Origin of the sequence: Microbacterium sp. USHLN272 (assembly GCF_037149655.1) — a bacterium.
Classification (GTDB): Bacteria; Actinomycetota; Actinomycetes; order Actinomycetales; family Microbacteriaceae; genus Microbacterium; species Microbacterium galbinum.
In genome coordinates this window covers 1,016,247-1,072,362 of record NZ_JBBCRA010000001.1, presented here as the reverse complement: position 1 = coordinate 1,072,362, position 56,116 = coordinate 1,016,247, and the positions used below count along the sequence as shown (strand labels likewise).

The 56,116-nt window shown below is 68.8% G+C and carries 57 protein-coding genes and 2 riboswitches (2 of these 59 only partly in view); of the genes, 30 read left to right on the top strand and 27 right to left on the bottom strand.

Annotated elements, in window-relative coordinates; translation table 11 throughout:
* The 4 genes in view from WFJ97_RS05305 to xseA are tightly spaced (at most 56 nt apart) and all read right to left on the bottom strand, a layout consistent with a single transcriptional unit that may run on beyond the window.
* Positions 1–92, bottom strand: partial view of a carbonic anhydrase gene (locus tag WFJ97_RS05305; RefSeq protein WP_336640722.1) — the 5' portion only. It extends 568 nt beyond the left edge of the window; only the first 92 of its 660 coding nucleotides appear in the window; the start codon lies at positions 90–92; the stop codon falls past the left edge of the window.
* Entirely contained in the window at positions 89–727 is a 639-nt protein-coding gene (locus WFJ97_RS05300; protein ID WP_336640721.1) for a DUF4245 family protein, read from the bottom strand. The genes WFJ97_RS05305 and WFJ97_RS05300 overlap by 4 nt, the downstream gene beginning before the upstream one ends.
* Positions 724–954: an exodeoxyribonuclease VII small subunit gene (locus WFJ97_RS05295; RefSeq protein WP_247623009.1), complete on the bottom strand. Its 231-nt coding sequence runs from the start codon at positions 952–954 to the stop codon at positions 724–726. The genes WFJ97_RS05300 and WFJ97_RS05295 overlap by 4 nt, the downstream gene beginning before the upstream one ends.
* A gap of 56 nt (positions 955–1,010) precedes the next feature.
* Entirely contained in the window at positions 1,011–2,288 is a 1,278-nt protein-coding gene (gene xseA, locus WFJ97_RS05290; protein ID WP_247632615.1) for an exodeoxyribonuclease VII large subunit, read from the bottom strand.
* A gap of 122 nt (positions 2,289–2,410) precedes the next feature.
* On the opposite strand from xseA, the gene WFJ97_RS05285 reads away from it, so the two are divergent.
* The 3 genes from WFJ97_RS05285 to WFJ97_RS05275 all read left to right on the top strand — a co-directional run bounded on the left by WFJ97_RS05285 (position 2,411) and on the right by WFJ97_RS05275 (position 5,011).
* Positions 2,411–3,445, top strand: coding sequence for a 4-hydroxy-3-methylbut-2-enyl diphosphate reductase (locus WFJ97_RS05285; protein WP_442928425.1), 1,035 nt, complete (start codon positions 2,411–2,413; stop codon positions 3,443–3,445).
* Between the two features lie 2 nt (positions 3,446–3,447).
* Positions 3,448–4,239, top strand: coding sequence for an IclR family transcriptional regulator (locus WFJ97_RS05280; RefSeq protein ID WP_336640719.1), 792 nt, complete (start codon positions 3,448–3,450; stop codon positions 4,237–4,239).
* 247 nt (positions 4,240–4,486) lie between these two features.
* Positions 4,487–5,011 carry a DUF6264 family protein gene (locus tag WFJ97_RS05275; RefSeq protein WP_336640718.1) on the top strand — a complete coding sequence of 175 codons (525 nt, stop codon included), beginning with the start codon at positions 4,487–4,489 and terminating at the stop codon, positions 5,009–5,011.
* An 84-nt stretch (positions 5,012–5,095) separates the two neighbouring features.
* Here WFJ97_RS05275 and fbaA read toward each other — a convergent pair whose 3' ends face one another.
* On the bottom strand, positions 5,096–6,124 hold the full coding sequence (fbaA, locus tag WFJ97_RS05270) for a class II fructose-bisphosphate aldolase (protein WP_247623004.1): 1,029 nt from the start codon (positions 6,122–6,124) through the stop codon (positions 5,096–5,098).
* A 187-nt stretch (positions 6,125–6,311) separates the two neighbouring features.
* Between fbaA and glpX the strand changes: the two genes are divergently transcribed.
* Positions 6,312–7,298, top strand: coding sequence for a class II fructose-bisphosphatase (gene glpX / locus WFJ97_RS05265; protein WP_247632612.1), 987 nt, complete (start codon positions 6,312–6,314; stop codon positions 7,296–7,298).
* Positions 7,299–7,479: 181 nt separating this feature from the next.
* Entirely contained in the window at positions 7,480–7,767 is a 288-nt protein-coding gene (locus tag WFJ97_RS05260; RefSeq protein WP_247623002.1) for a hypothetical protein, read from the top strand.
* Here WFJ97_RS05260 and WFJ97_RS05255 read toward each other — a convergent pair.
* Both WFJ97_RS05255 and WFJ97_RS05250 read right to left on the bottom strand, forming a co-directional pair.
* Positions 7,748–9,007 (bottom strand): DNA recombination protein RmuC, encoded by a 1,260-nt coding sequence (locus tag WFJ97_RS05255; protein ID WP_336640717.1) that lies wholly within the window; start codon positions 9,005–9,007, stop codon positions 7,748–7,750. The genes WFJ97_RS05260 and WFJ97_RS05255 overlap by 20 nt on opposite strands.
* 47 nt (positions 9,008–9,054) lie before the next feature.
* Entirely contained in the window at positions 9,055–9,648 is a 594-nt protein-coding gene (locus tag WFJ97_RS05250) for a 3'-5' exonuclease (protein WP_336640716.1), read from the bottom strand.
* A 59-nt stretch (positions 9,649–9,707) separates the two neighbouring features.
* Between WFJ97_RS05250 and WFJ97_RS05245 the strand changes: the two genes are divergently transcribed.
* The 4 genes from WFJ97_RS05245 to WFJ97_RS05230 all read left to right on the top strand — a co-directional run bounded on the left by WFJ97_RS05245 (position 9,708) and on the right by WFJ97_RS05230 (position 13,046).
* Positions 9,708–10,445, top strand: a complete 738-nt coding sequence (locus tag WFJ97_RS05245) for a class I SAM-dependent methyltransferase (protein ID WP_336640715.1) — start codon at positions 9,708–9,710, stop codon at positions 10,443–10,445.
* A 58-nt stretch (positions 10,446–10,503) separates the two neighbouring features.
* Complete coding sequence (gene ychF / locus WFJ97_RS05240) at positions 10,504–11,577, top strand: redox-regulated ATPase YchF (protein WP_336640714.1); 1,074 nt, start codon at positions 10,504–10,506, stop codon at positions 11,575–11,577.
* A gap of 188 nt (positions 11,578–11,765) precedes the next feature.
* Entirely contained in the window at positions 11,766–12,434 is a 669-nt protein-coding gene (locus WFJ97_RS05235) for an AraC family transcriptional regulator (protein ID WP_336640713.1), read from the top strand.
* Between the two features lie 81 nt (positions 12,435–12,515).
* Complete coding sequence (locus WFJ97_RS05230) at positions 12,516–13,046, top strand: VOC family protein (protein WP_336640712.1); 531 nt, start codon at positions 12,516–12,518, stop codon at positions 13,044–13,046.
* A 228-nt stretch (positions 13,047–13,274) separates the two neighbouring features.
* Here WFJ97_RS05230 and WFJ97_RS05225 read toward each other — a convergent pair whose 3' ends face one another.
* Positions 13,275–14,063 carry an alpha/beta fold hydrolase gene (locus WFJ97_RS05225; RefSeq protein ID WP_336640711.1) on the bottom strand — a complete coding sequence of 263 codons (789 nt, stop codon included), beginning with the start codon at positions 14,061–14,063 and terminating at the stop codon, positions 13,275–13,277.
* Between the two features lie 83 nt (positions 14,064–14,146).
* On the opposite strand from WFJ97_RS05225, the gene WFJ97_RS05220 reads away from it, so the two are divergent.
* Positions 14,147–15,913, top strand: coding sequence for a GNAT family N-acetyltransferase (locus WFJ97_RS05220; protein ID WP_336640710.1), 1,767 nt, complete (start codon positions 14,147–14,149; stop codon positions 15,911–15,913).
* A 13-nt stretch (positions 15,914–15,926) separates the two neighbouring features.
* On the opposite strand, the gene WFJ97_RS05215 is transcribed toward WFJ97_RS05220, so the two are convergent.
* The 4 genes from WFJ97_RS05215 to WFJ97_RS05200 form a co-directional block, all read right to left on the bottom strand.
* On the bottom strand, positions 15,927–16,202 hold the full coding sequence (locus tag WFJ97_RS05215) for a hypothetical protein (protein WP_336640709.1): 276 nt from the start codon (positions 16,200–16,202) through the stop codon (positions 15,927–15,929).
* 38 nt (positions 16,203–16,240) lie between these two features.
* On the bottom strand, positions 16,241–17,449 hold the full coding sequence (locus WFJ97_RS05210) for a N(5)-(carboxyethyl)ornithine synthase (protein ID WP_336640708.1): 1,209 nt from the start codon (positions 17,447–17,449) through the stop codon (positions 16,241–16,243).
* Between the two features lie 65 nt (positions 17,450–17,514).
* Positions 17,515–18,492, bottom strand: a complete 978-nt coding sequence (locus WFJ97_RS05205; RefSeq protein WP_336640707.1) for a cation transporter — start codon at positions 18,490–18,492, stop codon at positions 17,515–17,517.
* Complete coding sequence (locus tag WFJ97_RS05200) at positions 18,489–18,974, bottom strand: hypothetical protein (protein ID WP_336640706.1); 486 nt, start codon at positions 18,972–18,974, stop codon at positions 18,489–18,491. Before WFJ97_RS05200 ends, WFJ97_RS05205 begins: the two co-directional genes overlap by 4 nt.
* A 151-nt stretch (positions 18,975–19,125) precedes the next feature.
* On the opposite strand from WFJ97_RS05200, the gene WFJ97_RS05195 reads away from it, so the two are divergent.
* A complete protein-coding gene (locus WFJ97_RS05195; protein ID WP_247622991.1) occupies positions 19,126–19,779 on the top strand; it encodes an alpha/beta fold hydrolase in 654 nt (217 codons plus the stop codon).
* 25 nt (positions 19,780–19,804) lie between these two features.
* Positions 19,805–21,469 (top strand): ABC-F family ATP-binding cassette domain-containing protein, encoded by a 1,665-nt coding sequence (locus WFJ97_RS05190; protein ID WP_336640705.1) that lies wholly within the window; start codon positions 19,805–19,807, stop codon positions 21,467–21,469.
* Positions 21,470–21,472: 3 nt separating this feature from the next.
* On the opposite strand, the gene WFJ97_RS05185 is transcribed toward WFJ97_RS05190, so the two are convergent.
* From WFJ97_RS05185 to WFJ97_RS05175, 3 genes are all read right to left on the bottom strand, one after another.
* On the bottom strand, positions 21,473–21,817 hold the full coding sequence (locus tag WFJ97_RS05185; RefSeq protein ID WP_247622989.1) for a LysR family transcriptional regulator: 345 nt from the start codon (positions 21,815–21,817) through the stop codon (positions 21,473–21,475).
* A 111-nt stretch (positions 21,818–21,928) separates the two neighbouring features.
* Complete coding sequence (locus tag WFJ97_RS05180) at positions 21,929–22,228, bottom strand: Fe-S cluster assembly protein HesB (RefSeq protein WP_247622988.1); 300 nt, start codon at positions 22,226–22,228, stop codon at positions 21,929–21,931.
* A 107-nt stretch (positions 22,229–22,335) separates the two neighbouring features.
* On the bottom strand, positions 22,336–22,842 hold the full coding sequence (locus WFJ97_RS05175) for a GNAT family N-acetyltransferase (RefSeq protein WP_336640704.1): 507 nt from the start codon (positions 22,840–22,842) through the stop codon (positions 22,336–22,338).
* Between the two features lie 90 nt (positions 22,843–22,932).
* Between WFJ97_RS05175 and WFJ97_RS05170 the strand changes: the two genes are divergently transcribed.
* Positions 22,933–23,487, top strand: coding sequence for a Dps family protein (locus WFJ97_RS05170; RefSeq protein WP_247622986.1), 555 nt, complete (start codon positions 22,933–22,935; stop codon positions 23,485–23,487).
* Positions 23,488–23,544: 57 nt separating this feature from the next.
* Here the strand turns inward: WFJ97_RS05170 and WFJ97_RS05165 are convergent, their stop codons facing one another.
* The gene (locus WFJ97_RS05165; RefSeq protein ID WP_336640703.1) at positions 23,545–24,057 is read right to left on the bottom strand and encodes a DUF6328 family protein; all 513 of its coding nucleotides are present in this window, start codon (positions 24,055–24,057) and stop codon (positions 23,545–23,547) included.
* Between the two features lie 66 nt (positions 24,058–24,123).
* On the opposite strand from WFJ97_RS05165, the gene WFJ97_RS05160 reads away from it, so the two are divergent.
* Positions 24,124–24,330: a hypothetical protein gene (locus tag WFJ97_RS05160; protein WP_336640702.1), complete on the top strand. Its 207-nt coding sequence runs from the start codon at positions 24,124–24,126 to the stop codon at positions 24,328–24,330.
* Positions 24,331–24,334: 4 nt separating this feature from the next.
* On the opposite strand, the gene WFJ97_RS05155 is transcribed toward WFJ97_RS05160, so the two are convergent.
* Together WFJ97_RS05155 and WFJ97_RS05150 are read right to left on the bottom strand one after the other, a co-directional pair.
* Positions 24,335–24,925: a 1-acyl-sn-glycerol-3-phosphate acyltransferase gene (locus WFJ97_RS05155; RefSeq protein WP_336640701.1), complete on the bottom strand. Its 591-nt coding sequence runs from the start codon at positions 24,923–24,925 to the stop codon at positions 24,335–24,337.
* Positions 24,926–24,947: 22 nt separating this feature from the next.
* Positions 24,948–25,553: a carboxymuconolactone decarboxylase family protein gene (locus WFJ97_RS05150; RefSeq protein WP_336640700.1), complete on the bottom strand. Its 606-nt coding sequence runs from the start codon at positions 25,551–25,553 to the stop codon at positions 24,948–24,950.
* A gap of 110 nt (positions 25,554–25,663) precedes the next feature.
* Here WFJ97_RS05150 and WFJ97_RS05145 point away from each other — a divergent pair, with 110 nt between their 5' ends.
* A complete protein-coding gene (locus WFJ97_RS05145) occupies positions 25,664–25,813 on the top strand; it encodes a hypothetical protein (RefSeq protein ID WP_247622981.1) in 150 nt (49 codons plus the stop codon).
* Between the two features lie 23 nt (positions 25,814–25,836).
* Here WFJ97_RS05145 and WFJ97_RS05140 read toward each other — a convergent pair whose 3' ends face one another.
* Positions 25,837–27,315: an MDR family MFS transporter gene (locus WFJ97_RS05140; RefSeq protein ID WP_336640699.1), complete on the bottom strand. Its 1,479-nt coding sequence runs from the start codon at positions 27,313–27,315 to the stop codon at positions 25,837–25,839.
* 166 nt (positions 27,316–27,481) lie between these two features.
* On the opposite strand from WFJ97_RS05140, the gene WFJ97_RS05135 reads away from it, so the two are divergent.
* The gene (locus WFJ97_RS05135; RefSeq protein ID WP_336641857.1) at positions 27,482–29,551 is read left to right on the top strand and encodes an ABC transporter ATP-binding protein; all 2,070 of its coding nucleotides are present in this window, start codon (positions 27,482–27,484) and stop codon (positions 29,549–29,551) included.
* Positions 29,552–29,572: 21 nt separating this feature from the next.
* Here the strand turns inward: WFJ97_RS05135 and WFJ97_RS05130 are convergent, their stop codons facing one another.
* The 7 genes from WFJ97_RS05130 to WFJ97_RS05100 are packed head-to-tail and all read right to left on the bottom strand — an operon-like array spanning position 29,573 to position 36,843.
* Positions 29,573–30,343, bottom strand: a complete 771-nt coding sequence (locus tag WFJ97_RS05130) for an SDR family NAD(P)-dependent oxidoreductase (protein WP_336640698.1) — start codon at positions 30,341–30,343, stop codon at positions 29,573–29,575.
* A 16-nt stretch (positions 30,344–30,359) separates the two neighbouring features.
* On the bottom strand, positions 30,360–31,307 hold the full coding sequence (locus tag WFJ97_RS05125; protein WP_336640697.1) for a glycosyltransferase family 2 protein: 948 nt from the start codon (positions 31,305–31,307) through the stop codon (positions 30,360–30,362).
* A gap of 23 nt (positions 31,308–31,330) precedes the next feature.
* Complete coding sequence (locus tag WFJ97_RS05120) at positions 31,331–32,467, bottom strand: cysteine desulfurase family protein (protein ID WP_336640696.1); 1,137 nt, start codon at positions 32,465–32,467, stop codon at positions 31,331–31,333.
* Positions 32,468–32,472: 5 nt separating this feature from the next.
* A complete protein-coding gene (gene nadC / locus WFJ97_RS05115) occupies positions 32,473–33,324 on the bottom strand; it encodes a carboxylating nicotinate-nucleotide diphosphorylase (protein WP_336640695.1) in 852 nt (283 codons plus the stop codon).
* Complete coding sequence (nadB, locus tag WFJ97_RS05110) at positions 33,324–34,796, bottom strand: L-aspartate oxidase (RefSeq protein WP_336640694.1); 1,473 nt, start codon at positions 34,794–34,796, stop codon at positions 33,324–33,326. Before nadB ends, nadC begins: the two co-directional genes overlap by 1 nt.
* Complete coding sequence (gene nadA / locus WFJ97_RS05105; protein WP_247622974.1) at positions 34,793–36,130, bottom strand: quinolinate synthase NadA; 1,338 nt, start codon at positions 36,128–36,130, stop codon at positions 34,793–34,795. Before nadA ends, nadB begins: the two co-directional genes overlap by 4 nt.
* Complete coding sequence (locus WFJ97_RS05100; RefSeq protein ID WP_336640693.1) at positions 36,127–36,843, bottom strand: NUDIX hydrolase; 717 nt, start codon at positions 36,841–36,843, stop codon at positions 36,127–36,129. Before WFJ97_RS05100 ends, nadA begins: the two co-directional genes overlap by 4 nt.
* Before the next feature lie 260 nt (positions 36,844–37,103).
* On the opposite strand from WFJ97_RS05100, the gene WFJ97_RS05095 reads away from it, so the two are divergent.
* From WFJ97_RS05095 to WFJ97_RS05035, 13 genes are all read left to right on the top strand, one after another.
* Positions 37,104–38,795, top strand: a complete 1,692-nt coding sequence (locus WFJ97_RS05095) for an ABC transporter substrate-binding protein (RefSeq protein ID WP_336640692.1) — start codon at positions 37,104–37,106, stop codon at positions 38,793–38,795.
* A gap of 42 nt (positions 38,796–38,837) precedes the next feature.
* The gene (locus WFJ97_RS05090; RefSeq protein WP_247622971.1) at positions 38,838–39,833 is read left to right on the top strand and encodes an ABC transporter permease; all 996 of its coding nucleotides are present in this window, start codon (positions 38,838–38,840) and stop codon (positions 39,831–39,833) included.
* Complete coding sequence (locus tag WFJ97_RS05085) at positions 39,826–40,815, top strand: ABC transporter permease (protein ID WP_247632583.1); 990 nt, start codon at positions 39,826–39,828, stop codon at positions 40,813–40,815. The genes WFJ97_RS05090 and WFJ97_RS05085 overlap by 8 nt, the downstream gene beginning before the upstream one ends.
* A complete protein-coding gene (locus WFJ97_RS05080; RefSeq protein ID WP_336640691.1) occupies positions 40,812–41,669 on the top strand; it encodes an ABC transporter ATP-binding protein in 858 nt (285 codons plus the stop codon). The genes WFJ97_RS05085 and WFJ97_RS05080 overlap by 4 nt, the downstream gene beginning before the upstream one ends.
* Positions 41,666–42,532 (top strand): ABC transporter ATP-binding protein, encoded by an 867-nt coding sequence (locus WFJ97_RS05075; protein WP_336640690.1) that lies wholly within the window; start codon positions 41,666–41,668, stop codon positions 42,530–42,532. The genes WFJ97_RS05080 and WFJ97_RS05075 overlap by 4 nt, the downstream gene beginning before the upstream one ends.
* 28 nt (positions 42,533–42,560) lie before the next feature.
* Positions 42,561–42,655, top strand: a riboswitch (glycine riboswitch).
* Position 42,656: 1 nt separating this feature from the next.
* A riboswitch (glycine riboswitch) is annotated at positions 42,657–42,753 on the top strand.
* 54 nt (positions 42,754–42,807) lie between these two features.
* A complete protein-coding gene (locus tag WFJ97_RS05070; protein WP_336640689.1) occupies positions 42,808–43,989 on the top strand; it encodes a glycine cleavage system aminomethyltransferase GcvT in 1,182 nt (393 codons plus the stop codon).
* Positions 43,986–44,363 (top strand): glycine cleavage system protein GcvH, encoded by a 378-nt coding sequence (gcvH, locus tag WFJ97_RS05065; protein ID WP_336640688.1) that lies wholly within the window; start codon positions 43,986–43,988, stop codon positions 44,361–44,363. Before WFJ97_RS05070 ends, gcvH begins: the two co-directional genes overlap by 4 nt.
* Positions 44,364–44,424: 61 nt before the next feature.
* Complete coding sequence (gcvP, locus tag WFJ97_RS05060; protein ID WP_442928424.1) at positions 44,425–47,265, top strand: aminomethyl-transferring glycine dehydrogenase; 2,841 nt, start codon at positions 44,425–44,427, stop codon at positions 47,263–47,265.
* Positions 47,266–47,486: 221 nt separating this feature from the next.
* Positions 47,487–49,124, top strand: a complete 1,638-nt coding sequence (locus tag WFJ97_RS05055) for a peptide ABC transporter substrate-binding protein (RefSeq protein ID WP_247622965.1) — start codon at positions 47,487–47,489, stop codon at positions 49,122–49,124.
* A 103-nt stretch (positions 49,125–49,227) separates the two neighbouring features.
* A complete protein-coding gene (locus WFJ97_RS05050) occupies positions 49,228–50,154 on the top strand; it encodes an ABC transporter permease (RefSeq protein ID WP_247622964.1) in 927 nt (308 codons plus the stop codon).
* On the top strand, positions 50,147–51,088 hold the full coding sequence (locus WFJ97_RS05045) for an ABC transporter permease (protein WP_336640686.1): 942 nt from the start codon (positions 50,147–50,149) through the stop codon (positions 51,086–51,088). Before WFJ97_RS05050 ends, WFJ97_RS05045 begins: the two co-directional genes overlap by 8 nt.
* Positions 51,085–52,764, top strand: coding sequence for a dipeptide ABC transporter ATP-binding protein (locus tag WFJ97_RS05040; protein WP_247622962.1), 1,680 nt, complete (start codon positions 51,085–51,087; stop codon positions 52,762–52,764). Before WFJ97_RS05045 ends, WFJ97_RS05040 begins: the two co-directional genes overlap by 4 nt.
* Entirely contained in the window at positions 52,761–53,324 is a 564-nt protein-coding gene (locus WFJ97_RS05035; protein WP_336640685.1) for a PH domain-containing protein, read from the top strand. Before WFJ97_RS05040 ends, WFJ97_RS05035 begins: the two co-directional genes overlap by 4 nt.
* Positions 53,325–53,358: 34 nt before the next feature.
* On the opposite strand, the gene WFJ97_RS05030 is transcribed toward WFJ97_RS05035, so the two are convergent.
* The gene (locus WFJ97_RS05030) at positions 53,359–54,165 is read right to left on the bottom strand and encodes a CPBP family intramembrane glutamic endopeptidase (RefSeq protein ID WP_336640684.1); all 807 of its coding nucleotides are present in this window, start codon (positions 54,163–54,165) and stop codon (positions 53,359–53,361) included.
* Positions 54,166–54,268: 103 nt separating this feature from the next.
* On the opposite strand from WFJ97_RS05030, the gene typA reads away from it, so the two are divergent.
* Positions 54,269–56,116, top strand: partial view of a translational GTPase TypA gene (gene typA / locus WFJ97_RS05025; protein WP_247622959.1) — the 5' portion only. Its footprint extends 66 nt past the window's final position; the window shows 1,848 of its 1,914 coding nt (coding positions 1–1,848); the start codon lies at positions 54,269–54,271; its stop codon lies off the right edge, out of view.

The following is a 56,116-nucleotide window of genomic DNA, read 5'->3' as shown; positions in this document are numbered from 1 at the left end:
TGATTCGGATGCCGCGGCTCCTCGTTCACGAAGCGGCGATTGCCGTCGCGCATCTGCTTCCAGGCTGCGGCCGGGGTCAGGTCGTGCGTCATGAGGCCTCCGAGAGGGTGCGGATCTGGGGGGTGAGTGAGGCGGCCAACTCGGCGGTGGAATCGGCCGACCGCGAGCCGTAGAGCAGCACGTAGTCGTCACCGGCCTGCGTGCCGAGGGCGTAGGAGATGTTCGAGGCCGAGTCGCCGGGGGTGAACACGTCCCACTCGATGCCGTCGATCGTGACGGTGTCGGTGGGGGCCGTCCCCTCGAGGCGCTGCGGTGCCCAGCGGGAATCGGCGTCGAAGGCCTGGGCGACCTTGACGAACCCGCGCTCGTCCTGGGCGGCAGGGGCGAGCGTGATGTCCCACACGACGGTGGCACCGCTCTGCAGCTCGGCCGCGTTCACCCGCCAGAAGTCGCCGAGTTCGGGCACGATCACCGCGCTGTCCATCGTGTTCTCGACGTCGGCGGCGATGCCGGTGAGGTCGACGGACGGCGCGGATGCCGGCTCACCGCGCGGGACGGCGAAGATGATCACGGCCAGCACGGCGAGGGTCGCCAGCAGTGCGGCGATGAGACTGCGCACGGTCTGGCTCGACCGGTAGGCCTTGCTCGACGCGGCCTTGCGGGCGGCCGTCTCCTCCGGGGTCTCGGGGCGTCCGAGCTCCGCGACGATGGGAGCGGGCTTGTTCATCGCTCGTCCCCGTCGTCGGCAGCGGCGCGGGCGGCGTCGAGTCGGCGCTTGGCGCCGAGGAGCCATTCCTCGCACCGGGCGGCCAGGGCCTCACCGCGCTCCCAGAGCGCCAACGACTGCTCGAGGGTCGGCGCGCCCTGTTCGAGTTCGGCGACCACGGTGACCAGCTCGTCACGAGCGGCCTCGAACGTCAGCGTCTCGACAGGGGTATCGTTCAGCGCGCTCACTCCTCCATCCTACGGCGTGCCGTCGCGATCGGTGAGCGGCCGCGGGCCGCGCTCGATCAGGATGCCTCGGCGATCTCGCCCTCCGACCGCGCGGCCACCGAACCGCGATCGACGGTGATGGTCAGGGCGCTTCCGGCCGGGGCATCCGCCGCATCGCGCAGGATCACACCGCCCTCGAGATGCGCGATCGCGTAGCCGCGCGCGAGCGTCGCCGCCGGCGACAGCGCACGCAGGGATGCCCGCAGCTCGCTCGTGCGGCGACCGGCGGCATCGAGGTGGCGGGTGAGGGTGTCGCGACCCCGCGAGAGCAGCAGCCACACCTCCTGCGCGCGGGAGTCGATGATCGGGGCGGGGGAGCGGAGCACGGGGCGCGAGCGCAGCTGTTCGAGCTGCGCGATGTCGTGCGACAGGCGCTGGGTGAGTCGCGTGGTCGCCCGGGAGCGCAGCTGTCCGATCAGGGCGCGCTGCTCGCCGACATCCGGCACGACCCGCTTCGCGGCATCCGTCGGGGTCGACGCGCGCAGGTCGGCGACATCGTCGAGGAGGGGGTGGTCGTTCTCGTGCCCGATCGCACTCACGACCGGCGTCGAGGCGGCGGCGACGGCGCGCACCAGGCGCTCGTCGCTGAAGCCGAGGAGGGTCTGCGGATCGCCGCCGCCCCGGGCGATGATGATGACGTCGACGTCGGGATCCGCGTCGAGACGGGCGAGGGCCGCCAGCGTGTCGGGAACGCAGCGCTCGCCCTGCACCGCCGCGTACTCGGTGCGGAAGCGCACCTGCGGCCAGCGCAGCTCGGCGTTGCGGTGCACGTCCTTCTCGGCGTCGGACCTCTCGCCCGTGATGAGTCCGATCACGTGCGGGAGGAACGGCAGCCGCTTCTTGCGCGAGGGGTCGAAGAGGCCTTCCTGACGCAGTTGCGCGCGCAGCTTCTCGAGCCGCTCGAGCTGGTCACCCAGCCCCACGTGCTTCATCGAGGAGACGGTGAAGCTGAAGTCGCCGGCCTTCACGAAGTAGTCGGCCTTGACGGCGGCGACGACGTGATCCCCGATCCCGAGGTCGGCGGGAATGCGCCCTCGAACGCTCGACCACACGCGGATCGAGATCTGCGCATCGGACTGCACGTCCTTCAGGCGCGCGAAGACGTTGCCGCCGCGGACGTTCCAGGAGGTGATCTCGCCCTCGACCCACACCGTGTTCCAGCGCGCGACGAAGTCCCGGATGGTGGCGTTCAGCCGGGCGACGGAGGTCGGGGCATCCGCCGTCGAATCGCGGGGCGAGACGGCATCCGCCGGCGGGTTCTCGCCGGGGCCGGTGGCTGCTTCGAAGACCGTCATCTGCTCTCGTCCCTGGGGGTTGTCGTGCGGGGGAGGATTCCCGGCTTTCTCAGGGTGGACGCCGGTAGAATCGAGGGGTGACCTCGACTGCCGTTCATCTCCCCATCCCTCGCCTCCCACGCGTGCGTGCGGCGGCCGGGAGGCTTCAGGATAACGCGGTGGCCGGACGCAAGCGCGTGCTGCTCGCGGCGCCGCGCGGATACTGCGCGGGTGTCGATCGCGCCGTCGTCGCCGTCGAGAAGGCTCTCGAGCGCTACGGCGCTCCGGTCTACGTGCGCAAGCAGATCGTCCACAACATCCACGTGGTGAGCGAGCTCGAGGCCAAGGGGGCGATCTTCGTCGAGGAGGTCGACGAGGTTCCGACCGGGGCGCACGTGGTCTTCAGTGCGCACGGCGTCTCGCCGGCCGTCGTCAACGCGGCATCCGACCGCGGCCTGCACGCGATCGACGCGACCTGCCCCCTGGTCACCAAGGTGCATCGCGAGGCCGTGCGCTTCGCCCGTGACGACTTCGAGATCCTGCTCATCGGTCACGAGGGGCACGAAGAGGTCGAGGGCACCGCGGGTGAGGCTCCGGATCACGTGACGATCGTCAACTCGCCGGACGAGGCCGACACGGTCGTCGTGAAGGACCCGAACAAGGTCGTGTGGCTGTCGCAGACCACGCTCTCCGTCGACGAGACGATGGAGACCGTCAACCGCCTGCGCACGCGCTTCCCCGAACTGCACAATCCTCCGTCCGACGACATCTGCTACGCGACGCAGAACCGTCAGGTCGCGATCAAGAAGGTCGCCGTCGGTGCGGATCTCGTCATCGTGGTCGGCTCCGCGAACTCCTCGAACAGCGTGCGCCTGGTCGAGGTCGCGCTCGAGTACGGGGCCAAGGCCGCGTACCGCATCGACTACGCCGAGGAGATCCAGCAGGAGTGGCTCGACGGCGTCGAGACGGTCGGCGTGACGAGCGGGGCATCCGTTCCCGAGGTCCTCGTGCGCGAGGTGCTCGACGCGATCGGCGACGCCGGCTACCGCGACGTCGAAGAGGTGAAGACGGCCGAGGAGGACCTCATGTTCTCGCTGCCGAAGGAGCTGCGTCAGGATGCTTCGGGCAAGCGCGACGATCGGGCCCTGGGCGGACGCGCGACCGGAGGAGGCGCGTAGCGTTGAGCGCCGCCGAGGCGGAACCCACGCTCATCGGATCGGTGCAGCGGGCTCTTCGCCTGGTCGACATCGTCACCAACTCTCCCCGTCCGTTGCCGACCAAGATGCTGGCGGCGATCACCGGGCTCACGCCCGGCACCACCTACAACCTCGTGCGCACGCTCATCCACGAGGGGTACCTGTCGGCCGAACCCGACGGGCTCGTGCTCGGGGCGCGATTTCCGACCTTCCAGCGCGAGATCGACACCCGCGGAGTCTTCCTCGCCCGCGTACGGGCGGCGCTGCGGTCGGTCACCGACGAGGTCGGGGCCACGGCGTACCTCTCGCGCTACGACGACGGGGAGATGCACCTCATCGACATCGTCGACGCCGAGCAGAACCCGCGTGTCGAGCTGTGGGTCGGACTGCAGTCGAGCGGGCACGCGACGGCGCTGGGCAAGCAGATCCTGGCGGAGCTTCCCGATGACGACCGTCTCGACTACCTCTCGCGTCATCGTCTCGAGGAGCTCACTCCTCGGACCATCAGCGATCGGCGCACGCTGCTGACGCAGCTCGAGCATTCCCCGGGGTGGACCCTCGACCAGGAGGAGTACGTCATCGGCGCGACCTGCGTGGCGGTTCCCGTCATCGCGCCCAACGTCACCGCCTCACTCGCGATCTCGCTGCCGTCGGATCAGGCGATCGTCGACCGCGAGCTGGTGGCGAAGCTGCAGAGGGCGGCCCGGCGGCTGTCGATCCAGCTCGGGGCGGATGCGTTCGGCGGGGGCGATCCCGGGCCGGAGTTCACTATCTGAAAAACCTCAGTGGCAGAGGATTCCGCCGTTGCCTATCCTTGTAGGCGTAGGCGTAGGCGTCTGTGCATCACGGCACTACGGGTTGCGAGCAGGATCCCCAGTCCCTCGCAACTGACTGGGATGAGGATGCGTCCCCAGCGCTCCTCGTCCGCGGCCCCGAGAAGTCCCCACTTCTCCGGGGCCGCCACCATTATCGGAGGACCTTCCGCTGGGAGCCCGGGACAGGCGCGGCCGTTAGCATGGCGGGATGAGCGAACAGCGGCCCCAGTACGGCGAGATCGCCACTCCCGAGGAGCAGCGGCGTGCCGCCGGTCTCCCGCCTCTCTCCGAACTGCCGCCGGTCGAGCCGGCCGTCGCGCTGCCGGCCGCGGACGCCGCTACGGATGCACCCCGGCGCGCGCACCCGGTGGACCGCTTCGTGACGATCGGACTTCTCGCCTACGGGCTGGTGAACGTCGTGGTCACCGGTCTGCAGTACCTCGACCTTCCCAGCGTGATGAACCAGGTGTTGTCGGTGCTGGGCGCCTCCAGCGAGTTCACCAATTTCGCACAGGGCAGACTCTGGGGGACGATCGCCTCCGTGGTGCTCATCGCCGGGTGGGCGCTGACGGCGACTCTGTCGATCCGTCGCCTGCGCCGCGGGAAGCTCACCTGGTGGCTGCCCCTGGTCGGTGCCGTGGTGACGCTGGGCATCGCGGCGATCTGCATCTCGATCCCGATGATGGGAGACCCCGCGTTCGTCGCCTACATGCAGGGCGGCACCGGCTCCTGATCGATCGCGCCCTGTCGCTACGCAGAAGAAAAAGAACGGGTGCCCCGCCTCGCGGCAGGGCACCCGTTCTTCTCGTGCGGTGGGTCAGCTCTTCGACTGACCGTACGAGCCCAGCTGGCGAGTGGACTCGATGACGCGGGCGGCCATCGCGGTCTCGGCGATCTTGCCCCAGGCGCGCGGGTCGTACTGCTTCTTGTTGCCGACCTCGCCGTCGACCTTCAGCACGCCGTCGTAGTTCTTGAACATGTAGTCGGCGATCGCACGCGTGTAGGCGTACTGCGTGTCGGTGTCGATGTTCATCTTGATGACACCGTTCGCGACCGCGGTGGCGATCTCCTCGTCGGTCGAGCCCGAGCCGCCGTGGAAGACGAGGTCGAGGGGCTTGGGGCCCGTGCCGTACTTGGCGGCGACCTCGGCCTGGATGTCACCGAGCAGCTCGGGGCGCAGCTTCACGCCACCCGGCTTGTAGACGCCGTGGACGTTGCCGAAGGTGAGGGCGGCGATGTAGCGGCCCTGCTCGCCGAGACCGAGTGCCTGGACGGCCTGGTCGACGTCGGAGAAGGTCGTGTAGAGGGCGTCGTTCGAGCCCTCGTGCTGGACGCCGTCCTCTTCGCCGCCGACGACGCCGATCTCGACCTCGAGGATCGCGTTGATCGCCTTCATGCGGGGGAGGAGGTCCTTCGCGATCTCGATGTTCTCGGCGAGCGGCACGGCCGAGCCGTCCCACATGTGCGACTGGAAGATCGGGTTGCGGCCGGCCTTCACCTCTTCTTCGGAGGCGGAGATCAGCGGCTCGACGAAGCCGGCGAGGGCGTCCTTCGGGCAGTGGTCGGTGTGGAGGGCGACCGTGATCGGGTAGTTCTTGGCGACCTCGGTCGCGAAGCGGGCGAAGGCGAGGGCGCCGGTCGCGCGGCCCTTGACGGTGTGGCCGGCGAAGTAGTCCGCGCCACCGGTCGTGACCTGGATGATGCCGTCGGAGCCGGCCTCGGTCAGCCCCTGGAGGACGGAGTTGATCGTCTGCGAGCTCGAGACGTTGAACGCGGGGTACGCGAAGCCGCCGGCCTTCGCGCGGTCGAGCATTTCGGCGTACTGATCCGGGGTGGCGACGGGCATGAGAACTCCTGCGGTAGATGAAGCCTGGGACAGCAGTCACTCTAGCCGGGAGCGTGGACGGATGCCGGGGGCCGGTGCGCGATGCCGGTGCGTGTCTCCTGCTGTTCTGTTAAGAAACGCAAATCCTTCACGGTCTCGACGGGGAAAACAGGGCATTTCGCCCCTGCCCGCTGGCTAGGCTGACCCCATGGTGAGTCTTACTGCTGATCTGAGCCCGCTTCGACCCGACCGCAACCTCGCGATGGAGCTGGTGAGGGCGACGGAGGCGGCGGCGATCCGCGCCGTGCCGTTCATCGGGCGGGGAGCGAAGGAGGCCGCCGACGGTGCGGCCGTCGACGCGATGCGCGCCTTCCTCGGCACGGTCGACTTCCAGGGGCGTGTGGTGATCGGCGAGGGCGAGAAGGACAACGCTCCGATGCTGTTCAACGGCGAGGTCGTCGGAACGGGACGCGGTCCCGAGTGCGACATCGCCGTCGACCCGATCGACGGCACCTCGCTCACGGCTGCGGGAAGGCAGAACGCTCTCTCGGTCATCGCGGTCTCGGACCGCGGATCGATGCTCGATGCGTCGACCGTCTTCTACATGGACAAGCTCGTCACGGGGCCCGCAGGCGTCGGTGTCGTCGACATCCGCCTCCCGATCGCCGAGAACATCCGCCGTCTCGCCGGCGCTCTCGAGAAGCCCGTCGATGAGATCGTCGTGTCGGTGCTCAACCGTCCCCGTCACGAGCAGCTCATCCAGGAGATCCGTGATGCGGGCGCGGGGACGCGTCTGATGAGCGACGGCGACGTGGCCGGTGGCATCAACGCGGCACGCCATGACGCGCGCACCGACATGTGCGTCGGCGTCGGCGGCAGCCCGGAGGGCATCGTCACCGCCTGCGCGATCAAGGCACTCGGTGGACACATCCAGGGACGCCTCTGGCCGCGCGACGATGACGAGCGCCAGCGCGGGATCGACGCGGGACTCGAGATGGATCGCGTGTACGAGGCGGATGATCTGGTGCAGGGCAACAACACGATCTTCGTCGCGACCGGTGTCACGGACGGCCAGCTCGTCGCCGGCGTCCGCCGCGAGCGCGGGTACGTGTACACCGAGAGCGTCGTACTGCGCGGGGCGTCGGGAACGCTGCGACGGATCGCCTCGGAGCACCTCGTCTCGAAGTGGTTGTGATCCTCGCGGGATGATGCATCGAGGCTTCCGGCGCGTGTCGGGGGCCTCGTCATCGTTACCGACCCGGTATCCCTCCTGCGCGCCCGATCCTGCGATTCTTCGTGGGTCGTGTCAGACTTGAGCCTGGGTTTGTCGCCGAGGACGGAGCCATCTGGCACCGCAGGCACAGGAGGGCGAACACATGACCACGCCGCAGACACGCAGCTCGAAGGCCGCGCCGACGAAGATCGTCACCACCAACACCGGACGCATTCTCCGTGTGAGCGCGGCGGATGCCGAGGGCAGCATCGCGGCGGCCACGCCTGCGGTGCCCGCCGCTCAGCCGGTCGTCGATCCGGCTCGTCGCGCCGATGTGCTCTTCCGCAAGCGCCGTGCCGAGGGGCAGGAGATGAGCGCCTGGTGGATGATCGGGGCCTTCCTCGCGACCAGCGGGCTCGTCATCATCCTGCTCAGTGGCGTTCCGGTGTGATCGGAGCGTCGATCCTGTCACGCACCGCACCGATCTCTGCCTGAACGGTCTCTTCGCGGACCGGTTCCTCGACCAGTTCTGATGCCGTGAATCGGCGCGCGCTCGCGGTGATGCGCGCCGGCTGGGCATCGAGCGTGGTCGCGTCGATGCCGGGGAACTGGCGTGCGGTCACGAGGACGCGGGTCTCGAGCGACCCGGCGAAGCGGTTGTAGCTGTCGACCGTGCGCTCCAGCGCGCGGCGGAGGTCGTCGGCATGACCTGCGAGGGTTCCGAGGCGGTCGTAGAGCTGCGTGCCGAGGTTCAGGAGCGTGCGGGCCTCGGTCGACACCTCCTGCTGCGTCCACGTGTACGCAACGGTCTTCAGGACGGCCCAGAGATTGACCGGGGAGGCGAGAGCCACGCGTCGACCGAACGCGTAGTCGAGGAGGGTCGGGTCCTCGTCGATCGCGGCGGCGAGCAGGGATTCGCTGGGGAGGAAGCAGATCACGAACTCGGGGCTGGAATCGAGTCCCGCCCAGTACGCCTTCTTCGCGAGAGCATCGACGTGTGCGCGCACCGCCTTGACGTGCTTCTGCATGTGCGCGCGGCGCTGAGCCTCGTGCGCATCTCCCGACGGCAGCGCCGACGCCTCGAGGTAGGCGTCGAGCGGCACCTTGGCATCGACGGCGATCGAGGCACCGCCGGCGAGACGGATCACCATGTCGGGTCGGCCCTGCCCGCGATCCGACGAGATCGTGGCCTGCAGGTCGAAGTCGACGTGCCGCGTCAATCCCGCCGCCTCGACCACGCGCCGCAGCTGGGTCTCGCCCCAGACGCCGCGCGTGGCGGTCGAGCGCAGCGCTCCGGCGAGCGACTCCGTCGTCGCGCGCAGTGCCTCGTCGGACTCCTGCGCTCGCCGCAACTGCTCGGCGAGTGAGCCGAACTGGGCGTGGCGCTCCTGCTCGATCGTCGCGACCTTCTGCTGCATCTGCTGCAGGCTCTCGCGCACCGGGGCGAGCGCGGTGAGCACGGCGTTCTGCTGCTGCACCCGCTGCGCCTCCGCTCGTTGCTCGACGCGCGCGTGCTCGACGGCATCGCGGTAGAGGTCGTACTGGCGATCGCGATCGTCGCGGGCCGCGGCGAGCTCGGCCTGCACACGGGCGAACTCGGCGGCACCTCGGCCGGCGCGCAGGAACCAGCCGAGCGCCGCCCCGGCGCACAGAGCGGCGATGACGAGGAGAACGATCAGGGGAGCATCCATGTGCTCATGATGCCCCTGGCCGCCGACATTGCCGGGAGGCGTCCCGGTCAGGCGACGGCGCGCTCCTCGCGGACGACCGGCGCGCCACCGAGTCGCAGTCCCAAGATCTCCGCGAGCATCTCGACGTCCGAGGCTGCGGCGCGGCGCGCGGCATCGATCACGATCTGCGCGCAGGCCCGAGCATCCGCCAGCGCATCGTGATGCGAGAACTCGGCGAACCCGGCGGCTGCTGCCGCCTTCGGGAGGCGATAGGAGTCGAGCTGGTAGGTCTTGCGCGCGACCTGCAGGCTGCAGAGCGAGCGATACGGAGGGCACACGCCGCCGGTCGCCTCGGATGCGCGGCGGAGCACGTTGAGGTCGAAGCCGGCGTTGTGCGCGACGAGCACATCGGACCCGGCGAAATCGCACAGGCGGTCGAACTGTTCGGTCCACGTGGCGGCCGTGAGAACGTCTTCGGGCTGGATGCCGTGGATGCGGACGTTCCACTCCTGGAACTCGTCGTGCCCGGGCGGGGGCTGGATCAGCCACCCGCCCTGCGCCACGACCTCGCCGCCGCGCACGCGCACGAGGCCGACGGAACAGGCGGAGGCGGGGCTGGAGTTCGCCGTCTCGAAGTCGATCGCTGTGAAGTCCAGGGGCACGAATCCACTCTCGCCCTAGCGTCCAGTTCGCGGCGGGCGGCGCGCCGTATGCTGACGACATGGCGGACAGCAGAGCGACGTTGTTCGGCGCGCAGGCGCAGGACTACGAGGCGGGGCGACCCGAGTACCCCTTCGACGCGGTGGCATGGATGCTCGAGATCCTGCCCGCCGGGGCGCAGCGCGTCGCGGACGTCGGGGCGGGAACCGGCAAGCTCACCCGCGCCATCGCGCACGCTCCGGGGGCTCAGATCGTCGCGATCGATCCCGACCCGGCCATGCTCGCCGCCCTGCGCGAGAACGTGCCGGGCGTGCCCACGTTCCTCGGCACCGCCGAGTCCCTTCCGCTGCCGGACGACAGCCTCGACGCCGTCGTGCTCGGCCAGGCCTGGCACTGGGTCGACCCGGTCCGAGCCTCCGCCGAGATCGGACGTGCGGTGCGCGCGGACGGAGCGCTCGGGCTGATCTGGAACATCCGCGACGAGCGTGTCGAGTGGGTGCGCGACCTCAGTCGCATCATGCATCGAAGCGCGGCGGAGGAGGCTCTGGCCGCGGGTGATCCTGTGATCGCCGCCCCCTTCGACACGCTCGAGAGCGAGAGCTGGGAATGGTCGCGGCCGATGACACGCGAACAGCTCCACCGCATGGCCTCGTCGCGCAGCGCGGTGATCACCGCGACACCCGAGGAAAGGGAGCGCATCCATCGGGAGATGGACGCCCTCTTCGACGACCTCGAGTTCACCGACGGAGTCATCGATCTGCCATACGTGACGAAGGCGTTCCGCGCCCGTCGCGGGTGATCGCCACGGGCGAGCGATCCGACGAGGGCATGCGTCGCGACAGGTAGACTCGTTCCCCGTGGCTCTCACTATCGGAATCGTCGGCCTGCCCAACGTCGGCAAGTCCACCCTCTTCAACGCACTCACCAAGAACGACGTGCTCGCAGCGAACTATCCGTTCGCGACGATCGAGCCCAACGTCGGCGTGGTGAACCTGCCGGACCCGCGGCTCGACAAGCTCGCGGAGATCTTCGGCAGCGAGCGCATCCTGCCCGCTGCGGTGTCGTTCGTCGACATCGCCGGCATCGTGCGCGGCGCCAGCGAGGGGGAGGGGCTGGGCAACCAGTTCCTCGCGAACATCCGCGAGGCCGACGCGATCGCTCAGGTCGTGCGTGGTTTCGCCGACGACGACGTGGTGCACGTCGACGGTGCGGTGAACCCGGCATCCGACATGGAGACGATCAACGCCGAGCTGATGCTCGCCGACCTTCAGACCGTCGAGAAGGCGATCACCCGGTACGAGAAGGAAGTCCGCGGCAAGAAGATCGACCCGTCGGTCCTCGATGCGGCGAACGCGGCGAAGGACGCTCTCGAGCGCGGTCAGCTGCTCTCGGTCAGCGGCCTCGACCTCGAGCCCATCCGCGAACTCGGGCTCCTCACCGTGAAGCCCGTCATCTTCGTCTTCAACGTCGACGAGGCAGTCCTCACCGACGACGCACGCAAGGCAGAGCTCGCCGCGCTCGTCGCTCCGGCTCAGGCGATCTTCCTTGACGCCAAGATCGAGTCGGAACTCATCGACCTCGACCCCGAGGACGCCGCCGAGCTGCTCGCGGCGACCGGCCAGGACGAGTCCGGCCTCGACCAGCTCGCCCGCATCGGCTTCGCCACGCTCGGACTGCAGACGTACCTCACCGCCGGTCCGAAGGAAGCGCGCGCCTGGACGATCCCGCAGGGTGCCAAGGCTCCGCAGGCGGCCGGTGTCATCCACACCGACTTCGAGAAGGGCTTCATCAAGGCGGAGATCGTCTCGTTCGAGGACCTCGTCGAGACCGGATCGGTCGTCGAAGCCCGCGCCAAGGGCAAGGCCCGCCTCGAGGGCAAGGACTACGTCATGAAGGACGGCGACGTCGTCGAATTTAGGTTTGCGCTCTAACGTCTGACTCCTCACGGATGCGCGGCTTCCGTCAGGCGGTCGCGTAGGCTGATCGGTAGTGCGTGAGGGTGATGTTCACCCATGGATCGAGTGCGCCGCCCGCATAGCAGTGATCCTCGTTGGATCGAGCGAAACTCAGAGCTAAGGCAACTGCTCAAGAGGGTGTCCTCGGAGCGGAGGAGCCGCGGATGGAGCGCATGTACGAGGAGCATCATCCCGACTCGCCTCTGCTTGAGTGTGTGTGGCAAGCACGGGCGACGAAGGACGAGCGCTACCTCGTCCCGGCGGTCGAGTACTGGGATCTGTGGTTCGCCCGCGCGGCAGGTGGAGATCTACTCGCTGGACTGTCGGGTCCGACTCTGGGTCACCGCTGGATCCGCTCGACGATCGGGGAGCATAGTGGGGGCGTTCAGCTGAAGGCTCATGTCGTTTTGCCTGGAGTGAGTAAGCATCTGCTGCTCGGCGGGGAGCAGCAGCTGGTTGTCGAAGCCGGGCACGTCACACTTGCGCAGCATGCCGTGCCGTTCCCGGAGTTCGCGGACCTTGAGGCCTTCACCGATCGTCTTCTGGAGCTCGACGTGCTGCGCTGCGACGGCGATGTCCGGCGCATGCTGTCCGGCGATGACGCAGGTTACTCCGAGCGGCAGCGGCAGCGCCGGGTCCGCGCCGCGACAGGACTTACGCGCAAGCAAATCGAGCAACTGTCTCGGGCGCGTGAAGCGTTTGCTCTGCTGATGCAAGGCGTGCCGCCGATCGAGTGCGCTGCACGCTGCGGTTTCGCAGACCAGGCTCACCTGACTCGTTCGCTGAGGGCGTTCCACGGTCAGACGCCGGCTCAGGTGCTGTTCGGCCGATGATGGCGGAAATGTTCAATACCGGGACATTCGCTCAGTGATGGACTGGGGACATCGCATCCACCACCAGTACAGGAGCAAACGATGTCCGCACCCGCCGCCCCCGAGGGGTATGCCACGGTCAACCCCTTCGTTATCACGAGCGACGCCGATCAGCTCGCTCAATTTGTCGTCGAAGTCTTTGATGGCGAGGAACGCGCGGAGGCGCGCACCGTCGATGACGACGGCCTGCTGCTGCAGGCCGAGGTGCGCGTCGGCACGACCACCATCATGTTCGCCGAGCGCAAGCCGGACTGGCCTTTCACTCCGAGCCTTCTCCAGATCTACGTCGATGACCTCGATGCGGTGCTCGAGCGTGCCCTCGCCCGCGACGCACGGCTCATCACGAAGCCGACTGACTTCTTCGGGACCAGCTTCGCTCGGATCCAGGATTCGAGCGCGAACATCTGGTGGATCTGGCAGCACGGCGAGATGGTCTGGGAAGAATCGACGGGCGAGAAGGACTGGACAGTCGAGGAGCAAGACGGCGAATGGGGAGAGGTCTCGCCCGGACTCGCCTACATCCACGACACGCTGATAGAAGCAATGACCTCCTTGCGTGACCCGAAGGCCTGAGGGGCGCAACCTCGTCATCGGAGGGGTCGGCCACGTCTGGGCCCTCCAAGAGTTTCCTGCTTTGCTGGTCGAGGCGGCGGATGATTGCGATGGGGGAACAGGCTGAAGGTGTGGTGGCCGGCCTGACTTGAGGCCCGCATTGGTCAAGGGTGGCCGCATAATCCATAGGTTGTTATCCGTGGTGACGTCGTGGAGTTCCGCTTCAACAACTGAGCGGGGTCGGCGCGATCAGCTGACCGCTCCGTGACGGCCGAGATCCTGCCTCAGCACCTCGGGCCAGACCTCGATGTCCGCGGGCGCGCGCGCAACCGTCAGGGTCGCGTGCGGGAGGATCTCGACGAGTGCATCCGCCGTCGACAGCGGATGCCCCGGGTCGTCGGTCCACGCCAGGATCGATGTCGGCACCTCGATGCGGGCGACGGCCTCCGGCGTGGGCAGATCGCTGAGTGCCGCCCCTCGCAGGACCGACGGGAGAAGCGTCTCGGTGACGTCGGGCCCCGGATCGGGCACGGCCTCGGCCTCTGGCGAGGGTGCGGGGCCGCGCGTGCTCGCGAGGTACGCCTCCATACCCTCGGCGTCGATGAGATCGGCCGCGGCTCGGTAGTTCGCGGCCTGAGCGGGTCGGGTATCCCACGCCGTGGGCGGCGCCATCAGCGTGAGTCCGGTGAAGCGTTCCGGCGCGATCGTCGCAGCGTGCAGCAGTGTCGCGGTGCCCATGGAGGGGCCGACGCCGTGAACGCGCTCACCCGGGAACCAGTGGTCGAGCAGTCTCAGAAGGTCGTCGGCGAGGGTCTGCCAGCGATAGTCCTCGGGGACCCTCCGCCCGGTCGACCGGCCGTGGCCGCGCGCGTCGTAGCGCAGCAGTCGCGTTCCGCTGAGTCCTCGGCCGAGGTCGAGCTCGAGTCCTCGATCGCGCGCCCGGCTCGCGGTGAGGCCGTGCAGCTGGACGACCGGGTGTCCGCCTTCATCGCTCATGGCGACGGCCAGCTCGGCTCCGGGCACCTCGAATGTGGGCATCAGGCTCCTCGCTCGGTGATGACCGTATTGGTTCGGTGGTCGGTGTGATCTCCAGGTTATCTGGGGGATATATGGTGCTACCCATGCGCCTGACGAATGTGACGCACCTCCGCCTCCCGTTCGGACGGCTCTGGGGGTACGACGTCGCCGCGTCCGCGCCCGGACGACGCCTCCCCGTGTCCTTCGACCAGCGCCTCCATGTCGGGGCGGGCGATCGACCCGGATCGTGGATGGCGCTCTCCTTCCGGCTGCCTGCACCGATTCCTCGCGAGTCGATCGCCGACGCCTGGCTGGAGGTGATCGCTCGACATGGCACGCTGCGGACGGCGTTCGTCGCCGGTGCAAACGGCGAGCCGGAGCTCCACGAGATCGAGATCGGTCCCGGTAGTTGGGTCGAACATCAGGTCGGCTCGGGACAGGCCGTCAACGACGCGTTGCGGGACGTCCTCGATGCGGCATGCTCGCCGTACCGGCATCCGTCGCACCGCCTCTGCGTGTTGGAGACCGCTGCCGGTCTCACGGTCGTGATCGCTGCGGACCATGCGCACGTCGACATGTGGTCGATGCTGGTGATCGCGCGCGATCTGCTGTCCGCGCTCGACGCCGGGCGCGTCGGTGCGCAGCCGACGTCGCGGCCGGCGCCGGCATTCGTCGAACACACGCAGACACTGTTGGATCGGGAGGCGGCACCCGACCACGTGCGTCGGCGGTGGGAGGACATCATCGACGGTAGCGGCGGCGTGATGCCGCAGTTCCCGTTGTCGCTGGGTACTCCCGAGCCGCATCGTGAGCGCGTGGAGGTGCGCGATGTGTTCGATGTCGACGACGCCGCGGCCTTCGCCGCACAGGCCCGGGACGACGGCGTCTCGACCCTCGCGCGGGCCGTCGTCGCGATGACCGCGGTGACCCGAGAACTGGCGGATGCCCCGCTTCGCGCCGTGTTCCCCGTGCACAGCCGATTCGAGGACACCTGGCACGACTCGGTCGGGTGGTTCATCACCAACTCCGTCCTCGAATCGGACGTCGCCGAACCGCATGCGGCGGCGGCCGCGGTGAAGGAGGCGGTGCAACTCGGCGCCTGGCCGCTCGCGGACGTCCTCGCGCCGTGGGGCGGCATGCCCGTCGCCCCCGGGATGTTCGCGATCTCGTGGCTGGATCTGCGCAGGCTTCCCGTACGCATCGACTCCGTCGGCCTCGACGCCCAGTACGTCAGCGCGGCGACCGATACGGACGGGGTCATGCTGTGGTTCATCCTGGATGAGTCGGGCCTGCACCTGAGATGCCGCTACCCCGACACGGCGGAGGCTCGCGCGAACGTCGGCGGATGGCTCGACCTCCTCGTCGCCCGGCTGCAGGCGGATGCGCGGTCGTCCGTGCGGGGACGCCTGCAGGTGGCGGGCCGAGAGTTTCGGCTCGAACGGGCGAACCGAGACGACATCGGGGCCATTGCCGCGCTGCTGCTCGACGATCAGTTCGGCCGGGATCGGGAGAGCGTCGAGCTCGAGCGCTACGAGGCGGCCTTCAGCGCGGTCGCGCGCGACGGATCCAACTACCTGGGGGTCGTCCGCGACAGCGACGATCACCCGGTCGCCACGATGCAGCTGACCGTCATCCCGGGCCTCTCCCGCGGTGGGTCGACCCGGCTCCAGATCGAGGGACTGCGCGTCGCTGCAGGGACGCGGTCACAAGGGCTGGGCGCGGCGATGCTCGAGTGGGCGCACGAATTCGGGCGAGTGCGCGGGGCCCGGCTGTCGCAGGTCACCACCGACGATGCGCGGGAGCGGACTCGCGCCTTCTACACCCGACACGGGTACCAGACCGCCCATGTCGGACTGAAGAGGGAGCTCTAGCCGAGTCCAGCCGCTAGAGCGTCCACACCGAGAGCATCTGCCAGCCCTCGGGCACCTGCGCCTCGAGTGCGTCCATGTCGTCGGCCGAGATCTCGCGGACGCCGTCTCGGCGATCGAACCGGGCCGTCGCCTGGATGCCCGCCGTGCCCTTGAGCATCCGCACCGGGGCCGAGACAAGGTCGAACCCGTCCGGTGCATGGCTCGAGATCTGCGCGTACACGTCGTCGAGGGACGCGCCGGCGACCTCGACGGTGTGCGATTCGACGGGGCGGATGAGAGCGGCGAGCATCTCACCAGCCTAGATCGACGGGCGCGGGCGCACGGTCATCACGCCGCCGACGGACGTCGCTCGATCCGCGGATGCGGGTATGCCGGGTCGCGGTCCTGGAAGCTGAGAATGCTCGGATTCTGGACCACGCCGTCGCGGATCTCGATCGCGCGGGCGAGCGTGCTGCTCGCGTCCCAGGAGGCCTCTCCCTCCATCACCGAGCGGAGGAAGGGCAGCGTCGCCTCGCTGATCTCCCAGGTCGCCGAGTTCCAGAGGTACGAGGGGCTGTGGTCCACGGCGTAGTAATCGACGCCTTCGCCGACGGTGAACATCGGTTCGTCGAAGGTCGTGGGTGTCGCCCACTCGAATCCCATGCCCTCGTCGCAGGAGACGTCGATGATGAGACTTCCCGACGTGAATCCCTGCAGGTCCTCCGTGCGCAGATAGGTCATCGGCGCTGCGACGTCCTGCAGTGTGCAGTTGACGACGATGTCGTGCGACGCCAGGAAGTCCGGCAACAGCACGTCACCGGCATCCGTGACGACCGTGCTGAGGTGGGTGGCCCCGCTGCCATCGGTGTTCAGCTGCGTCATGTGCGCATTGTGGATGGGAGAGCCGACGGCCGCCACTCCGCGTTGCGTGAGCACCTGGATGTCGTGGATGCCGTGGGCGTTGAGCGCGGTGACCGCGCCGCGCGCCGTCGCTCCGAAGCCGATCACGACCGCGCTGAGGCGTGGACCGTAGTCGCCGGTCGAGCCGACCAGGCTCAATGCGTGCTGCACCGAGCAGTAGCCCGCGAGCTCGTTGTTCTTGTGGAACACGTGCAGGCTCATGTCTCCTTGCGGCGTCCAGTGGTTCATCGCCTCGAACGCGATCAGCGTGAGGCGGTTGTCGATCGCGGTCTGGGTGATCGCGGCATCCTGCACGCAGTGCGGCCAGCCCCACAGCGTGCGCCCCGCGGGGACGGCGGCCACATCGGCCGCCTGCGGCTTGGGCAGCAGGAGCACATCGGCGGAGGCGAGCACCTCGGCGCGGTCGGCCACTCGCCCGACGCGCGACTCGATGTAACCGGGGGAGAGTCGGAAGTCCGCGCCGTATCCGCGCTCGACGACCATGCGCGCCCGGAGGTCCGGGTCGATGCGGTCGAAGTGGTGGGGGTGGATCGGCAGTCGTCGCTCGTTCTCCATGGAGGAGGCGGCGAGGAGGCCGAGTGAGAGCAGAGCGGCAGTGGAGCGGGGTGCGGCGTCGGACAACGTGATTCCCATCATCGGAGAACCAGGGTCAGTTCCTTCTCCGACAGTACGCCCCTGGCCTGCGCGGCGGGTGTGCGGCGCTATCGCCCGGTATCCGCCTCGTCCGGAAGCCGTTCCGCCGGGACGATGACGACGTCCTGCACCTTCCAATCGAGATCGGCGATGCCCTTCGATACCTCGGTGATGCGGCGGAGCGATACGCTGCCGCGGCGAGGGACGACGAACGCCTCGACGTGGAACACCTGCCCCTGGTCGCGCAAGCGCACGGCTGCATTCCCCACCCAGGGCTTGCTGCGCAGGTACGAGACGATGTCCCGGGCGAGCGGGTGGGGTGCAGCGCTGTCGTAGGTGCGAGCGCGCTGGTCCATGAGGTCGACGATCGCGGCCTTCGTGTTCTTGACGCCGTCCCAGATGATCCCGAGCGAGATGAAGACCGCGGCGGCGCCATCGAGCCACCACAACCCCACTCCGACCCCGAGCACGACGACGATCGAGGCGACCGTCGTCTGCCAGTCGGCCTTGGCCATGTCTGCATCGGCGTACAAGAGCTTGTTGTGCAGCACCGGGGCGAGTTTCGCCTTGGCCGGGCCGTAGAAGAAGATCGGGCCGACCACGACGACGGCCATCACCGCGACCATCAGCCAGCCGAGCCAGATCGTCTGTCCGAAGAGCAGTACGGTGCCGATCGTCGGATGCTCGCCCGAGACGAGTCCCACGACGGACTCCCGCGCGAGATTGAGGCCCACGGCCAGGAGGGCGACCCCGGCGACGAGGTGACCCACCCCCATCGCACGATGCATGCCGTACGGATGCGTGCGGTCGGGGCGTCGTCTCACGAAGATCAGCGCGACCAGGAAGGCGATCTGCGGGATCAGCGAGAGCATGTCCTCGATCCAGGCCGTGCGCATGGCCTGCGAGTTTCCGACGACGAGCGCGATCACGGCGATCGTGATGCTCGTGTACCCGATGGTGAACCATTCCCAGCGGATGGCGGAGCGCAGGGCGCGCGTCTGCTCGGCCGGGAGATCGGTACGTCCGAACTCGTGCGTCGCGGTCACGAGCCGACCTCGTCGTCGAGGTAGCTCTCGAGCTCGCTCAGGAAGGCGTTCTCGCCCAGCGGTACGAGCATCACCAGTGTGCGGCCGTCGGCGCCGTCGATATCGCTGTAACCGCGTGACACGCCCGCTCTCTCAAGCCAGGGGGTGTCGGAGGTGATCCCGCCCGCGATCAGGTCGAGGTCACCCCTCTCCAGCATCCCGACCAGCGTCTCCTCGCTGCCGACGGTCCATTCGGGTTCCGCGTCGAGGTGGTCGGCGAAGCCGTCGACCAGGTCGACCACACTCCCCGACGGGTCGTCACCATCGGCCTGCACGAGCGAGCCGTCGGGGGAGACCCCGACCCTCAACACGCTGTGGCGCACCGACGCGAGTGTGTCGTCGGGATCCGTCGGGATCGTCAGGCCGCACCCGGCGAGGGCTGCCGTGAGCAGGATCGCGGCGGCGCCCGCAAGGGCGCGGCGGACTGTCTGAGGTGTTCTCACCCCTGCACTCTGCTCCGGGCATCGTCCGCGGAGAAGCCGATTGACGCGACAGAGCCGCAGGGGTAGGCGAGTTGCACTCCCGGCTTCGTGACTTCCGCGACCGCCCGGTACGCTGGGTAAGGCCCACCTCACCAAAGGAGACTGCCGCACTATGGCTGACATTCAGATCTTCGAACCCGCAGGACGCGCGATCCCCTTCACCGCAGAGGGTGAGGGCCCCGCACTGATCCTGATCGCCGGGCACGGTCTGAACGTCACCTACCTCGAGCTGCTGTCGCACTCCGTGTCGGAGGAGGACTTCCGAGTCGTGAGCATCGGCTCGCGTCGCCCCTCGGATGCCGCGGTCACGATGCACGACCTCGCGCAGGACGTCGTCGACGTCATGTCGCACCTCTCGATCTCGGATGCCTGGGTCGGAGGTCACGCCTTCGGCGGTGCGGTGGCACGCGTCGTCGCTCTCGACCACCACGATCGTGTCAACGGCGTGCTCCTGCTCGGCGTGGACGAGACCGGCCCTTCGGCCGAGGCGCTCGCCGCGATCCCCGCCCCGGCCCGCGACGCCGAGGTCGACGCGCTGCAGGCCGCCGCGTGGGAGACCCCCGCTCCGCTCGCCGAGGGACTCCCGGTGCTCGTGGTGCAGGGCACCGACGACCCGATCGCCCCGGTCGTCAACGGCGAGAAGCTGCAGGCCGCAGCCCCCGACCGCGTGAGCGTCGTCGGCGTCGACGGCGGCGGATACCTCTTCCCGTTCACCCACATGGGAGCGACCTCCTGGGCGATCGAGGACTACCTCGACTGGGACTGACCTCTCGGGCTGAGAGGATGGTCTGATGACCGCCACCCTCGTCGCCCAGAACCTCTCCGGTGGGTACGGCCACCGCGTCCTCTTCGAGGGTGTCGACCTGACGGTCGCTCCCGGCGACGTCATCGGCGTGGTGGGCGCGAACGGCGCCGGCAAGTCCACCCTCCTGCGCCTGCTCGCGGGGGCGGATGCTCCGATCGAGGGGAGCGTCGCGCTCGCGCCGGCCGACGCCTTCGTCGGGTGGCTGCCGCAGGAGCACGAGCGCATCGCGGGCGAGACCGTCGCGGAGTACATCGCGCGTCGCACGGGCTGTGCTGAAGCGACGAGACAGATGGATGCCGCGGCCGAGGCTCTCGGCGATCCCTCGCTCGCGGCACCCGGTGTCGACCCGGCCGATGTCTATTCGACCGCTCTCGACCGCTGGCTCGCGAGTGGGGCGGCCGACCTCGACGAACGTCTGCCGGCGGTGCTGGCCGATCTCGGGTCGTCGAGCGGCGGCGCGCTGACCCCCGAATCGATGATGACGGCGCTCTCTGGTGGCCAGGCGGCGCGGGTCGGTCTGGCGGCGCTGCTGCTCTCGAGGTTCGACGTCGTGCTGCTCGACGAGCCCACGAACGACCTCGATCTCGACGGCCTGGATCGGTTGGAGGCGTTCGTGCGAGGTCTCCGCGGCGGCGTGGTGCTGGTCAGCCACGACCGCGAGTTCTTGGCGCGCAGCGTGACGAAGGTGCTCGAGCTCGACCTCGCGCAGGGGACCAACCGCCTCTACGGCGGCGGGTACGACGCGTTCATCGAGGAGCGCGCGACGGTCAAGCGACATCTGCGCGAGCAGTACGACGAGTTCGCCGAGAAGAAGGCCGATCTGGTCGCCCGGGCGCGGACGCAGCGCGAGTGGTCGAGCCAGGGCGTGCGCAATGCCATGAAGAAGTCTCCCGACAACGACAAGATCAAGCGCAAGGCGTCGATGGAGTCGAGCGAGAAGCAGGCTCAGAAGGTGCGCCAGATGGAGAGCCGCATCGCGCGCCTCGACGAGGTCGAGGAGCCCCGTAAGGAGTGGAAGCTCGAGTTCACGATCGGGTCCGCACCGCGCTCCAGCACCGTCGTGTCGACGCTGAACGGCGTGGTCGTCCGACAGGGGGCCTTCACGCTCGGACCGGTGACGCTCCAGGTCGACGGGGGCGACCGCATCGGGATCACGGGTCCGAACGGTGCGGGAAAGTCGACGCTTCTGCGAACCCTTCTCGGCACGCGCAGCCCCGACGAGGGGAGCGCGAGCCTCGGCAGCAGCGTGCAGATCGGCGAGATCGACCAGGCGCGCTCCCTCCTCGTCGGCGACGCGGCGCTCGCGGATGCCTTCGAACTGCTCGTGCCCGAGATGGCGTCGGCCGACGTACGCACGCTGCTGGCCAAGTTCGGGCTCAAGGCCGACCACGTCACGCGGCCGGTCGATGGCCTGTCTCCGGGGGAGCGCACCCGCGCGGCGCTCGCGCTGCTGCAGGCACGCGGTGTGAACCTGCTCGTACTCGACGAGCCGACGAACCACCTGGATCTGCCGGCGATCGAGCAGCTGGAACAGGCCCTCGAGTCGTACACGGGCACGCTGCTGCTCGTCACGCACGATCGGCGGATGCTCGACGCCGTCGAGACGAACCGGCGCTGGAACGTCACCGACGGGAACGTCGCCGAACTCTGAGCGTCAGCGCCCCTGACGCTTCTTGTACGGCTTGGGCTGGCCCTTCACGATCGGGGCCCTGCCTTTGCCCTTCGATGCCTTGGCCTTGCCGCCCGCCGGGGCGACGTTCTTCGGGGCGGGCGGGGGCGCAGCAGCGACGGCGGCCTGCGCCTCGACGAGGAAGAGCTCGCCGACGTGGGTGAGTCGCGGCGTGCCCTCACGATTGATCAGCGCGTGCCCGACCTCTTCCTCGAGTTTGTCGAGCGACGTGTAGAGCGAGGCGAGGGGGATGCCGAGCGACTCCGCGGCACGCGGGAAATGGAGCGTCTCGGCGAGGACGACGTAGCGGCGCAGGAGGGCGATCTTCATGGTGGTGCCTTCGGGTCCGCGGCGATCGCGGCTCTGCTCCCAACCTACGGGATCGGCCGGACACAGCGGATGCCGCGGCTCTGGTGAGCCGCGGCATCCGAAGTCTGTGGGTCAGGCGACCTGGGGCAGGACCGCGAACGACACGGCCCCCTCGTCGTCGACGCCCGCGTCGAGGATCTTGTCGTCCAGGGCGACGGCGGCGGTCTCGTCGAGGAACAGACGCGTTCCCGAGATCTCGACCACCTGGTCCTGCGGCTCGGGATCGGTCGTCACCAGCACGGCCAGGCGGGACTCGCCGCTGGGGCCCTGGGCCTCGGTGGAGTGGATGCGGAGGCCGGCATCCGGAGCTTCGCTCTGGCGGCTCACGAGGGTGGTGACGATGGCGGAGGCGTTATCGGTGAGGGTGAGCACGAGACTCTCCTTCCGGTTGGGGCACGCCGCGGTCGCGACGTGTCCGGGCCACGATGCCGAAACGGGGACGCGCTTTCAACCTCGACGCGCCGGTTCGGAGGAACCTCTCACCTGGGCAACAGCTTTCGCAGGAACACCTGCTCGGTCCCGTCCCCGTCGGGGATCCTCTCGCTCTCCACGTAGCCGCACGCCTCGTACAGGCGTATGTTCGCCTCGCTCAGGCTGCCGGTGAACAGTTCGGCCTCCGGGGCCGCCGATGCCTGCTCGGCTGCTTCCAGGAGCGCCCGTCCGATTCCTTCCCCCTGCATATCGGGGGCGATCGCGATCCGTCCGATCAGGAGGAGGTCGGTGCCGTCTCGGAACCGGATCGCACCGACCACCCGACCGTCGAGACGGGCGGCGAAACCCTCGCCCGCGGCGAGTTCCGCTCGCACTTCGTCGAGGGTCTGCGTCAGCGGCGGCATGTCGGCGCTGCCGTAGATCTGCGCCTCCGAGACGAACGCGGCGCGCTGAATCGTGAGCACTTCACCGGCGTCCTCCTCCCGAAGAGGGGAGATCTCGAGGGTCGCGCCCTCGTGCGGATGATTCTGCGATGTCTTCTCTCGTGCGGTCACCTGCCTACGTTCGGTGTTGCCGTGCCGAGGTGTCAACCCCCTCGGAAAGGCGGATGGTGAACGATAGGTTCGCCTTCAGGAGGTCAGAAAATGGCAAGCAAGACCACGTCCACGTCGGCCGCGAAGAAGACCGGCACGAGTAAGCGCGGCGCGAAGACGACGCGCACCCAGAACGCGGAGAAGGGCTTCACCGCCTCGTCGACGCTGGCGGCGAATCTGCAGGCCGTGCTCGTCGATCTGCTCGAACTCTCTCTGCAGGGGAAGCAGGCGCACTGGAACGTCGTCGGTCGGAACTTCCGCGACATGCACCGCCAGCTCGACGAGATCATCGACGACGCCCGAGCATTCAGCGACACGATCGCCGAGCGCATGCGTGCACTGCACGCCGTGCCGGACGGCCGGAGCGCCACGATCGCCGCAGCGACCTCGCTCCCGGAGTTCCCGGCGGGAGAGGTGTCGACCACCGAGACGGTCGACCTCATCACCGAGCGCCTCGAGGCCACGGTCGGCACGCTGCGCGATGTGCACGATGCCGTCGACGACGAGGACCCGACCTCCGCAGATCTTCTCCACGCCATCATCGAACGCCTCGAGCAGTTCGCCTGGATGGTGAGTGCGGAGAACCGAGAGCCTGCGGGGCGCTGAAGGGAGCGATCCGCACGGCCGCGCGTCAGGGGAGCGGCGCGTCGGGGTGCGGTCGGGTCAGTCCTTCGGGCTGTCGCCCGGCCGCACCGAGTTGCGGATGATGCGCGGGAGAACGACCCACAGGGCACCGACCGCGACGACCGCGGCGACGAAGGCGATGAGACCCGCGGTGCGATTCACGGTGAAGTCGACGATGAGAGTGGTCACCCCGATCGTCAGCGCTCCGATGACGAGGAGATCGATCTTCACGATGCGCGCGGCGATGTGCACGAGTTCGGGTTTGCGCCGTCGGCCGAAGAAAGCGCGGTGCATCCCGACCGGCGCGAGGGCGAGGATCGTGGCGATCGCGGCCAGTGCCACCAGCACGACGTACAGATCGCGCTGCAGCTCGTCCATGTCGGTGAAGCGCGGCTGGAAGGCGACGGCGAGCAGGAAGCCCGTGAGGATCTGCGTGCCGGTCTGCATCACCCGGAGCTCCTGCAGCAGCTCGTCCCAGTTGCGATCAGCCCGCTCGTTGGGGGTCTCGTCGCGACCATCGGCACGGTCGTCGAACTCGGACGCAGTACTCATGGACTCAGTCTGTCGATTGGGGCGGATGCCTGTCCAGACGCGTGAGCCGAAGGGGAGAATGACCGCGTGACTCTTCCACCGATCCGCGACTGGTGGCCGCAGCTCTCCATCGACGCGCGACGCACCCTCCTCGACGGTGACCTCCCTCACCTCACCGACACCGTGCGCGAGGAGATCCGCGAGATCACCGGTGCGGTGGTCGGCATGCAGGAGACGCTGTCGGACGACGACCTCGACTATGCGCGCGCCGAGGTCGAGGCATCCGAGGAGTGATTCCTCAGCCGATGGGCGTATCGGTCGGCTGCTCCTCGCGCAGGCGCGGTTCGGTGCGGCGTTCGGGGCGCACGCCCGCTTTGTCGGCGTAGAAGGCGCGGATGCGCTCCATGTCGGAGCGCACGTCGCCGGTGACTTCGATCGTCGGACCGAGCCCCGTCGTCATGGTCGTTCGGTCGACGAAACCGAGTGTCAGCGGCATCCCGGTCTCGGTCGCGATGCGGTAGAAACCCGACTTCCAGAAGTCGTTGCCCCCGCGCGTGCCGTCCGGGGTGATGACGAGACCGAAGACCTCGCCCGCATGCACCTGGCCGACGACGTCGGACACGACCCGCCCAGGGTTCTCGCGATCGACGGGGACACCGCCGAGTCGTCGCATGATCGGGCCTTTCCAGCCGCGGAAGAGGCTCTTCTTGCCGAGCCAGTGCACATCGATCCCGAGCCGCCAGGCGATCGCGAGCATGAGGACGAAGTCCCAGTTCGAGGTGTGCGGTGCTCCGATGAGGATCGTTGGCCGCGTGGGGACGGCGTCGTGCCCGACGAGCGTCCAACGGCTGAGGGCCCAGAAGAGGCGGGCTATCGAACGCGTGATCATCTCTCCACCGTAGGGGGAGCGGCTATCCGTCCGCTGGCGACGAGGATGCCTCGGAGTCGCCGGCGAGGCGGATGAGAGCGGCCGCCGTACCCGGGGGAAGCCCCGGCACGGCGTCGACGGGCACCGCAAGGGCCTGCAGTGCGCGGCTGAAATAGTTGCGCAGAGACGCCGCGAGCGTGATGTCGACGATCTGCCGATCGGTGAACCCGAGATCGCGCAGCTCCTGGGAATCGGCATCCGTCATCGCCCGGGGTGTGGTCGACAGGCGGGCCGAATAGCGCACGACCGCCTGCTCGGCCGGGCCGAATCCGCGATCGTCGTGAGCCGTGAACGCCGCCAGGCCGGCCTCGTCGAGCACCCCGACGGCGAGAGCGCGTCGACTGTGCGCCAGCAGACAGTGCGTCGAACCGATCGCGCGTGCGGCGCCGAGGGTCGCAGCCTCGTAGACCCGCACGCCGATCGACGGCACGACGGCCCGTATCAGCTCTTCGAAGGCGGCGTGCGCCTCGGGATTGATCGCCATCGCCTGGGTGTGGACGTAGACGAATCCGTCTTCGGCGATGTCGTCGGCGTACATCGCGGCGGCGTGCCCCACGACGGATGCCGCATCCGGGGGAGTGATGATCATCGCTGCTCCTTCGCCTCGACTCTCGAGTCCACAGCGAACGTTACGCCGCGCGGGCGCGACGCAACACCCGGATCGACGCCGCTGCCTCAGGACAGGCGTACGATCGAGGGATGACCGATCAGCAGGGAGACACCACCGAGCAGGACGCCGCCCTCGGGCTGGCACCTCTGCCCGGAACCCTCAACCTTCTCGACGGGGAAGCTGCAGGCCTCTGCAGCGGCGGCGTCTGCCACTTCCCCGCTCCGAAGAAGACGGGATAAGCGCCAGACGCCGCCATGCGGCGTCAGTGTCCGCCGTGGAACTCTCCGCCGGCGTCGTCGGCCGGCTTCCGGACGAACGGGCTCAGCGCCACGGCCGCGAGCGAGATGATGGCCGCGATCAGGAACGCCATGCGCGCGCCCGGTGCACCGGCCAGTGCGGTCGAGAGACCCTGCTCTTCACCCGAGTGCAGGATCGCGGAGTAGGTGACGAGCAGCACCGCGACACCGGCCGCCCCCGCCACCTGCTGCATGGTGTTGAGCACGGCCGAGCCGTGCGAGTAGAGCGAACGCTGCAGTGAACCGAGCGATGCCGAGAACAGAGGCGTGAACGACATCGCGAGGCCGACCGACATCACGGCCTGCACGATCACCAGCACCCACCACTCGGTGTGCTCGCTGACGGTCGAGTAGAAGAACAGCGCGGCAGAGACCAGGATCGTGCCGGGGATCAGCAGCGGGCGCGTGCCGCGTGCGTCGTACACACGACCCATGATCGGGCCGAGCAGACCCATCAGCACCGAACCGGGGAGCAGGATGAGGCCCGCGGAGAAGGACTCGAGTCCGACGACGTTCTGCAGGTACTGCGGGAGCAGCGTGAGCGTTCCGAACATCGACAGCGCGAGGATCGACATGATGATCACCGAGAAGGTGAAGTTCGTCGAACGGAAGACGCGCAGGTCGAGCAGCGCGTCGTCGACGCGCTGGAGCACGAGCTGATGCCAGACGAACAGCCCGAGCGAGACGACGCCCACGACGAGCGCGATGACGCCCGTTGTCGCACCGGCTCCGGCGCCCTCGCCGCCGAGCTGGCTGATGCCGAACACGATTCCACCGAAGCCGAGAGCGGCGAGCGGGATGGAGACAACGTCGAGGGGCATACGGCGCGTCTCGCCGAGGTTCGTCATCCAGCGGATGCCCATGGCGAGGGCGATCAGGGCGATCGGGAGGATGATCGCGAACAGCGCGCGCCAGTTGAACACCTCGAGCACGGCGCCCGCGAGCACGGGGCCTGTCGCGGGAGCGAGGGAGATCACCATGCCGACGCGACCCATCATGCGCCCGCGCGACTGCGGGGGCACGACGTTCATGATCGTCGTCATGAGCAGCGGCATCATGATTCCCGTGCCGACGGCCTGGATCACGCGGCCGACGAGCAGCACGGCGAAACCGGGGGCGATCAGCGACACCAGGGTGCCGAGCGAGAAGGAGATCATCGCGGCGATGAACACCTGACGCGTCGTGAAGCGCTGCAGGATGAACCCGGTCGTCGGGATCACGACGGCCATGGTGAGCATGAAGGCGCTGGTGAGCCACTGACCGAGCTCGGGCGGGATGCCGAGGTCGGTGTTGAGGTGGGGGATCGCGATCCCCATGGTGGTCTCGTTGAGGATCGCCACGAACGCGGCGACCAGGAGCAGCCAGATCACCCGCATGTCGGAACGCGCGATCGTCCCGTCGGCGGGAGCGGTGGTCGGGATCGACCCGGTGTCGACGGCAGACATACGGCCTCCAGGGCACAGGAAAGAGAGAGAACGGTGCGCGAGTGCGCCAGGATCATTCAGCGTAACCACAGGATCGGACATTTCATTCCGAGCCCGCGATATATCTGCTGAGGGCGGACGCCGCGACCCTGATGTCCCCACCGCTGGCTACGCTGACCTCATGAGCATGGGCGGCGGAATGGGTGGGAGGCATCCCGGGGGCTTCCGCGGTGTCGACGAAGATGCGCAGCGCCGGCTGAACGCCGAGGCTCCGCGCATCAGCGGCCTCGGAGCCCGAGTGGTGACGCTCTTCCGTCCGTACAAGTGGCGGATCGTCGTGACCGGCATCCTCGTCGTGCTGGGCGCGGGCATCGCCGTGATCCCGCCGCTGATCGTGCAGCGCGTGTTCGACGATGCGCTCTTCCCCGTCGACGGCGGCGGTCCGCACCTCGAGCTCCTGGTCTGGCTCGTGGTCGCCATGATGGGGCTCTTCCTCGGGTCCGCGGCGCTCGGCGTCGCGCAGACGTGGCTCACCTCGACCGTCGGCAACAGTGTCACAGGAGATCTGCGGGTGCGCCTGTTCGAGCACCTCCAGGCGATGGAGCTGGGGTTCTTCACCCGCACCAAGACCGGCGTGATCCAGTCGCGCCTGCAGAACGATGTCGGTGGCGTCTCCGGTGTGCTGACGAACACCGTCACGAGCATCCTCGGCAATGCGGTCACCGTGATCGCCTCGCTCGTGGCGATGATCCTGATCGACTGGCGTCTGACCCTCATCGCGATCATCCTCATGCCGTTCCTGATCATCGTGCAACGCCGGGTCGGGCAGGTGCGTGCGCGGATCGCGGGCGAGACCCAGGAGTCCCTGTCGGAGCTCACCTCGATCACGCAGGAGACCTTGAGCGTGTCGGGCATGCTGCTGTCGAAGGCGTTCAATCGGCAGCGCGCGGAATCGCAGCGCTACCAGGCCGAGAACCGCAACCAGGTGCACCTGCAGGTGCGCCGGGCGATGAGCGGCCAGGGCTTCTTCGCGGTGGTGCAGGTCATCATGGCGAGCGTGCCGGCGATCATCTACCTGGTCTCGGGCTACCTCATCGCGGGAGGGACCGGCGCGATCACCGCCGGCACCGTCGTCGCCTTCACCACGGTGCAGGCGCGGCTCCTGCAGCCGCTCATGGGCCTGATGCGCGTCTCGCTCGATCTGCAGACCTCTTCGGCCCTGTTCGCGCGCATCTTCGAGTACCTCGACCTGGTGCCCGAGATCGAGGACGCCCCCGATGCGATCTCAGTGGCGGATGCTCCGGGACCGCGAGGGCGCGTCGAGTTCCGCGAGGTCGTCTTCCGCTATCCCGATGCGACTGATGACGCCCGGCCCACCCTCGACGGGGTCTCGTTCGTCGCGGAGCCCGGCCAGCACGTGGCGTTCGTCGGTCCGTCCGGAGCGGGAAAGACCACGGTGCTCTACCTCGCTCCGCGCCTGTACGAGGCCCGCGGCGGAGCCGTGCTCTTCGCCGGCGCCGACGTGCGCACGCTCACGCAGGAGTCGATCATCGACAACGTGGGCATCGTGTCGCAGGAGACCTACCTCTTCCACGCGACCATCCGCGAGAACCTGCTGTACGCCAAGCCCGACGCGAGCGAGGAGGAGCTGATCGAGGCGACCACGGCGGCGAACATCCACCACATCATCTCGGGGTTCGAGAACGGCTACGACACCGTGGTGGGCGAGCGCGGATACCGTCTGTCCGGCGGCGAGAAGCAACGCATCGCCATCGCGCGCGTGCTGCTGAAAGATCCCCCCGTACTGCTGCTCGACGAGGCGACGTCGGCCCTCGACACGGTGTCGGAGCGCGTCGTGCAGGAGGCGCTCGACGAGGCCGCGAAGGGCCGGACGACGATCTCGATCGCACATCGACTCTCGACCGTGATGGGCGCCGACGTGATCCACGTGCTCGAGGCGGGGCGCATCGTCGAGTCCGGTACCCACGCCGAGCTGCTCGCGCACGATGGGCTCTACGCCGAGCTCGCCGCCCAGCAGGTGGCCGCGTCCCGTGTGCTCGCGACCGAGGCGGCCATCGAGATGACCGTTTCGGGCGGAGTGGCCGGCGCACTGCGCGATCGCCGGGCCGATCGCGCTCCGGAAGACCCCGTGTCGGCCGACGCGGTCGAGACGCTGACGGCATCCGTCCCGCTGACGGCCGCCGTGCCGCTCCTGGATGCCGCGACGGACGATCGGGTCTATCCGCCGCAGGAGTGAACGGCCGCGACCGGATCGTGATCAGTGCGCCGAGAGACCGCCGTCGACGAAGAGCGAGTGCCCGGTCACGTAGGCCGAGCCTGCGCCGGCGAGGAAGACCGCAGCACCCGCGAAGTCCTCGGGCAGTCCGTTCCGCCCGATCATCGTGCGCGCGGCGAGACTCGCGACAGCCTGCGGATCCTGCTGCAGCCGGGCGTTGAGCGGTGTCAGGACGAAGCCGGGAACGAGCGTGTTGCTCGTCACCCCGGTGCCGCCCCAGGCCTCGGCCTCGGAGCGCATGAGGGACTCCACGGCACCCTTGGATGCTCCGTAGATGCCGCTCGTGGCGAAGGCGCGGTGCGCCTGCTGCGAGCTGATGTGGATGAGGCGCCCATAGCCGCGCTCCGCCATTCCGGGCGCGAAACGCTGTCCGAGCAGAAAGGGCGCGAGCGCGTTGACGGTCATGGTCGCGTCCCAGTCGTCCTCCGTGATCTCGGCGAAGGGCGGGCGGATGTTGATCCCGGCGGAGTGCACGACGATGTCGGGCTCACCGAAGGGTCGTGCCGCGTCTTCGGCGGCGGCGCGGATGCCGTCGCGGGAGCTGAGGTCCCCGATCACTCCCTCCGCGGTCCCGCCGGCATCGCGCAGCGCGTGGACGGTCGCGGCGATGCGATCGGCGCCGCGGGCGACGATCACGGTGGACGCACCCGCTCCGGCGAGGGCGGTCGCTATCCCGCGCCCGATCCCGGAACTGCCGCCCGTGACGATCGCCGTGCGTCCGGTGAGCGAGAAGAGGCTGTCGAGGTAGGTCATGGGGTCTCCGGGTGCGTCACCAGCTGAGGGCGGCCGTGAGCGAGTGGTCGGGGGAGGCGTGGGCGAACTCGGGAAGCGCCTCGATCTCGGTGACGAACTCCGAGACCGCCGCTGCGTAGGCGGGGTCGAGGTGCGTGCGGGCGATCTCGTGGAGCGGGGGCAGATCCATCGCGACGATGAGCGAGAGACGGGCGGCGACGGCGTCGTGCGCTCCGGCATCCTGCAGCACGCGGATGCCGCCGCGCAACGCCGCGAGGTAGTCCAGCAGCACGGGGAGCCGAGCCTTGCCCTGCGTGATCGAGGTGCCGTCGGCGCGGACCCGCCAGTGCGCGACCACATCGGGGATCACGTCGAAGGCGGTCGCCCGGGTGTACATCAGCTGCGCCACGACCTGATCCTCGTAAGCGACTCCGTCGGGGAAGCGCAGGTCTCCCCAGAAGTCGGTGCGGCTGATCTTCGACCAGGCCACGATGTTCGCCGACGCGGCCGGGTGGTCGAGGATCGTCGTGCCGAGGCGCTGCGGGTCCGTGGCCGTGGCTACCCAGGGCTGCACGCGGCCGGCCACGTAGGAGTCACCCTGCGCGCGCGTGCGCACGTACGCTCCCGCCACGAAGTCGCTGCCGCTCTCGGCGAGGGTGCCGGTGAGGCGGGCGAGCGCGGTCGGGGTGAGTTCGTCATCGGCATCGAGGAATCCGAGGAGGGGCGTGTCGACGAGCTCGAGTCCGGCGTTCCGCGCGGCACCGAGACCGTGAGCCTCGTCGCGGCGGAGCAGGCGGAAGCGCGGATCATCGGCCGCGGCCGCCCGGAACACATCATCGGTGGCGTCGGTCGAACCGTCGTCGACGAGGATCGCCCGCCAGCGCGGCTCGGTCTGCGCGCGCAGCGAGTCGATCGCGGCGGGGGCGAAGGCGGCGATGTCCCGCCCGGGGACGATCATCGTCACGATCGGGTCGGGTGCGCTCACCCCCCGATTCTATGGCCGCGGGGTCAGGCGAGGACGGCGCGCACCGACTCCGCGACGAGCCGGGCGAGGTGCTCGGGGGCGTCGTCGGGGAGCGCTCCGCGACCGAAGGTGAAGCGCACCGAGGTCTGCGCGATCGCAGGCTCGATTCCGCACGCCAGCAAGACGGGGGAGGGCTCGTCGCTGCCCGCCGCGCACGCCGAGCCGCTCGACGAGACCACCCCGCGTCGCTCGAGTTCGAGCAGCACCGATTCCCCGCTCGTGCCGGCGAACGTGAAGCTCGCGGTTCCGGGGAGCCGCTGCGCAGGGTCTCCCGTGAGCGCCGCCTGTGGCACCGCCGTCAGAACCGCGGAGATGAAACGAGCCGTCGCCCGCCCGACCCGCGTGACGACATCCACCCGTTCGGCCTCGGCCAGGTCGAGAGCCGTGGCCAGCGCCACCGCTCCCGCGACGTTCTCGGTTCCCGACCGACGCCCGCGCTCCTGCCTGCCGCCGTGCAGCAGGGGTTCGAGCGGAACGCGCCCGCGCACGGCGAGAGCGCCGGTTCCCTTCGGGGCGCCGAGCTTGTGCCCGGCGATCGAGACGGCATCCGCACCCAGTCCGTCGAGGGGCAGCCACCCGGCGGACTGCACGGCGTCGAGATGCAGGGGCACCCCGGCATCCCGGGCGAGATCGGCGAGCGACGCGGCATCCTGCACCGTGCCGATCTCGTTGTTCGCATGGCCGACGCTCACGAGTGCCGTGTCGTCGCGCAGGAGCGCCTGCAGGTCGGATGCCGCGATCCTTCCGCATCCGTCGACGGGCAGGAGCGACACCTCGATGCCGTGGAAACGGCGCAGGAAGTCCGCGGACTCGAGGATCGACTCGTGTTCGATCGGCGAGACGATCAGATGGCGCTTGCCTCTCGCGAGGGCGCCGAGCGTGATGCCCTTGACCGCCAGGTTGTTCGCCTCGGTGCCGCCCGAGGTGAACACCACGTCACCGGTGCGCATGCCGAGCGCCCGGGCGACACGACGTCGCGCGTCGTCCAGTGCGCTCGCCGCGGCCTCGCCCACCGTGTGGTGGCTCGAGGGGTTGCCGAAGACGTCCGTGAGATACGGCCGCATCGCCTCGAGGACCTCCGGGCGCACCGGCGAGGTCGCGGCGTGATCGAGGTAGAGCACCCGCGTCAGCCGATCCGCAGATCCAGGCCGAGGTCGAGTGCGCGAGCGGAGTGCGTGAGCGCACCGACCGAGATGACGTCGACTCCGGTCGCGGCGATCGCGGCGACCGTGTCGAGATTCACGCCTCCGGACGCCTCGACCGTGGCGCGCCCGTCGATCATGGCGACGCCCGCGCGGAGGTCGTCGAAGGTGAAGTTGTCGAGCAGCACGGTGTGCGCCCCTCCCTCGAGCACGGCGGGGATCTGGTCGAGGCGATCCACCTCGACCACGACGTGCGCGGTGTGCGGAAGGCGCGCGATCGCGGCGCGCAGCGCCGTGGCGGTATCGACGCCGGAACGGGTGAGGACGGCGAGATGGTTGTCCTTCGCCATCACGGCATCCGACAGGGAGTACCGGTGGTTGCTGCCGCCGCCGCAGGCGACGGCATGGCGCTCGAAGGCGCGCAGGCCGGGTGTCGTCTTACGTGTGTCGGCGATCCGAACGGGCGTCTGCGCGACCGCTCGGACGTACGCTGCGGTGACCGTCGCGATGCCGCTCATGCGCTGGGTGAAGTTCAGTGCAACGCGCTCGGCGGTGAGGATGCTGCGCGCCGAGCCCGAGACGGAGGCGAGCACGTCGCCGGTCTCGAACGCATCGCCGTCACCGACGTGCAGGTCGACGGTCACATCGGGGTCGGTGAGGGCGAAGGCGGCGGTGAAGACGGTGCCGCCGCTGAAGACGCCGGGCTCGCGCGCGACGAGATCCGCGGTGGCCGTCGCATCGGCGGGGATCAGTGCTTCACTCGTCAGGTCGCCCCAGGGCGCATCCTCCTCGAGGGCGGCGGCGACGACACGGGTGAGGGTGGCGGCGGTGAGCATCAGACTCCGATCAGGGCGGGTTCGCGGAAGTGGGCGCCGACCGACGCGGTGCGCAGGAGAGCAGCGGATGCCGTCGCCTCGGCGAGCACCAGCAGATTCGCGTCCTCGTGCGCGGCGACGTCGATCGGGGTGGGGAGCGCGGCGCGCCAGGCGCGGATGGTCGCGAGCGCGAGTCGCAGTCCGTCGTCGGTGCGCAGCAGCCCCACCTCGTCCCACATCAGTCGCTGGAGGGCGTCGCGCGAGAACGGCGCGGAGATCGGCGTCGCCGCGTTTTCGACGATCGCGTGCGGCTCCGGCGCCTGCGGCCGAGGCCAGGGCGCTCCGATCGCCGCAGCGGCGCGGGCCCCGAAGACTGCGCCCTCGAGCAGCGAGTTCGAGGCGAGGCGGTTCGCGCCGTGCACGCCGGTGCGCGCGGCCTCGCCCACGGCGAAGAGACCGGGCCTGGTCGTACGACCGTCGAGATCGGTCGCGATCCCGCCCATCAGGTAGTGCGCCGCCGGGGTCACGGGGATCGGCTCGCGCGCCCAATCGAAGCCGCGCTCGCGCGTGACGCGGTCGATCGTCGGGAAGCGCCGAGCCAGGGTCGGGGCGCCGAGCATCGTGGCGTCGAGACGAACGGGCGAACCCTGCCGGGCGGCCTGACGCGCGATGGCCCGCGACACGACATCGCGCGGTGCGAGTTCACCGTCGGGGTGGCTGTCGAACGTGAAGCGGCGACCCGTGTCGTCGATCAGTGTCGCACCCTCGCCCCGGACGGCCTCGGAGATCAGGAAGGCGGGCTGCGCGTCGAGGATCGTCGGGTGGAACTGCACGAACTCGAGGTCGGCGACCGCCACGCCCGCGCGCAGGGCGGCGGCGATGCCGTCACCGGTCGTGCCGTCGGGATTCGTGGTGTGCGCGTAGAGGTGCCCGGCGCCTCCGGTCGCGAGCACGACGGCATCCGCGTCGAACTCGTCCGACTGCCCGTCGCGCAGCAGACGGATGCCGCGCACGGCACCCCCGTCGACGATCAGGTCGACGAGGAACGCGTGCTCGACGACCGCCATCCCGGTTCCGCGCACGGCGGCGGTGAGGGCACGGGCGATCTCGGCGCCGGTGGCGTCGCCGCCCGCGTGCACGATGCGCGCGTGGCTGTGCGCGGCTTCGCGACCGAGCAGGAGCGCGCCGTCGGGGGAGCGGTCGAAGGCTGCTCCGCGGGCGATCAGCTCGGCGATCCGAGCGGCGCCGTCCGCGACGAGCACCCCGACCGCTGCCTCGTCCGACAGACCGGCTCCCGCGGTCATCGTGTCGGCGGCGTGCAGGACAGCCGAGTCGCCCGCCCCGTAGACACCCGCGACTCCGCCCTGCGCGTACCCCGTGCATCCGTCGCCGAGCGTGCCCTTCGTCACCACCGTGACGGTGTGACCCGCCTCATGCGCGTGCAGGGCCGCGGTGAGGCCCGCGACGCCCGAGCCCACCACGATGACGTTCATCGCGCGCTCGCAACCACCGGCGGCTTCGCGGCGAGCATCCGCTCCAAGGAGACGCGCGCGGGGTCGGCGACGTCGGACGTGACGGTGATCCGGTTCGGAGTGCGGCCCGCGACGAGCTCCTCGAGCACCCAGGCGAGGTAGCCGGGGTGGATGCGGTACATCGTCGAGCACGGGCACACGACCGGGTCGAGGCAGAAGATCTCGTGCTGCGGGTACTGCGCGGCCAGTCGCTTGACGAGGTTGATCTCGGTGCCGATAGCGAAAGTCGTGGGTTCGGTCGCCGCATCGATCGCGCGTCGGATGTAGTCGGTCGATCCCGCCTCGTCGGCCGCATCCACGACCTCCATCGGGCACTCCGGATGCACGATCACCCGCACGCCCGGGTGCTCGGCGCGCGCCTGCTCGATCTGCCCGACCGTGAACCGGCGGTGCACCGAGCAGAAGCCGTGCCACAGGATCACCCGGGAGTCCTCGAGGACCTCGGCGCTCGACCCGCCGAGGGGCTTGCGCGGGTTCCACATCGGCATCTGCTCGAGCGGCACTCCCATCGCCTTGGCGGTGTTGCGGCCGAGGTGCTGGTCGGGGAAGAACAGCACACGGCGTCCGCGCTCGAACGCCCACTCGAGCACGGTCTGCGCATTGGACGACGTGCAGACGATGCCGCCGTGCCGACCCACGAATCCCTTGATCGCAGCGGAGGAGTTCATGTAGGTGACCGGGATGACCGGCACGCGTCCGTCCTCGTCGATCGCGTCGAGATCGCCGAGCACGTCTTCGAGCTGCTCCCAGCACTCCTCGACCTGATCGATGTCGGCCATGTCGGCCATCGAGCAGCCGGCCGCGAGGTTCGGAAGGATCACGGCCTGGTCGGGGCCCGAGAGCAGGTCGGCGGTCTCGGCCATGAAGTGCACGCCGCAGAACACGATCGCCTCGGCATCCGGTCGGCCCTTGGCCGCCGTCGCGAGCTGGAAGGAGTCGCCCACGTAGTCGGCGTGGCGCACGACCTCCTCGCGCTGGTAGAAGTGTCCGAGCACGACCACGCGGTCGCCGAGCGTCTGCTTGGCGGCGCGGATGCGCTCATCGAGCTCGGCCTCGTCCGCCTCGCGGTAGGCGACGGGGAGCTCTCCCTGACGCGGAGCTCCGGTCGGGATCACGTCGCCCATCGACGAGCCCGGTCCGTACCCGGGGCGGGTGTCGAAGTCCCAGGGGCCGACGGCGAGGTCGGTGGTACAGGTCTCGTCGACGGACGCGCCGGTGACGATCGCCTGGATCGCGTGATCGACCGAGCCGTCTCGCGGCGGGACGGCGGGTGCGGGGACGAAGGTGATGCTCATCGGATGCTCGTTTCTTCGGGACCGAGGGGGCCGCGGGCGGCCAGTTCGACGTCGGTGTTGTCGCGGTACAGGCGGGCGGGACGGTGGCTGCCGGTGCGGAAGCGGTCGGTGGGGATGAGGTTGCCCGTCGCCTCGACCTGACGCCGGAAGTTGGCGGGATCGAGTTGCCGGCCGAGGATCGCCTCGTAGGCCTCGCGCAGGTCGGCGAGCGTGAACTCGGAGGGGAGGAAGCCGTGCGCGACGCGGCTGTAGCCGACCTTGCTGCGCAGACGCCACAGGGCGTACTCGATGATGTCGGCATGATCGAAGGCGAGTTCGGGGAGCGCATCGACGTCGAACCATTCGACGTTCTCGGGCGCGCGCCCGGATGCCCGGTGCGCGGCGCTCTGCGCGAGGACCTCGTCCTGACGCAGGAGCGCCCAGTACACGATCGAGATCACGCGCGTGGGGGAGCGGTCGACGGCGCCGAAGGCGTACAGCTGCTCGAGATACGACGGGGTGAGGCCCGTGGTCTCGGCGAGCGTGCGCGCGGCGGTGTCGATCGGGGATTCGTCGGGGGCGATCCACCCGCCGGGCAGTGCCCAGCGGTCGGCGAAGGGTTCGCGCGTGCGTCGCACGAGGGGCAGCGCGAGCGCGGGAGTGCCCGGCGCCGACGGGCGCAGCGTCAGGATCACGGTGGAACCTGCGACGCGGATGCCGTCAGTTCGAGTCATAGTTACCTTAACCTCCGTCTCGATCTTAGTGTCATCGAGACACTTAGTGCGAGTGGATGACGCTCCGCGGCGTCGAGTCCGAAACGTTATGTGACGGCGGAGAGAACTCTTGTCCCCCTGGACGGGGTTTGTTAGGTTACTGTCCTAACAAACCCCGTCGCTCGGCAGAGCAGCCGACGACGGCCACGATCCCCACCCCCGAGGATCGGCTCCACACCCGGAGCACCCCTCCTGCAGTGCAGCACCGAGAGGAATCAAGAATGATCCGTAATGGCAAGCGCAAGATCGCGCTCACCGCGGTAGCGGGGGCATCCGTCCTCGCTCTGGGCCTGACCGCCTGCGGTTCGGGCGGCAGCGGCGACTCCGACGCGAACGGCGACCGCGCCCTCCGCGTCTGGGCGGGCAGCCAGACCCCGATCACGGCCAACTACAACCCCTTCGCGCCCACCGTGCTCCACGGTGCGCTCGGCCCCATCTACGAGCCGCTGTTCTTCTTCAACAAGACCGCGGACACCGAGCCCGTCGGCCTCATCGGCGACACCTACGAGTACAACGAGGACGGCACGGTGATCACCGTCACCATCAAGCCCGACCTCAAGTGGAGCGACGGCGAGCCCCTCACCGCGGCCGACGTCGCGTTCTCGTTCGGCTACGAGGCCAACAGCCCCGAGGCCAACGGGCTGGTGTCGGCCGAAGCCACCGACGACACCACCGTCGTGCTCACCTACGACAGCGCCCAGTACACCACCGAGTTCCAGCGGCTCGGCTCGACGTACATCCTCCCCGAGCACATCTGGAAGGACGTCGACGACTACGCCAACTTCGCCAACGAGGACCCGGTCGGATCCGGCGCCTACGTCGTCGACAAGACCACGAGCGAGTCGTACACCCTGGTCGCGAACGAGAACTTCCGCGACGCCGCCGACCTCGGCGTCAAGAAGGTGCAGTACATCGCGGTCGACAACAACCAGACCGCGCAGGACCTGCTCGCGGCCGGAAAGCTCGACTGGACCGGCATGTTCATCCCGAACCCGGATGACGTCACCGCGAACGGCGCGATCGACTGGATCAACACGCCGCAGGACCCGACGGTGCTCTACACCTGCTCCAACGCCGACCTCGGCTGCACGGGACCGCAGACCGACGTCGCCGTGCGCCAGGCTCTCAACGCCGCGATCGATCGCGGCACCATCAAGGAGAAGGCGTTCGTCGACCTGACCGCCGAGATCTCGCCCACCTACGCCCTGCTGCCCCGCGACGAGAAGTGGGTCGCCGACCCCGCGAACGAGCTCAGCCCGCAGGAGGCCGACGCGGCCGAGGCCGGATCGATCCTCGAGGCCGCCGGCTACACGAAGGGTTCCGACGGCATCTACGAGAAGGACGGAGTGCCCGTCGAGCTCAGCCTGACCTCGGTCGACGGATGGACCGACTACAACGACGCCGCGAAGCTCATCGCCGAGCAGGCCGAGGCCGCGGGGATCAAGATCAACGCCTCGACCGTGCAGTGGCAGGAGTTCTCCGACACCCGTCAGAGCGGGGAGTACCAGCTCATCGTCGGCGGCATGATCGGCACCTCGGTCGCCGATCCGTTCCAGATCTACCGCGACTGGTTCGGCGGCACCGCCGTCGCCTCGACCGGCCCCGTCGGCGAGGAGATCCCCACCGGGCGCTGGAACTTCAGCCGCTACGACAACCCGACCGTCGACGCCGCGATCCAGTCCGCGATCAGCACGAACGACGAGGCGACGAAGAAGGAGCTGTACGCGACGATCCAGACCGAGATCGTGCGCGACCTCCCGTACATCCCGCTGGTGATCAACGCCACCCAGACCTTCTACAACACGAAGGACTACACGGGCTGGCCGACGGAGGACGATCTGTACGCGTTCCCGCCGTCCTGGGGCGCGATCGCGGCGGGCTACGTCCTGACGCATCTGCAGCCGGTCGAGTAAGCACCGCCAACGGGGAAGCAGGAAGTCAAGGAAGACGCACACATGAAGTTCTATGCACGACGGATCGGGTTCTACGCCTTCACGCTGTGGGCCGCGATCTCCATCAACTTCCTGCTTCCCCGCATGATGCCGGGCAATCCCGCCGACATCATGATCGCCAAGATGCAACGCGCGGGCGGTGACGTCTCGGAGACGACCATCCGCAACATCAAGCTCCTCCTCGGAGGGGACGACTCGTCGCTGTGGGAGCAGTACCTCTCCTACTGGGGGCGGATGTTCCAGGGCGACCTGGGCGTCTCGGTGACGAAGTTCCCGACCCCGGTCACCGAGCTCATCGGGCAGGCGCTGCCGTGGACGCTGATCCTCGTCGGCACCGCGACCGTGATCTCGTTCATCCTCGGCGTCGTGCTCGGCGCCTGGGCGGGGTGGAAGCGCGGCACGTGGGTCGATCACCTGATCCCCGCCACGACCGTGCTGCAGTCGATCCCGTACTTCTGGATGGCGCTCATCCTCGTCGCCGTGTTCGCGGTCGGCCTCGGCTGGTTCCCGATCTTCGGGGGCTACGACGTCTTCGACTTCCCGGACGGCCCGGAGCCGACCTGGGCGTTCTTCACGAACGCCGTCTCGCACGCGATCCTCCCCGCGGTCACGATCGTGATCAGCTCGGTGGGCGGATGGCTGTTCGGCATGCGCAACATGATGGTCTCGACCCTCGCCGAGGACTACGTTCTCACCGCCGAGGCCAAGGGGCTGCGTCCCCGGCGCATCCTCACCACCTACGCCGCGCGCAACGCGGCCATCCCGTCGATCGCGGGCTTCTCGATCACCCTCGGGTTCGTGGTCGCCGGGTCCATCGTCATGGAGCAGGTCTTCACCTACCCGGGCATCGGCAAGCTGATGTTCCAGGCCGTCACTAACAACGACTACGCGCTGATGCAGGGACTCTTCCTCGTCATCACGATCACCGTGCTCGCCGCCAACTTCTTCATGGATCTCATCTACGGATTCATCGACCCGAGGGCTCGCCAGAATGTCTGACACCAAGCTCACCCCGATGCAGATCGTCAAGGAGCAGCCGACCGACACGCCTGCCACGACCATGACGCTCGCCACCGCGACCGGCCGATCGAGGCGGGGACGCGGACTGATGCCCACCCGCTCGGCGAAGTTCGTGACCGGCCTCGTGCTCGTGCTCGCGATCACGCTGTTCGCGATCATCGCGCCGTTCTTCACGCAGAACCCGCGGAGCACCGACAACGCAGCCCTGCAGCCGCCTTCCGCCGAGCACTGGCTGGGCACGACCAAGCTCGGCAACGACATGCTCGCCCAGCTCGCGATCGGCGCGCAGGGTTCACTGCTCGTCGGGGTCACCGCCGGCGGCATCGCGATCGTGCTGTCGCTGCTCTTCGGCGTGCTCGCCGGATACCTCGGCGGGTGGCGCGAAGACGGGCTCGCCCTCATCACCAACGTGATGATCGTCATCCCCGGCCTGCCGCTCGTGATGGTGATCGCGTCGTTCGTGCCGCAGCGCAGTTGGCAGCTGGTGGCGTTCGTGCTCGGCATCACGTCGTGGGCGGGTGCCGCGTACGTGCTGCGGCTGCAGACGCGCTCGCTCCGTACCCGCGACTACGTGTCGGCCGCGAAGGTGGCCGGTGAGCGATCGTTCCGGGTGATCCTCGTCGAGATCATGCCGAACCTCCTGCCCTTGCTGACCGCGCAGTTCCTCTTCGCGATCATCTTCGCGATCCTCGGCGAGGCGGGCCTGTCGTACCTGGGGCTCGGCCCGAACTCCTCGATCACGTGGGGCACGATCCTCAACGACGCGCAGTCCGGGCAGGCACTCGGACGCGGAGCGTGGTGGTGGTTCGTGCCGCCGGGCGTGATGATCGCGCTCCTCGGCGCGGGGCTCGCGCTGATCAACTTCGCCATCGACGAGATCATCAACCCGAAGCTGCGCAACGCGCCGGATGCCGCACGACGCGTGCGCCGGGCAGCCAAGACGAAGGGGGTCGCGGCATGAGCGACGCCGTCCTCACCGCCCGCGGCGTCTCGATCGAGTACGAGGTCGATCCGCCGGTCAAGGCCGTCCGCAACGTCTCGCTGACTCTTCACCGCGGCGAGATCCTCGGTCTCGCGGGGGAGTCGGGGTGCGGCAAGACCACGCTCGCCTACGGCATGAATCGGCTGCTCAAGGCTCCGGCCCTCATGACGAGCGGGGAGATCGTCTTCCACGACCGCGACGGCGACGACATCGACATCGTCGGCCTGCGCGACGACGGTCTGCGGGCCTTCCGCTGGGACAAGATCTCGATGGTGTTCCAGGGCGCGATGAACTCGCTCAACCCCGTGATCGACGTCCGGGCCCAGATCTACGACATCTTCGACACGCATCGCCCCGGTATGACGCGCGCGGCGAAGAGGGAGCGCGCCGAGGAGCTGCTGACACTGGTGGGCGTCGACCCCGCGCGACTGACGAGTTTCCCGCACGAGCTCTCGGGCGGCATGCGTCAGCGAATGATGATCGCGATGGCTCTGGCCCTCGACCCGCAGGTCATGATCATGGACGAGCCCACGACGGCGCTCGACGTGGTCGTGCAGCGCGGGATCATCCGCGAGATCATGCGGCTGCGCGAGAAGCTCGGCTTCGCGGTGATCTTCATCACCCACGACCTGCCGATGCTGATCGAGATCTCCGACCGCATCGCCGTGATGCTGCAGGGCGAGATCGTCGAGCAGGGAACCGCCGAGGAGATCTACCGATCTCCGCAGCACGAGTACACCAAGCGGCTGCTGTCGAGCTTCCCCAGTCTGCGCGGAGAGCGCGGGGACTTCGTCCGCACCGGAATGCACGAGAGTCAGGAGCAGGTGCGATGAGCGCTCACACGGATGCCGGTGCCGCCGCGCGCACGCTCGAGGCGCGGCACCTCACGAAAGACTTCCACCTGCGGTCGGGCTTCAAGACCAGCATCCTGCACGCGGTGAAGGACGTCTCCTTCACGCTCGAGGCGGGCAGGACGATCGCGCTGGTCGGGGAGTCCGGATCGGGCAAGTCCACGATCGCGCGCATGCTGATGAAGCTCGAGACGCCGACGAGCGGGCAGATCCTGCTCGACGGAACCGAGACCGGCACGCGGGGGCAGTCGCTCGCCCGCTATCGCTCCGACGTGCAGATGGTGTTCCAGGACCCGTTCGCCTCACTGAACCCGTTCCACTCGATCGTCCACCACCTCGAGCGGCCGCTGCGCATCCACCACCCCGAGTGGAGCGGCGCGCAGGTGCACGAGCGTGCCCTGGAGCTGCTGGATCGCGTGCGGTTGTCGCCGGCGAAGAGCTTCGCCGAGCGCAAGCCCCACGAGCTCTCGGGCGGGCAACGTCAGCGTGTCGCGATCGCGCGTGCGCTCGCCCCGGGCGCGCGGTTCATCGTCGCCGATGAGCCGGTCTCTATGCTCGACGTGTCGATCCGACTCGGGGTGCTCAACCTGCTCGCGGATCTGCAGCGCGAAGACGACCTTGGCGTGCTCTACATCACCCACGATCTCGCCACCGCCCGGCACTTCTCCGACGAGATCATGGTGCTCTACAAGGGCGATGTGGTCGAGCGCGGCCCGGCCGACGAGGTCATCCTGAACCCGCAGCACGCCTACACGAAGACGTTGCTGGGTGCCGCGCCGGAGCCCGAGAACCTCGGTCGCCTGCGCGACGAGGTCAGGCGGGAGCTCGCGGCGGAGACCCGCTAGACTGGGCGCACAATCGAACACGGGCCGAATGACCCCCGCGGGAGAGCCCCGGCGAACGCAGCCGGGCACCGAAGGAGCAAGCCTCCCCGCCAATCTCTCAGGTACGCGTACCGCGCGGTTCCGGCCACTCTGAAAAGCGATCCCGCCCGTCGGGGGATCCGCCGACGGTGAAAGCCCTGCGTCAGCGAGGGCGAAACTCTCAGGCCCATGACAGAGGGGGAGTTCCGAGGAACGGCGGTGCCGTCGTTCCGCCCGTCTGCATCCGGGAGAACTCCATGTCCGATCCCCGTTACACCCCGCTCCGCGAGCGCCATGAGGCGCTCGGCGCGTCGTTCACCGACTTCGGCGGCTGGCAGATGCCGGTGCGCTACACGTCCGACCTCGCCGAGCACCACGCGGTGCGGCAGTCGGCCGGTCTCTTCGACATCTCGCACATGGCGGAGTTCCTCGTCACCGGGCCGTATGCGGGGGAGTTCCTCGACTACGCGCTCGCCGGTCGCATCTCGGCGATGCCCGTCGGCAAGGCGAAGTACTCGCTCGTGCTGGCCGCCGACGGGGGGATCATCGACGACGTCATCGCCTACCGCCTCGCCGACGACCGGTTCCTGGTGATCGCGAACGCCGGCAACCGCGGATTCGTCGACTCCGCCTTCGCCTCGCGCGTGCGCTCCTTCCCGTCGATCATCGAGCGGCAGCAGGAGCGCACGGAGGGCGAGGAGCGCAGCTTCGCCGGTTTCCTGGGCGACCGGGGCGTCGACGTCGAGGACGTCTCCGATTCCTTCGCCCTGATCGCGGTGCAGGGCCCGGCGGCGCAGGCGATCCTGGCCGACACGGAGGGGATCGACGCGCTCAGCGTGCCGTGGGGCGAGCAGAAGTACTACGCCTGGGCCCAGGCGACGTTCCGCGACGAACCCCTGCTCATCGCCCGCACCGGGTACACGGGCGAGGACGGCTTCGAACTCCTCGTGCGCACCGACGATGCCGCGGCGCTGTGGGACGCGCTCCTCGTCGCCGGGGAGCCGCACGGTCTCGTGCCGGCCGGGCTCGCCGCCCGCGACACCCTCCGCCTCGAGGCGGGGATGCCGCTCTACGGGCACGAGCTGACGACCGAGACCAAGCCCGCGCAGGCGGGGCTCGGCCGGGTCGTCGCCGCCGACAAGTCGAGCTTCATCGGCAAGGACGCGGTGGATGCCGCGGCCGACGCCCCCGTGCTCGTGGGGCTCGTCGCCGAGGGCAAGCGCGCCGGACGGGCCGGCTACGGCGTCGTCGACGCCGACGGCGCCCCGCTCGGCGAGATCACCAGCGGTGCGCTCAGCCCCACTCTCGGCCATCCGATCGCGATGGCCTACGTGACCCCTTCTTCCGCGGAAGAGGGAACCGCAGTATTCCTGGATGTGCGGGGGACGAGGATCCCCGCGACCGTGACCGCTCTGCCTTTCTACCGGAGGACGAAATGACCGATCTCAGCACCCTGCACTACACCGAGGAGCACGAGTGGATCGCCGTGGAGGGCGACACCCTCACCGTCGGCATCACCGACTACGCCGCCGACAAGCTCGGTGACGTGGTCTTCGTCGAACTGCCCGCCGTGGGCACCGAGGTCGCCGCGGGCACCGTCGTCGGCGAGATCGAGTCGACCAAATCGGTGGGCGAGCTGTACGCGCCCGTGTCCGGCACCGTCGTCGAGGTCAACGACGCGGTCGTCGACGACCCCTCGCTCGTCAACGCCGAGCCCTTCGCGGGCGGATGGCTCATCAAGGTCTCCGTCGCGGGCGGAGCGCCCGACGGACTCCTCGACCGCGACGCCTACGTCGCACTCACGGAGGGCTGATCCGCACGTGGTCTCTTTCGCCGATCGTCATATCGGACCCACGGCCGACGCCCAGCGTCGGATGCTCGATGCGCTCGGCATCGGGCCCGACGTCGACCCCGAGGGGCCGCTCGAAGCGCTGATGACCGAGGCGGTGCCGTCGTCGATCTTCACGGCCGCGCCGTCGGAGTCCGCGCTCGCGGACAGCAGCATCCCCGCCGCCGCCAGCGAGACCGAGGCGCTCGCGGAACTGCGCTCCCTCGCCGCGCGCAACATGGTGAACCGGCCGATGATCGGTCTCGGTTACTACGGAACGATCACCCCGCAGGTGATCCAGCGCAACGTGCTCGAGAACCCGTCGTGGTACACGGCCTACACGCCGTACCAGCCCGAGATCTCGCAGGGCCGACTCGAGGCGCTCATCAACTTCCAGACGATGGTCGCCGACCTCACCGGGCTCTCCACCGCCAACGCGTCGATGCTCGACGAGTCCACGGCCGTCGCCGAGGGCATGCTCCTCGCACGCCGCGCGTCGAAGGCCAAGACCGACGTGTTCGCGGTCGACGCCGACGCGCTCCCGCAGACGCGCGCGCTCCTCGAGAACCGGGCGGATGCCGTCGGCATCCGTCTCGTCACGGTGGACTTCGCCGCGGGCGAGCAGCTGCCGGCCGACCTGTTCGGCGTCTTCGTGCAGTACCCCGGTGCCTCCGGTCGCGTGTGGGATCCGTCCGCCGTGATCGATGCGGCGCATCTCGCCGGTGGCCTGGCGGTCGTCGCGGCCGACCTGCTCGCGCTGACCCTTCTCACCTCGCCGGGAGCCCTCGGTGCCGACGTCGCCGTGGGCACGACCCAGCGCTTCGGCGTCCCGATGGGCTTCGGCGGCCCGCACGCCGGGTACATGGCGGTGCGCGCCGGTCTCGAGCGTCAGCTCCCCGGCCGCCTCGTCGGTGTGTCGGTCGATGCCGACGGCAAGCCCGCGTACCGCCTCTCGCTGCAGACGCGCGAGCAGCACATCCGGCGCGAGAAGGCGACCTCGAACATCTGCACCGCGCAGGTGCTGCTCGCGGTCATGGCGTCGATGTACGCGGTCTATCACGGACCCGACGGCCTGACGGCGATCGCCCGGAACGTCGCCGGCAAGGCGGGGCTGCTGCGCTCCTGGCTCGTCGAAGACGGCGCCGACGTCGTGCACGACGCGTTCTTCGACACGCTGCAGGTGCGCGTCCCCGGGCGCGCGGCCGAGTACGTCGAGCAGGCGCACCACGGCTACGGCATCCTGCTGCATGCGGCGGATGCCGACACCGTGGGCATCTCGGTCGACGAGACCACGACCGTCGACGAACTGCTGCAGGTCGCCCGCGTCTTCGGGGGCCGCGCCGAGCGAGCGTTCGCCTTCGTCGGTGACGCGAACGCCCTGCCCGAGGGGCTGCTCCGCCGGGAGGAGTTCCTCACGCACCCCGTCTTCCACGCGCACCGCAGCGAGACGGCGATGATGCGCTACCTCAAGAGCCTCGCCGACCGCGACTACGCGCTCGACCGCGGCATGATCCCGCTGGGCTCGTGCACGATGAAGCTCAACGCGGCCACCGAGATGGCGGCGATCACGTGGCCCGAGTTCGCGGGCATCCACCCGTTCGCCCCGGCATCCGACGTCGCCGGCTACCTCGAGCTGATCGATCAGCTCGAGGCCTGGCTGGCCGAGGTCACCGGATACGACGCGGTGTCGCTGCAGCCGAACGCCGGCTCGCAGGGCGAACTCGCGGGGCTCCTGGCGATCCGCGGCTACCACCTCGCGCACGGCGATGAGCAGCGCACGGTGTGCCTGATCCCGTCGTCGGCGCACGGAACGAACGCCGCGTCGGCCGTGCTCGCCGGGATGAAGGTCGTCGTCGTCGCGTGCGACGAGCTCGGCAACGTCGACCTCGACGATCTGCGGGCGAAGATCCAGATGCACGCCGAGGAGCTCTCGGCGCTGATGATCACCTACCCGTCGACCCACGGCGTGTACGAGCACGACGTGGTCGAGATCACCTCCGCCGTGCACGATGCGGGCGGTCAGGTGTACGTCGACGGTGCGAACCTGAACGCGCTGCTCGGCTACGCCCGCTTCGGCGACCTCGGCGGCGACGTCTCGCACCTCAACCTGCACAAGACCTTCGCGATCCCGCACGGCGGCGGCGGGCCGGGTGTCGGACCGGTCGCGGCCAAGGCGCATCTCGCGCCCTACCTGCCCTCGCACCCGCTCGCGCAGCGCGCGGAGCACGCGGGAGGCCACGTCTTCGCCGGTGGGGTCGTCTCGGGCGCCCCCTACGGCTCGGCGGGCGTGCTCCCGATCTCGTGGGCGTACGTGCGGATGATGGGCGGTGCGGGCCTGCGACGCGCGACCGCTGCGGCCGTGCTGTCGGCGAACTACATCGCCGCTCGCCTGGGCGAGCACTACCCGGTGCTCTACACGGGCGAGAACGGTCGGGTCGCGCACGAGTGCATCCTCGACCTGCGCCCGCTGAAGGAGGCGACGGGCATCACCGTCGACGACGTCGCGAAGCGTCTGATCGACTACGGCTTCCACGCGCCGACCATGTCGTTCCCGGTCGCGGGCACCCTGATGGTCGAGCCGACCGAGTCGGAGGACCTGGGCGAGATCGAGCGTTTCATCGAGGCGATGATCCAGATCAAGGCCGAGGCGGATGCCGTGGCGGCGGGTCGCTGGCCGGCCGACGACAACCCGCTCGTGCACGCACCGCACACGGCCGTGTCGCTGATCGCGGGGGAGTGGACGCACGCGTACACCCGCGAGGAGGCCGCCTATCCGGTGCACGCGTTGATCGCCGGCAAGTACTGGCCTCCGGTGCGGCGCATCGACCAGGCGTATGGCGACCGGAACCTCGTGTGCGCCTGCCCGCCGATCGAGGCGTTCGCCTGATCCGATAACACGTCGACGGCACCGTTTCCTCCCGGAGGCGGTGCCGTCGGAAGTTTTACGGCGTGTTGCCGTGTGTTTCGGCGATGTTTCAGATGGTCACCACTCAGTAACGGTTGATTAGCCGGGCGCGTCGGGCGCCAGATGCCGGGATACTCTGAAATATCCCTACGTGCTCGACGATGAGCGCGCAGTCAGAAGTACACGTCCTAGGAGGACACATAGTGAAGCGCAACAAGATCGCCCTTGCGGGCACCGCGCTGTTCGCGATCGGCGCCCTGGCGCTCGCGGGCTGCGCGAGCGGTGGTGGAAACGACTCCGACGGCGGCAGCGCCGCGGGCGAGGCGAACCCGGACGCCATCATCACCACGAACGGCTCGGAGCCGGAGAACCCGCTGATCCCGACCAACACCAACGAGGTCGGCGGCGGAAAGATCCTCGACGAGATCTTCGCAGGGCTCATCTACTACGACGCCGACGGCGAGCCCGTCAACGACGTCGCCGAGGAGATCACGACCGAGGACCCGCAGCACCTCACGGTCAAGATCAAGGAAGGCCTCACCTTCACCGACGGTGAAGAGGTCACCGCCGACAACTTCATCAAGGCGTGGAACGAGGGCGCGAAGCTCTCCAACGGCCACCTGTCGAGCTACTTCTTCGAGGACATCGAGGGCTTCAGCTACGACGAGGACTCCGAGCTCACGGGCCTGGAGCAGGTCGACGACTACACCTTCACGATCGCGTTGAACAAGCCGGCCTCCGACTTCGCTCTGCGTCTCGGCTACTCGGCGTTCTACCCGCTCCCGGACGTGGCCTTCGAGGACATGGACGCGTTCGGTCAGAACCCGATCGGCAACGGCCCGTACAAGATCGACGGCGACGACGCGTGGCAGCACGACGTGCAGATCGACCTCGTCCGCAACGACGACTACGAAGGCGGCCGCAAGGCAGCCAACGGCGGTCTGACGATCAAGTTCTACGCGACGCAGGAAGCGGCCTACGCCGACCTGCTCTCGAACGAGGTCGACGTCATCGACGCGATCCCGACGAACTCGCTGGCCGTCTTCACCGACGAGCTCGGCGACCGCGCCGTGAACCAGCCCTCGGCCGTGTTCCAGTCGTTCACCATCGGCCAGTTCCTCCCGCACTTCTCGGGCGAAGAGGGCAAGCTGCGTCGTCAGGCGCTCTCGATGGCGATCAACCGCGAAGAGATCACCGAGACCATCTTCTCGGGCTCGCGCACCCCGGCCGCCGACTTCACCTCGCCGGTCATCGCCGGCTGGTCGGACTCGGTCCCCGGTAGCGAGGTTCTCGACTTCAACCCGGAGAAGGCGAAGGAGCTGTGGGCCGAGGCCGACGCCATCTCGCCGTGGGAGGGTGACTTCAAGATCGCGTACAACGCCGACGGCGGGCACGACGCCTGGGTCGACGCGGTGAGCAACCAGATCAAGAACAACCTCGGCATCAGCGCCTCGGGCGACCCGTACCCCACCTTCCAGGACCTTCGCACGAAGATCAACGACCGCACCATCACCACGGCTGCGCGTTCGGGCTGGCAGGCGGACTACCCGGGTCTGTACAACTTCCTCGGACCGCTCTACGCCACGGGCGCCGGTTCCAACGACGGTGACTACTCGAACCCCGCGTTCGACGAGCTCATCTCGGCCGGCATCAGCAACCCCGACTCCGACGCGCAGATCGAGGACTTCACCAAGGCTCAGGAGGTCCTCTTCCAGGACCTGCCCGCCATCCCGCTGTGGTACTCCAACGTGACCGGTGGATTCAGCGAGAACGTCGACAACGTCACGTTCGGCTGGAACTCCGTCCCGCTGTACTACGAGATCACGAAGGCCGGCGAGTAAGATCTAACGGCACTTCACCTGTGAGGCGGTGACGATTTTCGTCACCGCCTCACAGGCTTGTGTTCGCACGGTCTTCTTACTCCCCCTTCAGAAGGGACAGCGGATGCTCGGTTACATCCTGAGACGTCTCCTGCAGGTGATCCCGGTCTTCTTCGGTGCCACCCTGCTCATCTACTTCCTGGTGTTCGCCATGCCCGGCGACCCGATCCTCGCCCTGTTCGGCGACAAGACCCCCAACCCGGCGGTCGTCGAGCAGCTGCGCGAGCAGTACCACCTGAACGATCCGTTCATCGTGCAGTACTGGTACTACATCACCGGTGTGTTCCAGGGTGACCTCGGCAACACGTTCTCGGGTCGGCCGGTCTCCGCCGTGCTCGCCGCGACGCTCCCGGTCACCGGTCGCCTCGCGGTCATGGCGATCGGCATCGAGTTCACGCTCGCGATCATCATCGGAACGGTCTCGGCGCTGCGCAAGGGCAAGATCTTCGACAACGTGTCGCTCATGGTCGCGCTCGTCGCGATCGCGATCCCGATCTTCGTCGTCGCCTTCCTCGCGCAGTACTTCCTCGCGATCAAGCTGGGGTGGTTCAAACCGACGGTCGGCGCCGACAACGACTGGGGCGGGCTCTGGCTCCCCGCCATCGTGCTCGGCTTCAGCCTGTACGCCGTGAGCATGCGCCTGATGAGAAGCTCCGTCATCGACACCCTCAACCAGGACTGGGTGCGCACCGCCTACAGCAAGGGCCTCTCGCGCGGTCGCGTGATCCCCGTGCACGTGCTGCGCAACTCGCTGATCCCCGTGATCACGAACTCCGCCACCAACTTCGGCGTGCTGCTCGTCGGCGCGACCGTCACCGAGGGCATCTTCAACGTGCCCGGCGTCGGAAACACCCTGTTCCAGGCCATCCAGCGCGGTGAGGGACCGACCGTGGTCTCGTTCGTCACCGTGTTCGTCATCCTGTACGTCCTGGTGAACCTGCTCATCGACCTGCTCTACGGTCTGCTCGACCCGAGGATCCGCTATGCCTGACCCCACGACCCAGAAGCACTACGTCGCCCCGGTCGAAACCGAGTCGATCGCGGTGGACGCTGTCCGCATCTCCGAGAAGCCCAGCAACCTGTGGCGCGACGCCTGGAGCGACCTGCGCCGTCGTCCGCTGTTCTGGTTCTCCGTCGTCCTCGGACTCGTGTTCCTGCTGATGGCGGTGTGGCCGACGCTGTTCACCGCCACCGCACCGGACTCCTGCGATCTGGCGAACAGCAACGGCGGCCCGGCTGCCGGGCACCCGCTCGGCTTCACGTTCCAGGGCTGCGACATCTACGCCCGCATCGCCTGGGGTGCGCAGACGTCTCTCGCGGTCGGCCTCATCGCGACCGTGATCTCGTCGTTCCTCGGCCTGATCATGGGCGCACTCGCCGGTTTCTACGGCGGGTGGCTCGACGGTCTGCTTTCGCGCATCGGTGACATCTTCTTCGCGATCCCGTACATCCTCGCGGCCGTCGTCGTCATGACGGTGTTCCGCGACTCGCGTTCGGTCTGGACGCTGGCGCTCGCGATCGGCGGGTTCGCCTGGGCCTCCACGGCCCGTGTCGTGCGAGCAGAAGTGCTGCGCGTGCGTCAGGCGGACTTCGTCGTGGCGTCGCAGGCTCTCGGCCAGTCGAAGTTCAAGATTCTGCTCAACCACGTCATCCCGAACGCGATCGCGCCGCTGCTCGTCGTCTCGACGCTCGGCCTCGCGGCGGCGATCGTGGCCGAGGCCACCCTGTCGTTCCTCGGTGTCGGTCTGGGCAGCGACGTGATGTCGTGGGGTAACGACATCAGTGATGCCCAGGCATCGCTCCGTGTCGCCCCGATGGCGCTCATCTATCCGTCGATCGCGCTGACCCTCGCGGTGCTCGCGTTCGTGACCCTGGGTGAGCTCATCCGAGACGCCCTCGACCCGAAGGCGAGGGCACGCCGATGAGCGAGCGCATCACCGATCAGGCGCCCCTGCTGAGCATCCGCGACCTCAAGGTCGCCTTCCGCACCCAGGAGGGTCTGCGCGAAGTGCTCCACGGCATCAGCTTCGACGTCTTCCCGGGCGAGACCGTCGCGATCGTGGGGGAGTCGGGTTCCGGCAAGTCCACGACCGCCACCGCGATCGTCAACCTGCTGCCCGGCACCGGCACGGTCACCGGCGGATCGATCACCCTCGAGGGTCGCGAGCTCACCACTCTGAGCCGCACGGCCATCGAGGGCGTGCGCGGCCGTGACATCGGATTCGTGCCGCAGGACCCGATGTCGAACCTCAACCCGGTGTGGAGCATCGGCTTCCAGGTGAAGGAGGCGATCCGCGCCAACGGCATCGCCCAGGGTCGCCAGGCCGTCAAGGCCCGCGCGATCGAGGTGCTGCAGCAGGCGGGTCTCGCCGACGCCGAGCGCCGTCTGCACCAGTTCCCGCACCAGTTCTCGGGTGGCATGCGCCAGCGCGCGCTGATCGGCATCGGCCTCGCGGCCGATCCGAAGCTCCTGATCGCCGACGAGCCGACCTCGGCCCTCGACGTGACGGTGCAGCGCGTGATCCTCGATCACATGGCTTCGCTGACGCGCGACAAGGGCACCTCGGTGCTGCTGATCACGCACGACCTCGGCCTCGCGGCCGAGCGCGCCGACAAGATCATCGTGATGAACGGCGGCAACATCGTCGAGGCGGGCCCCAGCCGGCAGATCCTCGAGGACCCGCAGCACCCGTACACGAAGCGCCTCGTCGCGGCGGCGCCCAGCGTCGCCTCGCAGCGCATCCAGGCGGTCGTGGAGGATCGGGGCATCGAGACCCTCGACGACCTCGCCGACATCCCGCCGACGGTGCGCGTGGCCGGGCTCACGAAGGACTACAAGATCCGTCAGGGCGGCTTCCGCAGCGAGGCCTTCCGTGCGGTCGACGACGTGTCGTTCGAGATCCCCAAGGGCAAGACGCTGGCTCTGGTCGGCGAGTCCGGCTCGGGCAAGTCCACCGTCGCGAAGATGGTGCTCAAGCTCGAGGAGCCCACCGCGGGAACCATCGAGATCGACGGTCAGGACGTGTCGAAGCTGTCGAACGCGCAGGCGTTCGGTCTGCGCCGCCGCATGCAGCCCGTGTTCCAGGACCCGTACGGCTCGCTCGACCCGCTGCGCAACATCGGCAACACCATCGCCGAGCCGCTGCAGATCCACGGCGTCGGCGATCGTGCCTCGCACCGCGAGCGCGTGGAGGAGCTGCTCGACCAGGTCGCCCTTCCGCGGGCCCTGGCGACGCGCTACCCGAACGAGCTCTCCGGCGGACAGCGGCAGCGCGTGGCGATCGCCCGTGCCCTCGCGCTCAAGCCCGACATCATCGTGCTCGACGAGGCCGTCTCGGCTCTCGACGTGCTCGTGCAGGACCAGGTGCTGCAGCTCCTGGCCGAACTGCAGTCGGAGCTCGGCCTGACCTACCTGTTCATCACCCACGACCTCGCGGTCGTGCGCGTGTCGAGCGACCTGGTGTGCGTCATGGAGAAGGGCCGGATCGTCGAGCAGGGCACCGTCGACGAGATCTTCGCCAACCCGCAGCAGGAGTACACGGATCGCCTGCTCCAGGCGATCCCCGGCGCGTCCATTCCGCTCGGCGGAAGCGGCGCGTGACCGCTGCCGACAAGCCCGAGGGCGTGCGGATGTTCCGCGCGTCCTCGGGCACGGCCGTGCTCGTGATCTCCGGCGCACTCGCGCTCTTCCTGCTCGGCGACACGGTCGTGCGGGGCAGCTGGACGCAGATGCTCCTGGTGGCGCCGTGGGTGCTGCTGGGCATGTGGGTCGTGTACGAGCTGAGCTTCGTGTCCATGGTGCGGGTCGACGACTCCGGTGTGGTCGTGCAGAACATGCTCCGGCGCACCTCGTTCGGCTGGGCCCGCGTCCGCGACGTGGACTTCCGCTGGCAGCTGGAGTTCTCCCTCGACGACGACTCGCGCGTCAGCGCCTACGGCGGACCCGCCCGCGCGCGTCCATCGCGTCGTGATGCGGCAGAGGGCGAAGCATCCAAGGCCCCGGCCGGGATCCGCGATCTCACCGAGATCCGCGACCGCTGGGACGCGGCGACCGGGGCGGATGCCCCGATCCGCCGCGAGTGGGACTCCCGTGCGCTTCTCGCCCTCGGCATCATCGTGCTGTGGGCGATCGGCGCCGTGCTGATCACGAACGCCGGTTGAACGCGGGCGCGGATCGCCGGGGCTTCTCGGGCGATCAGCCCGGGAGGCCGAAGAGCGCCGGCCACGTCGCCGCCGCCCACGGGTAGCCGACGAACACCGTCGCGTCGATCAGGAAGTGCGCGACGAGGAACGGCAGCAGGCGTCCGGTGCGCAGGAACAGCCAGCCGAACAGCAGCCCCATCGCGAGGTTGCCGATGAAGGCCCCGGGTCCCTGATAGAGGTGGTACGTCGCCCGGAGCACCGAGGTCGCGAAGATGATGGTCCAGGGCGACCATCCGAGCTGCTTGAGTCGGGCGAAGAGATAGCCGAGCACGACGAACTCCTCCTGCAACGACGCTCGTGCGGCGGCCAGGAGCAGGATCGGGATCGTCCACCAGTGGGCGTCGAGTCCGCCCGGGTTCACCGCGACGAACAGACCCAGTGCCCGGCCGACGACGTACAGGCCGAGACCGGGGACGCCGATCGCCAGCACGAGGAGTGCGCCCCGGCCGATGTCGACGCCGACGCGTGTGCCGTCGAGGCCGAGACGGGCGAGGTGCGGTCGACGGTGCTGCCAGAGCAGGAAGCAGACGAGCAGCACCGGTACGAGCGAGAAGCCGATCGACAGCACCTGGTAGATCAGGTCGAAGACCTCGCGGTCGCTGCGTGAGGGATTCAGCGTCGCGGTCTGATCGGCGAGCGGGGTGTCGTCCGTGAGCCGGTAGGCGAGCTGGACGATCGCGTAGATCGCCGACTGGCCGAGACCGAGCGCGAGCACGATCGCGATCTCCCACCACAGCCGCCGCGCCGAGGGCTCGGAGGTCGGTTCCGGGAGCGGTCGGTCTGCGTCTTCGTGCCTCACTTTTCCGATGGTACGGCCTCCGTTCAGCCGGGGGTCCTGCGCGTGCGTTATCCTGGAACGTCGGTTTCACGACTCCTCCCACTCCTCTTCTTAGGATTCCTGCATGGCTCACGCCCTCCGCTCTGACCTCCGCAACGTCGCCATCGTCGCTCACGTCGACCACGGCAAGACCACTCTTGTCGACGCGATGCTCCGCCAGACCGGCTCGTTCGGTGAGCACTCGCACGTCGAAGAGCGCGCGATGGACTCGAACGACCTCGAGCGCGAGAAGGGCATCACGATCCTCGCCAAGAACACGGCGATCACCTACAAGGGCAAGCACGCCGGCGGCAAGGAGATCACGATCAACGTGATCGACACCCCGGGTCACGCCGACTTCGGTGGCGAGGTCGAGCGCGGCCTGTCGATGGTCGACGGCGTCGTGCTGCTCGTCGACGCGAGCGAGGGCCCGCTCCCGCAGACCCGCTTCGTGCTGCGCAAGGCGCTCGAGGCCAAGCTCCCCGTCATCCTGCTGGTCAACAAGACCGACCGCCCCGACGCCCGCATCGCGGAGGTCGAGGAGGAGGCCCACGACCTGCTGCTGGGTCTGGCGTCCGACCTCGTCGACGACGTGCCTGACCTCGACGTCGACGCACTGCTCGACGTGCCGGTCGTCTACGCATCCGGTCGTGCCGGTGCGGCGTCGCAGAACCGTCCCGCCGACGGCTCGCTGCCCGACAACGACGACCTCGAGCCGCTCTTCGAGGCGATCCTCGAGCACGTCCCGGCTCCGTCCTACGACGACGAGGCGCCCCTGCAGGCGTGGGTCACGAACCTCGACTCCAGCCCCTTCCTCGGCCGCCTCGCGCTGCTGCGCGTCTTCAACGGCACGCTGAAGAAGGGTCAGACCGTCGCCTGGGTGCGCTCCGACGGCACCACCAGCAACGCCCGCATCACCGAGCTGCTGATGACCCGCGCGCTCGAGCGCTACCCGGCCGAGTCCGCGGGCCCGGGCGACATCGTCGCGATCGCGGGCTTCGAGAACATCACCATCGGCGAGACGATCGCCGACCCCGAGGACGTGCGCCCGCTCCCGGCGATCACGGTCGACGACCCCGCCATCTCGATGACGATCGGCACCAACACCTCGCCGCTGATGGGCAAGGTCAAGGGCCACAAGCTCACGGCGCGCATGGTCAAGGACCGTCTCGACAAGGAGCTCATCGGTAACGTCTCGCTCAAGGTCGTCGACATCGGGCGCCCGGATGCCTGGGAGGTCCAGGGCCGCGGTGAGCTCGCCCTCGCGATCCTCGTCGAGAACATGCGTCGCGAAGGCTTCGAGCTCACGGTCGGAAAGCCGCAGGTGGTCACGAAGAAGATCGACGGCAAGACCTACGAGCCCTTCGAGCACCTCACGATCGACACGCCGGAGGAGCACCTCGGCGCGATCACCCAGCTCCTCGCGAACCGCAAGGGTCGCATGGAGAACATGACCAACCACGGCACCGGTTGGGTGCGCATGGAGTTCATCGTCCCGTCGCGCGGCCTCATCGGCTTCCGCAGCGAGTTCCTCACCACGACCCGCGGCACCGGCATCGCGAACGCGATCTCGCACGGCTACGAGCCCTGGGCCGGATCCATCACGACTCGCCAGAACGGCTCGATCGTCGCCGACCGTCAGGGTGTCGTCACCCCGTTCGCCATGATCGCCCTGCAGGAGCGCATGTCGTTCTTCGTGCAGCCGACCGCCGAGGTCTACGAGGGTATGGTCATCGGCGAGAACTCGCGCGCCGACGACATGGACGTGAACATCACCAAGGAGAAGAAGCTCACCAACATGCGTGCGGCGAGCTCCGACTCGTTCGAGTCGATGACGCCCCCGCGTCAGTTGACGCTCGAGGAGAGCCTCGAGTTCGCGCGTGACGACGAATGCGTCGAGGTCACGCCGGAGGCCGTGCGCATCCGCAAGGTG

Coding starts and splice junctions, on each gene's coding strand:
- WFJ97_RS05050 (WP_247622964.1), top strand. CDS start 49,228: ATGCTCGGTTACATCCTGAGACGTCTCCTGCAGGTGATCCCGGTCTTC.
- WFJ97_RS05260 (WP_247623002.1), top strand. CDS start 7,480: ATGACCACGCCGCAGACACGCAGCTCGAAGGCCGCGCCGACGAAGATC.
- WFJ97_RS05155 (WP_336640701.1), bottom strand. CDS start 24,925: ATGATCACGCGTTCGATAGCCCGCCTCTTCTGGGCCCTCAGCCGTTGG.
- glpX (WP_247632612.1), top strand. CDS start 6,312: ATGGTGAGTCTTACTGCTGATCTGAGCCCGCTTCGACCCGACCGCAAC.
- WFJ97_RS05255 (WP_336640717.1), bottom strand. CDS start 9,007: ATGGATGCTCCCCTGATCGTTCTCCTCGTCATCGCCGCTCTGTGCGCC.
- WFJ97_RS05130 (WP_336640698.1), bottom strand. CDS start 30,343: ATGACCTACCTCGACAGCCTCTTCTCGCTCACCGGACGCACGGCGATC.
- WFJ97_RS05090 (WP_247622971.1), top strand. CDS start 38,838: ATGAAGTTCTATGCACGACGGATCGGGTTCTACGCCTTCACGCTGTGG.
- WFJ97_RS05210 (WP_336640708.1), bottom strand. CDS start 17,449: ATGATGGGAATCACGTTGTCCGACGCCGCACCCCGCTCCACTGCCGCT.
- WFJ97_RS05165 (WP_336640703.1), bottom strand. CDS start 24,057: ATGAGTACTGCGTCCGAGTTCGACGACCGTGCCGATGGTCGCGACGAG.
- fbaA (WP_247623004.1), bottom strand. CDS start 6,124: ATGCCCGTCGCCACCCCGGATCAGTACGCCGAAATGCTCGACCGCGCG.
- WFJ97_RS05040 (WP_247622962.1), top strand. CDS start 51,085: ATGAGCGAGCGCATCACCGATCAGGCGCCCCTGCTGAGCATCCGCGAC.
- WFJ97_RS05100 (WP_336640693.1), bottom strand. CDS start 36,843: ATGACTCGAACTGACGGCATCCGCGTCGCAGGTTCCACCGTGATCCTG.
- nadB (WP_336640694.1), bottom strand. CDS start 34,796: ATGAACGTCATCGTGGTGGGCTCGGGCGTCGCGGGCCTCACCGCGGCC.
- WFJ97_RS05225 (WP_336640711.1), bottom strand. CDS start 14,063: ATGCCCACATTCGAGGTGCCCGGAGCCGAGCTGGCCGTCGCCATGAGC.
- WFJ97_RS05140 (WP_336640699.1), bottom strand. CDS start 27,315: ATGTCTGCCGTCGACACCGGGTCGATCCCGACCACCGCTCCCGCCGAC.
- WFJ97_RS05220 (WP_336640710.1), top strand. CDS start 14,147: ATGCGCCTGACGAATGTGACGCACCTCCGCCTCCCGTTCGGACGGCTC.
- WFJ97_RS05185 (WP_247622989.1), bottom strand. CDS start 21,817: ATGAAGATCGCCCTCCTGCGCCGCTACGTCGTCCTCGCCGAGACGCTC.
- WFJ97_RS05245 (WP_336640715.1), top strand. CDS start 9,708: ATGGCGGACAGCAGAGCGACGTTGTTCGGCGCGCAGGCGCAGGACTAC.
- WFJ97_RS05195 (WP_247622991.1), top strand. CDS start 19,126: ATGGCTGACATTCAGATCTTCGAACCCGCAGGACGCGCGATCCCCTTC.
- WFJ97_RS05275 (WP_336640718.1), top strand. CDS start 4,487: ATGAGCGAACAGCGGCCCCAGTACGGCGAGATCGCCACTCCCGAGGAG.
- gcvH (WP_336640688.1), top strand. CDS start 43,986: ATGACCGATCTCAGCACCCTGCACTACACCGAGGAGCACGAGTGGATC.
- WFJ97_RS05045 (WP_336640686.1), top strand. CDS start 50,147: ATGCCTGACCCCACGACCCAGAAGCACTACGTCGCCCCGGTCGAAACC.
- WFJ97_RS05170 (WP_247622986.1), top strand. CDS start 22,933: ATGGCAAGCAAGACCACGTCCACGTCGGCCGCGAAGAAGACCGGCACG.
- WFJ97_RS05230 (WP_336640712.1), top strand. CDS start 12,516: ATGTCCGCACCCGCCGCCCCCGAGGGGTATGCCACGGTCAACCCCTTC.
- nadC (WP_336640695.1), bottom strand. CDS start 33,324: ATGCTCACCGCCGCCACCCTCACCCGTGTCGTCGCCGCCGCCCTCGAG.
- WFJ97_RS05135 (WP_336641857.1), top strand. CDS start 27,482: ATGGGCGGCGGAATGGGTGGGAGGCATCCCGGGGGCTTCCGCGGTGTC.
- WFJ97_RS05070 (WP_336640689.1), top strand. CDS start 42,808: ATGTCCGATCCCCGTTACACCCCGCTCCGCGAGCGCCATGAGGCGCTC.
- nadA (WP_247622974.1), bottom strand. CDS start 36,130: ATGAGCATCACCTTCGTCCCCGCACCCGCCGTCCCGCCGCGAGACGGC.
- WFJ97_RS05150 (WP_336640700.1), bottom strand. CDS start 25,553: ATGATCATCACTCCCCCGGATGCGGCATCCGTCGTGGGGCACGCCGCC.
- xseA (WP_247632615.1), bottom strand. CDS start 2,288: ATGACGGTCTTCGAAGCAGCCACCGGCCCCGGCGAGAACCCGCCGGCG.
- gcvP (WP_442928424.1), top strand. CDS start 44,425: ATGCTCGATGCGCTCGGCATCGGGCCCGACGTCGACCCCGAGGGGCCG.
- WFJ97_RS05215 (WP_336640709.1), bottom strand. CDS start 16,202: ATGCTCGCCGCTCTCATCCGCCCCGTCGAATCGCACACCGTCGAGGTC.
- WFJ97_RS05145 (WP_247622981.1), top strand. CDS start 25,664: ATGACCGATCAGCAGGGAGACACCACCGAGCAGGACGCCGCCCTCGGG.
- WFJ97_RS05190 (WP_336640705.1), top strand. CDS start 19,805: ATGACCGCCACCCTCGTCGCCCAGAACCTCTCCGGTGGGTACGGCCAC.
- WFJ97_RS05080 (WP_336640691.1), top strand. CDS start 40,812: ATGAGCGACGCCGTCCTCACCGCCCGCGGCGTCTCGATCGAGTACGAG.
- WFJ97_RS05300 (WP_336640721.1), bottom strand. CDS start 727: ATGAACAAGCCCGCTCCCATCGTCGCGGAGCTCGGACGCCCCGAGACC.
- WFJ97_RS05235 (WP_336640713.1), top strand. CDS start 11,766: ATGGAGCGCATGTACGAGGAGCATCATCCCGACTCGCCTCTGCTTGAG.
- WFJ97_RS05095 (WP_336640692.1), top strand. CDS start 37,104: ATGATCCGTAATGGCAAGCGCAAGATCGCGCTCACCGCGGTAGCGGGG.
- WFJ97_RS05075 (WP_336640690.1), top strand. CDS start 41,666: ATGAGCGCTCACACGGATGCCGGTGCCGCCGCGCGCACGCTCGAGGCG.
- WFJ97_RS05085 (WP_247632583.1), top strand. CDS start 39,826: ATGTCTGACACCAAGCTCACCCCGATGCAGATCGTCAAGGAGCAGCCG.